The sequence below is a fragment of the Kutzneria sp. CA-103260 genome (genome assembly GCF_018263855.1).
GTDB lineage: Bacteria > Actinomycetota > Actinomycetes > Mycobacteriales > Pseudonocardiaceae > Kutzneria.
This window is the reverse complement of the sequence record NZ_CP073318.1, coordinates 11,210,545-11,268,215: the sequence shown is the minus strand read 5'-3', so window position 1 is coordinate 11,268,215 and position 57,671 is coordinate 11,210,545. Positions and strand designations below refer to the sequence as shown.

The following is a 57,671-nucleotide window of genomic DNA, read 5'->3' as shown; positions in this document are numbered from 1 at the left end:
CGTCGGCGTCCATGGCCTGGCGCAGCGCCGACAGGGCCAGTTCCGGGGCCATGCTTCGGATTCCGGCCCGGCCCAGCGCCCGCTCGGCCTCGTTGTCCGCGCCCATGCCGATCTCGGCCCACGCGCCCCAGGCCACCGACGTCGCGGTCTCGCCGCGAGCGCGCCGGATCTCGGCCAGGCCGTCCAGGTAGGCGTTGGCCGCGGAGTAGGCGGCCTGACCGCCACTGCCCCAGACCGCGGCGATGGACGAGAACAGGACGAAGGCGTCCAAGTCCTTGCCGCGCAACAGCTCGTCCAGGTTCCGCGCGCCGATGGCCTTGGCGGCCAGGCTGATGCCGAACTCGGACGCCGTGGTGTCGCCGATCAGGTCGGGCCGGGAGACACCGGCGGCGTGGAACACCGACCGCACCGGGGATCCCTCGGCCTCGAGCCGGTCGAGCAGCTCGGCCAGCGAGTCCCGGTCCGCCGCGTCACACGCCGCGATCGTCACTCGGGCGCCGAGGCCGAGGAGCTCGGCCTCCAGTTCCCGCGCGCCGTCGGCCTCGATGCCGCGACGGCTGGTCAGCACCACGTGCTCGGCCCCGGCGCCGGCCACCCAGTGGGCGACCAGGCTGCCCAGGCCGCCGGTGCCGCCTGTGATCAGCACGGTGCCACTCGGCGTCCAGTCACGGGAACCCTTGGCCGCCGGCGCGTGCTCGACCCGGCGGACGAACACGCCCGAGGACCGGACCGCGATCTGGTCCTCGCCGTCGACACCGGCCAGCACCGCGTCCAACCGCTGCGCGGACCGCTCGTCCAGGACCGCCGGGACGTCGACCAGACCGCCCCACAGGTTCGGGAACTCCAGACCCACGACCCGGCCGAAGCCCCACACCTGCGACTGGGACGCGCTGGTCACCTGGTCCGAGCGACCGGTCGACACCGCGCCGGAGGTCAGGATCCACAGCGGGGCGTCGATGCCGGCGTCCCGCAGCGCCTGGGTGGCGACCAATGTCGCCGTCACACCGTGGTTCTCGTCCAGGGCCAGCAGCGACAGCACGCCATCGACCCGTTCGCCGGCCAGCCGCTCGGCCAGGCCCTGGCGGTCGAGCGCAGTGAGGTCGACGTCGACGCGGACGATCTCCGCGCCGGTCAGGGCGTCGAGGTGGTCCTGCCCCTGGCCGGTCGGGGCCAGCGCCAGCCACCGGCCGGACAGGGCCGCGCCCCGCACCGACATCGGCTTCCACCGCACCCGGTAGCGCCAGCCGTCCACAGTGGACTGCTCACGCTGCTTGCGCCGCCACGAGGACAGCAGCGGCAGCACATCGCCCAGCTCCGAGCCGTCGACCTCCAGGGTGTCGGCCAGCGCCTCCAGGTTGTTGTTCTCGACCGCGGCCCAGAACGCGCTGTCCACGCTGTCGACAACGGCCTTCGCAGCGGCAGTGCCCGGCTTCGGCCAGTAGCGCTCGTGCTGGAAGGCGTAGGTCGGCAGGTCGATCAGCCGGCCGGAGATCAGTTTGAGCCAGTCGACCCGGACACCGCTGACGTGCAGCTGGGCCAGGGCCGTGGTGATCGCCTCGACCTCGTCCCGGTTGCGGCGCAGCACCGCGATGCCGTCGGCCATCCCGGACAGCACGCCGTCCGGCCCGACCTCCAGCAGCGTCGTCACGCCCTCACGGCGCAGGGTCGAAACCCCGTCGTTGAACCGGACGGCCTCCCGGACGTGCCGGACCCAGTACTCGGCGTCGAACTCGGTGACCAGCTCACCGGTCAGGTTCGACACCACCGAAATCGTCGGCCGGCCGTAGCTGATGGTCTCCGCCACCTGGCGGAACTCGGCCAGCATCGGATCCATCAACGGCGAGTGGAACGCGTGCGACACCGTGAGCCGCTTGGTCTTCTCGAACCGCGCCGCCACCGCCAGCACAGCGTCCTCAACACCCGACACCACAACCGAAGTCGGCCCGTTGATCGCCGCGATGGACACACCGTCGGTCAGGTGCGGCAACACCTGGTCCTCGGTGGCCTGAATCGCGACCATCGCGCCGCCCTCGGGCAGCGCCTGCATCAAACGCCCGCGAGCGGAGACCAGCTTGCACGCGTCCGCGAGGGACAGCACACCAGCCACATGCGCCGCCGCCAGCTCACCGATCGAGTGCCCGACCAGGAAGTCCGGCTTGACACCCCACGACTCCAGCAGACGGAACAGTGCCACCTCGATGGCGAACAGCGCCGGCTGGGTGTATCCCGTCTGGTCCAGGTCGGCGGAGCCCTCGAACATCACCCCGCGCAGATCGGCATCCAGGTGCTCGAACACCGCGTCCAGCGCCTCGGCGAACACCGGGAAGGCCGCGTAGAGCTCCTTACCCATGCCCACCCGCTGCGAACCCTGACCGGAGAACATGAACGCGGTCAGACCGTCAACCGCGGTGCCAGTCACCACACCCGGCGCGGCCTGCCCGGCAGCAAGTCCGCGCAGTGCGTCAGCACCGAACACCACGGCACGGTGCTCGAACGACGTCCGCGAGGACACCAGCGAGTAGGCCACATCCGCCGCGTCAACACCGTCCACACGGGACACCAGACGCGCGGCCTGATCCCGCAGAGCTTCTGGCGAATTGCCGGAAAGCACCCACGGCGCCACAACCGAACGCTCGATCTCAGGCACCTCGACCGCCGACGCCTGCTCCAGGATCACGTGCGCGTTCGTGCCACTAACACCGAACGACGACACACCAGCCCGACGCGGACCGGAACCGACCGGCCACTCCCGCGATTCGGTCAGCAGCTCGACCTTGCCGGCGCTCCAGTCCACATGGGACGTCGGCTCCGACACGTTGAGCGTCTGCGGAAGCACGCCGTTCCGCATCGCCAGCACCATCTTGATGACGCCGGCGACACCGGCCGCGGCTTGGGTGTGACCGATGTTGGACTTGATCGAACCCAGCCACAACGGCTCGTCACGGTCCTGGCCATAGGTCGCCAGCAACGCCTGGGCCTCGATCGGGTCACCCAGCGTCGTGCCCGTGCCATGCGCCTCCACAGCATCCACATCGGACACCGACAAGCCGGCCTGAGCCAGGGCCTGACGGATCACCCGCTGCTGCGACGGACCATTCGGCGCGGTCAGGCCATTCGAAGCACCATCCTGGTTGATCGCACTTCCACGCAGCACCGCCAAGATCGGGTGACCGTTGCGCTCAGCGTCGGACTGACGCTCCAGCACGATCATGCCGACGCCTTCACCCCACGCGGTGCCCTCGGCGTCGTCAGAGAAGGCCCGGATCCGGCCGTCCGCCGACAGGCCGCGCTGCCGGCTGAACTCCACGAGGACGCCCGGCGTGGACATCACCGACACACCGCCGGCCAGCGCCAACGAGCACTCACCTGACCGCAGCGCCTGCGCGGCCCAGTGCATCGCGACCAGCGACGCCGAGCACGCGGTGTCCAGTGTCACCGAAGGACCTTCGAGGCCCAGCGTGTAGGAGACCCGGCCCGAGACGACACTGCTGGCGTTGCCGGTGAGGGCGTGTCCGGCGACGTCGTCGTCGGACTGCGTCAGCACCATCGGGTAGTCCTGCCCGTTGGTGCCGATGAACACACCGGCCGGCGAACCCTTGAGCGAGTGCGGGTCGATGCCGGCCCGTTCCAGGGCCTCCCACGACGCCTCCAGCAGCAACCGCTGCTGCGGGTCCATCGCCAGCGCCTCACGCGGGCTGATCCCGAAGAACCCGGCGTCGAACTGCGACGCGTCGGCGAGGAAGGCGCCGCCACGGGCGTAGGTCGTGCCGAGGTGGTCGGGGTCCGGGTGGTGCAGGTTGTCGAGGTCCCAGTTGCGGTCGGTCGGGAAGTCGCCGACCGCGTCCCGGCCCTCCACCAACAGCTGCCACAGGTCCTCGGGCGAGGCGATGCCGCCGGGGAACCGGCAGCTCATGGCCACCACGACCACCGGGTCGGTCTCCGGGTCGACCGTGCGCACGGGTGTCAAGGCGACGGCCCCGGCGCTGGCGCCGAGCAGCTCGGCACCGAGCAGGCCGGCCAGCTCGCGGACGGTCGGGTGGTCGAATACCAACGTGGTCGGCAGCTTCAACCCGGTCGCCGCGCCGAGCCGGTTGCGCAGTTCGACCGCGGTCAGCGAGTCGAACCCGAGTTCGCGGAACTGCCGTCCCAGCGGCACGTCCTCGACACCGTCGTGCCCGAGGACCTCGGCGACCTGCTTGCGCACCAACGTGATCAGCGCGCGGTCGGCTTCATCGCGGGAGAGCGCCGACAGGCGGTCCCGCAGCGAGTCACCCGTGCTGGCGCCGGTCTCGGTTTCCACCAGCTCACGGCTCCACGGCCGGCCGGCGGCGCGCTGCCAGTCCATGTCGACGACCACGAGCGTGGTGTCGCCGTCGTCGAGCGCGCCCTGCAGCGCGCTGATCGCCAGACCCGGCCGCATCGGTAAGACCCCGGTCTGCCGCAGCCGCTCCTCGACCACGCCCGCGTCAGCCGCGAGGCCGCTGTCGGCCCAGGCACCCCAGGCCACCGACGTCGCCACCAGCCCATCGGCGCGGCGCTGCTCGGCCAGGGCGTCCAGGTAGGCGTTGGCAGCGGCGTAGTTGGCCTGGCCAGCGCTACCCAGCACACCGGCGGCCGACGAGAACAGCACAAACGCCGTCAGCGGCAGGTCGCGGGTCAGCTCGTCCAAGTTCTGCGCCGCAGTCACCTTGGGCGCGAACACGCGGTCCAGCCGTGCCGCGTCCTGGCTCTCCAGCACGCCGTCGTCCAACACACCGGCGGTGTGAATCACGGCGTTCGGCGGGTACTGGGCGATCAACTCCGCCATGGCGGTCCGGTCGGCGGCGTCGCAGGCCGCGATCGTCACCTCGGCACCGAGCTCGGTCAGTTCGGCTTCCAGTTCCGCGACGCCATCGGCGTCCCGGCCCCGACGGCTGGTCAGCACCAGGTGGCTCGCGCCGGCCTCGGCCAGCCAGCGGGCGACGTGCGCGCCGAGCGCGCCAGTGCCGCCGGTGACCAGGACGGTGCCGTCCGGCTGCCACGGGTCGGTGGCCTTGACGTGCGGGGCGGCCAGCGTGAGTCGCCGCGCGAAGACCCCTGCCGCACGGACCGCCAGCTCGTCCTCATCGTCGTGACCAGCGAGGACGCCGGTCAGCCGGCGCAGCACGATGTCGTCGACGTCGGCGGGCACGTCGACCAGACCGCCCCAGCGCTCGGGGTGTTCGAGCGCGATCACGCGGCCCATGCCCCAGACCTGCGCCTGCTCGGGGTCGCCGATCCGGTCGTTGTCGCCGATCGAGACCGCGCCCTGCGTCACCAGCCACAGCGGGGCGTCGGCGTCGATGTCGCCCAGCGCCTGGGTGAGGTGCAGGGTCGCGGTGACGGGTCGGTCGAGTGCCAGCAGCGACACGACACCGGCCACCGGCTCGGCCAGCCCGGCCCGCAGCTGCTCGGCCAGCGTGGCCCGGTCCCCGCCGTCGGTGACGACGTGGATCGTGTTGTCGCCGATCGTCCAGTTGTGCTCGGCGGACGGCGTGACCACCAGCCAGGTCCCGGTGGCGGGCTTGGCATCGGCCACGGGACGCCAGGTGACGCGGTGGCGCCAGTCGTCGACCGTCGAACGCACCGGACCGTCCACAACGGACTTGAGCCAGTAGTACCTGCGGTCGAAGGCATAGGTGGGCAGGTCGACGGACCGGCCGGTCAGCTTCCAGTCGACGTCCAGACCGCGGACGTGGGCCTCGGCCAGCGACAGCAGCCACCGCTGAAGGCCACCGTCGTTGCGCCGCAACGTGCCCACCGCGACCGCGTCGACACCGGCCTCGTCCAGCACATCCTGGACGCTCATGGTCAGCACTGCGTGGGCGCTGGTCTCGATGAAGAACCCGTAACCCTGCTCGGCCAACACCCGCACCGACTCCGCGAACCGAACCTGGTGCCGCAGGTTGCGGTACCAGTAGGCGGCGTCGAGCTCGGTCGTGTCGGTGATCCAGTCATTGGTCACGGTCGAGAAGAACGCCGTCGACGACGCCTGCGGCGTGATGCCGTCCAGCGCGGTGAGCAACTCCGACTCGATCGCCTCGACGTGGTCGGTGTGCGAGGCGTAGTCCACCGGGACCATCCGCGCCCGACCACCGCCGGCCTCAACCGTCGCCTGAATGGCCAGCAGCCCCTCCGGGGAGCCAGCGACCACGACCGAACGCGGGCCGTTGGTGGCGGCGATGGAGACGCCGTCGACCAGCAGCGGTTCGACCTCGGCCACCGGCAGGGCAACCGACATCATGCCACCGAGACCGGCCAGCGAAGCGGCGATCACCTGGCTGCGCAAGGCAACGATCTTCGCGGCGTCATCCAGCGACAGCGCACCGGCCACACAGGCGGCCGCGATCTCGCCCTGCGAGTGGCCGATCACCGCGTCCGGCTGAACGCCGTGCGAACGCCACAGCGCGGCCAGCGACACCATCGTCGCGAACATCACCGGTTGCACGACATCGACCCGTTCCAGGGCCTCGGCGTCGGACAGCACCTCGGTCAGCGACCAGTCCACATAGGACGACAGCGCCGCCTCGCACTCGGCCATCCGAGCCGCGAACACCGGCGAGGTCGCCAGCAGCTCGGTGGTCATGCCGACCCACTGCGAACCCTGGCCGGGGAAGACGAAGACCTTCTTGCCGACGACGTCGGCAACACCGTGCACGGCGGTCGCGGCGAGGTCGCCCTCGGCGAACCGGTCGAGAACCGACGCCAGCGAGTCGTGCTGCTGCCCCACCGCGACGACGCGGTGGTCGAACTCCGATCGGGTGCTCAGCAGGGAGAACGCCACGTCGGCGACGTTCTGCTCGGGGAACGCGGCCAGCTTGCGGGCCTGCTCACGCAGTGCCGCGTCCGACTTCGCCGACAGGATGAGCGGAACCGGCTGGGCCACCGGCTCACTGGCCGGCACCTCCTTGGCCGCCGGGGCCTGCTCGATGATCACGTGCGCGTTGGTGCCGCTCACACCGAACGACGACACACCAGCCCGACGGGGGCGGCCGGTCTCCGGCCACGCCCGCTGCTCGGTCAGCAGCTCGACCGCACCCTCGGTCCAATCCACATGCGAGCTCGGGACGTCGACGTGCAGGGTCTGCGGCAGCACACCGTGCCGCATCGCCATCACCATCTTGATCACACCGGCGACACCAGCGGCGGCCTGCGTGTGACCGATGTTGGACTTGATCGACCCCAGCCACAACGGCTCGTCCCGATCCTGACCATAGGTCGCCAGAATCGCCTGCGCCTCGATCGGGTCGCCGAGAGTCGTGCCGGTGCCGTGCGCTTCCACGGTGTCCACATCGGACGGTGTGAGGCCGGCGACGGCCAGCGCCCGGCGGATCACCCGCTGCTGCGACGGACCGTTCGGCGCGGTAAGACCGTTGGAGGCACCGTCCTGGTTGACCGCGGAACCCTTGACCACGGCCAGGATCTGGTGCCCGTTGCGGCGGGCGTCGGACTGCCGCTCCAGCAGCACCATGCCCACGCCCTCGGAGAAACCGGTGCCGTCGGCGGCGTCCGCGAACGACCGGCATCGGCTGTCGGCCGACAGACCGCGCAGGGTGGAGAACTCGACGAACAGCTCCGGCGTGGACATCACAGCCACACCGCCGGCCAGGGCCAGCGAGGACTCACCCGACCGCAGCGCCTGCATCGCGAGGTGCATGGCCACCAACGACGACGAGCACGCCGTGTCGACCGTGACCGCCGGCCCCTCCAGACCGAACGTGTAGGAAACGCGGCCGGACGCGATCGAACCGGTGTTGTGGTTGCCCTCGTACTCGTGGTACATCAGGCCCGCGAACACACCAGTGTCACTGCCCCGCAACGACTTCGGATCGATGCCGGCCCGCTCGAACGTCTCCCACGCGGTCTCCAGCAGCAACCGCTGCTGCGGGTCGACGGTGAGCGCCTCGCGGGGCGAGATGCCGAAGAACCCGGCGTCGAACTCCCCGGCGTCGTAGAGGAAACCGCCGCCGCGGACGTGCGTTGTGCCGGGGTGGTCGGGGTCCGGGTGGTAGATGGCGTCGAGGTCCCAGCCGCGGTCGGTGGGCATCCCGGAGATGGCGTCGACGCCGCCGATCACCAGGCCCCACAGGTCCTCCGGCGAGCCGACCCCGCCGGGGAAGCGGCAGGCCATGCCGACGATCACGATCGGGTCGTCGTCGGCCGCGGCCACCGGCACGGCCTCGACAACGGTCCGCTCCCCCTCCAGCAGCGTCAGCAGGTGGCGGGCGAGCACGGCCGGCGACGGGTGGTCGAAGACCAGCGTGGCCGGCAGCTTCAGACCGGTGGCGGCGGTGAGCTGGTTGCGCAGGGTCACCGCGGTCAGCGAGTCGAAGCCGAGCTCACGGAAGGCGTTGTCGGGTCGCACGGCCTCCAGGCCGGCGTGGCCGAGCACCGACGCCGCGTGCTCGCGCACCAGGTCGAGCAGCGCCTTGCCGCGCTCCTCGGGCGCGAGGGCGGCGATGCCACGGGCGAACGCCGAGCCCTCGACGGTCGCGGCCTTGGCCATGCGACGGGTCGTGGTGCGGATCAGGCCGCGCAGCAGGTGCGGCACGTCCTTGATCCTGAAGTCCAGCGCGACCGGGACGAGTAAGGCCCGGTCGGTGCCCAGCGCGGCGTCGAACAGCCGCATACCGTCCTTATTGGACAGTGTGTTGACGCGCATCCGGGACTTCTCGGCGGTGTCCAGGTGCCCGGTCATGCCGCTGGCCTGCTCCCACAGGCCCCAGGCCAGCGAGACACCAGGCCGACCGCTGGCCCGCCGGTGCTGGGCCAACGCGTCCAGGTAGGAGTTGGCGGCGGCGTAGTTGCCCTGGCCGGGCCCGCCGAACACGCCGGCGCCCGAGGAGAACAGGATGAAGGCGTCCAGATCGCCGGTCAGCTCGTGCAGGTTGCGGGCGGCGTCGACCTTGGGCCGCAGCACGGTGTCCAGCCGCTCCGGCGTCAGCGACGTGACGATGCCGTCGTCCAGCACACCGGCGCTGTGCACGACGGCGGTCACCGGGTGCTCGGCGAGCAGTGCCGCCAGCGCGTCCCGGTCGGCGGCGTCGCAGGCCGCGATCGTCACGGTCGCGCCGAGCCCGGTGAGCTCCTGCTCCACAGTGGACGCACCAGGCGCGTCCGGGCCACGCCGGCTGGTCAGCAGCAGGTTGCGCACACCGTGTTCGGCGACGAGGTGCTTGGCCACCAGTGCGCCGATCAGGCCGGTGCCACCGGTGATCAGGACTGTGCCCTCGGTGTTCCAGGTGAAATCGTCGCCGGCGTCAGCGCGGGCCAGGCGCGGCATGCGGAGTTCGCCGTCGCGGACGGCGATCTGCGGCTCACCGGTCCTCGCGGCGGCGTCGACGGCCTCTCGGGAGGCGGGCTCGTCGTCGATGTCGATCAGGGTGAACCGGCCGGGGTTCTCGTTCTGGGCCGAACGGAACAGGCCCAGCACGGCCGCCGCCATCAGGTTCGGCACGTCCTCGTCCGCGCCGACCGCGACCGCGCCCGTGCTGACGAGCACGAGCCGGGACTGCTCGTTCGCGAGCCATTCCTGGGCCAGTGCAAGCGCTTCGTGCAGGTCATGCGGCGCATCCCGGACCACGTACTCGGAGTTGTCGTCGGCCGAGACGGCCGGGACCCACTCCACCTCGTACAGCGAGTCGACGCGCTGACGCAGCCCGCCCTTGGGCAGCGGCCGCGACACGATCCGCTCGACCGACACCACCGGCGCGCCGGTCTCGTCGGCGCCCAGCACCCGGCCGTCGGGCGTGACGTGCACGCGCAGGGTGTCGGCGCCGACCGCGTGCAGCGTCACGCCGGTCCAGGCGAAGGGCAGCGCGACCTCGTCGCCCTGGTCGATCAGGTACGAGTGCAGGGCGGCGTCGAGCAGCGCCGGGTGCACGCCGAAGCGGGCAGCCAGGTCGCGCTGGTCGTCGGGCAGCCTGATCTCGGCGTAGATGTCGTTGCCCGAGCGCCACGCGGCGCGCAGGCCCTGGAACACCGGGCCGTAGCCGAAACCGGTCTCGGCCAACCGGCCGTAGATGTCGCCGAACTCAACCGGGGTCGCGCCGGCCGGCGGCCACACCGACAGATCGAACGTGGTGGCCGGGACCGTCGCGGTGAGAGTGCCGGTGGCGTGCCGGGTCCACGGCACGTCCTCGCTCTCGCGGGAGTTGACCGTGACGGTCCGGTTGCCGGCCTCGTCGGCAGCTGTCACCGCGACCTGGAGCTGGACGCCGCCCTGCGCGGGCAGCGTCAGCGGGGTCTCCAGCGCCAGATCGGCCAGGTTGGCGCAGCCCACCTGCTCGCCGGCGTGCAGGACCAACTCGACGAAAGCCGTGCCGGGCAACAGAACCGTGCCGAGCACGGCGTGGTCGGCCAGCCAGGGATGGGTGCGGCTGGAGATGCGGCCGGTGAAGACCAGGCGGTCGTCGTCGGCGACGGCCATCGCCGCGCCCAGCAGCGGGTGGTCAGTCGCCCGCAGGCCGGCCGACGTGACGTCGGCACGAGCGGACTGCTTGGGCTCCAACCAGAAACGGTCGAGCTGGAACGCGTAGGTCGGCAACTCGGTGCGGCGGACGTCGACGCCCGCGAACACGGCGTCCCAGTCGAGCTTGAGGCCGACGGCGTGCGCCTCGCCCAGCGAGGTGAGCCAGCGCTGGGCGCCGCCGTCGTCACGACGCAGCGAGCCCAGGACGACGGCGTCGTCGTCCAGGGTCTCCCGCAGGCCGAACGCCAGCACCGGGTGCGGGCTGGACTCGATGAAGTACCGGTGGCCGCTCTCGGCCAGCGCCTGGGCCGTCTTCGCGAACCACACGGTCTGGCGCAGGTTGGTGTACCAGTATTCGGCGGTCAGGCCGGTGGTGTCGAACTCCTCGCCGGTCACCGCGGAGTAGAACGGCACCTCGGCCGCACGCGGCCGGATCGGGGCGAGGATCTCCAGCAGCTCCTCGCGCAGCGACTCGACCTGCGCCGAGTGCGAGGAGTAGTCCACCGGGATCGCCTTGGCCCGGTCGATCGTGGCCAGCACGGTGGCCAGGCCGTCGGGGTCACCCGAGACCACCACCGAGGACGGACCGTTCACCGCCGCGATGGAAACACCCTCGGGCAGCTCGATCTGGTCCACCGGCAGCGGCACGGAGACCATGCCACCACGGCCAGACAGGGCCAGGATCGCCTTGGACCGCAAGGCAACGACCCGCGCCGCGTCCTGAAGGGACAGTGCGCCGGCGACACAGGCGGCGGCGATCTCACCCTGCGAGTGGCCGACCACAGCCGACGGTTCGACCCCGAACGACCGCCACAGCGCGGCCAGCGACACCATCACCGCGAACAGCACCGGCTGCACGACGTCGACCCGCTCCAGCGCCTCGGCGTCACCGAGGACATCCAGCAGCGACCAGTCGACGAACTCGGACAGCGCCTCGGCGCACTCGTTCATCCTGTCGGCGAACACCGGGTAGGCCTCGATCAGGTCGACGGCCATGCCGACCCACTGCGAACCCTGGCCGGGGAACACGAACGCGACCTTGCCGCGGCCCAGCGCGCGACCGCGCAGCACCCTCGGCGACGGCGCAGCGCCGATGACCGCGTCCAGCGCCTCACGGAAGTCGTCCCGGTCCCGGCCGATCAGGACCGCGCGCTCGTCGAACGCGCTCCTGGTGGTGGCCAGCGAGAAACCGATGTCCGCCACGGAGAAACCGTCGTCCAGCGCGTCCCGCAGCCGCCGGGCCTGATCACTGAGCGCCTGCTCGGTCCGCCCCGACAGCGGCCAGGGCACAACCGTGCTTTTGCCGCGCGTTCCGCGCGGGGTAGGCGGCTCTGGAGCCTGCTCGATGATCACGTGGGCGTTGGTGCCGCTGACGCCGAAGGAGGACACGCCGGCGCGGCGCGGCCGGTCGGCCCGCGCCGGCCACGGCACCTGCTCGGTCGCCAGCCGGACCGTGCCGGCTGACCAGTCCACATGGGACGTCGGCTCGGACACATGCAAAGTCTTGGGCAGCACGCCGTTCTGCAGCGCCAGCACCATCTTCATCACGCCGGCCACACCGGCGGCGGCCTGGGTGTGGCCGATGTTGGACTTGATCGACCCCAGCCACAGCGGCCGTTCCTGGTCCCGGTCGCGGCCGTAGGTCGCGATCAGCGCCTGCGCCTCGATCGGGTCGCCGAGGGTGGTGCCGGTGCCGTGCGCCTCGACGGCGTCCACTTCGGACGCCGACAGGTTGGCGTTGTTCAGCGCCTGCCGGATGACCCGCTGCTGCGACGGGCCGTTCGGGGCGGTCAGGCCGTTGGACGCGCCGTCCTGGTTGACCGCGGAACCCTTGAGCACGGCCAGGATCGGGTGTCCGTTGCGCTTGGCGTCGGACAGCCGCTCCAGCACGACCATGCCGACGCCCTCGCCCCAGCCGGTGCCGTCGGTGTCGTCGGAGAACGCCCGGACCCGCCCGTCCTTGGACAGGCCGCGCTGCCGGGAGAAGATCGAGAAGATGGTCGGCGTGGACATCACCGTGACCCCGCCGGCCAGCGCCAGCGAGCACTCGCCGGACCGCAGTGCCTGCGCGGCCAGGTGCATCGCCACCAGCGACGCCGAGCAGGCCGTGTCCATGGTGACCGCGGGACCCTCGAACCCGAAGGTGTAGGAGAGCCGGCCGGCCATCACCGAGGCGTTGTTGCCGGTGGCCTGGTAGGCCTCGGTCTCCTCGACGGCCTCGGCCGCGAGCAGGCCGTAGTCCTGGCCGTTGGTGCCGGTGAACACACCGACCGGCCCGCCCTTGAGCGAGTGCGGGTCGATGCCGGCGCGTTCCATCGCCTCCCACGAGGTCGCCAGCAACAGCCGCTGCTGCGGGTCCATCGCCACCGCCTCGCGCGGGGAGATGCCGAAGAACGCCGGGTCGAACTCGGCCGCGTCGTCCAGGAAACCGCCCTGGTCGACGTAGCTGGCGCCGACCCGGTCCGGGTCGGAGTCGATGAGCGTCTCCAGGTCCCAGCCGCGGTCGGTGGGGAAGCCGGACATGGCGTCGGTGCCGTCGGCGAGCAGCCGCCACAGGTCCTCGGGAGTCCGCACACCGCCGGGGAACCGACACGCCATGGACACGATCGCGATCGGTTCCCTCGCCGCGTCCACCAGTTCGCGGTTCTGCGCGCGCAGCGTCTCGATCTGCTTGACCGCGGTCCGGAGCGCTTCGACGACCTTCGCCGTCGGCTCAGTCATGGCTGTTCCCTTCGGAGAGCTGGTGAGCGGCGAAGTCACCCTGCACCAGGCGCATCAAGCTGTCGGCGTCCATCTCGTCGATCGAGTCGGCGATCTCGGTCTGGTCGGCGGGGGCCGGCTGGGCGTCCGAGTCGGCCAGTTTGAGCAGCGTGTCCAGCAGGCCGGCGTCGCGCAGGCGTTGCAGCGGGATCTCGGCCAGGGCCCGGCGGGTCCGGGTCTCGACGTCGTCGACCTGGTCGCCGGCTTCGTCGGGGAACAGCTCGACCAGCAGGCGTTCGGCCAGGGCGGCGGGGGTGACGTGGTCGAAGACGACGGTGGCGGGCAGGGACAGATCCGTTGCGGCGCCGAGGCCGTTGCGTAGTTCGACGGCCATCAGGGAGTCGAAGCCGAGCTCGCGGAAGGCCCGCGTCGGCTCGACGGCGGTGGCGCTGGCGTGGCCCAGCACTGCGGCGGCGGTGCCGCAGACCAGGTCCTCCAGCACGCGGATCCGCTCCGGCCGGGCCAGTCCGGTCAGGCGTTCCCGTAGGGCGTCGGAGCTGACCGCCGGCCCGCTCGGCTCGTGCACGACGTCGAACAGGTGGCTGGTGCGCGGGCCGGTGAAGGCCGGGACGAAGCGCTCCCAGTCGACGTCGACGATGATCGGCCGGACCTGGCCGTGGTCGACGGCCAGCCGCATCGCGGCGGCGGCGCGTTGCGGCGACATCGGCACCACGCCGCTACGGCGGTGCCGGGCCATGATCGCCTCGTCGGCCATGCCGCCGCCGGCCCACGGGCCCCAGGCGATGGAGACGGCCGGGAGACCGGCGGCGCGGCGGCGTCCGGCCAGCGCGTCGAGGGCGCTGTTGGCGGCGGCGTAGTTACCCTGGCCGGGCGTGCCCACCACCCCGGACAGCGAGCTGAACAGCACAAACGCGTCCAGGTCGAGGTCCCGGGTCGCCTCGTCCAGCACCTCGGCCGAGGTGACCTTCGAGCGCAGCACGTCGACAAAACGCTCCGGTGTCAAAGCATCCACCACGCTGTCGGCCAGGACGCCGGCGGTGTGCACGACCGCGGTGAGCGGCTGCTCCGACGGGATCGCGGCCAGCAGGTCGCGGACGGCGGCCGGGTCGGCGACGTCGCACGCGGCCACGGTCACCCGCACGCCGAGCTCGGTCAGCTCCGCTTCCAACTCCGCCGCGCCTTCGGCGGCCGGACCGCGCCGGCTGACCAGCAGCAGGTGTTCCGCGCCGCTGCCGGCCAGCTGCCGGGCGACGTGGCCGCCCAGCGCGCCGGTGCCGCCGGTGACCAGCACGGTTCCGCGCGGCTGCCACGGCTTCGCGACCGGACCATCCACAGTGGACCGAGTGATGCGCGGGGCGAACACCCCGGCGGCGCGGATGGCCAGCTGGTCCTCGCCGCCGGGGCCGGCCAGCGCGTCGATGAGCCGTTCGGCGGCCCGGTCGTCGAGCACCTCGGGCAGGTCGATCAGGCCGCCCCACTGCTGCGGGTACTCCAGCGCGATCACCCGGCCCAGGCCCCACATGCCGGCCTGCGGCAGGCTGCTCAGCGGGTCGCAGTCGTCGACGGCGACCGCGCCCTGGGTCAGGCACCACAGCGGGGTGGTGCGGCCGGCGTCGCCGGCGGCCTGCACCAGGGTGAGGGTCCGGCCGACGCCGGCCGACACCTCGGGGTGGTCCGGGTCGGCCTGGTCGTCCAGGGCCAGCAAGGAGATCACGCCGTTGACCTCGGCCGGCAGCTCGGCCAGTCGGCCGGCCAGGATCTCGCGGTCGACGTCGCCGACGACGAGCGGGACGACCTCGCCGAGCCGCTCGCGCAACTGCTTGGCGACCGAGCCGACCACGCCGCTGTCCAGCTCGTTCTCCGGCACCGCCAGCACCCAGGCGCCCAGTGCGGCGGCGTTCGGGGTGTCGTTGACCGGCGTCCAGGTCAGGCCGTAGTGCCATTCGTCCACAGTGGATCGGCTGACGGGTTTGGCGTTGATCCAGAAGCGCTCGCGCTGGAAAGCGTAGGTCGGCAGGTCGATCAGCCGGCCGGAGATCAGCCGGAGCCAGTCGACCTTGACGCCGCGCACGTGCAGCCCGGCCAGCGCGGCCGTGGCCGCCTCGACCTCGCCACGGTCCCGGCGCAGCAGGGCGACGGAGCCCTCGGCCATGGCCGCCAGCACGCCGTCCGGCCCGACCTCCAGGAAGGTGGTCACGCCCTGAGTCCGCAGTGTGGTCACGCCGTCGTGGAAGCGCACGGCCTCGCGGACGTGCCGCACCCAGTACTCGGCGTCGAACTCGGTGACCAGCTCGCCGGTCAGGTTCGACACCACGGAAATCCGGGGCTGGGCGTAGGTGATGGTTTCCGCGATCGCGCTGAACTCGTTGAGCATCGGGTCCATCAGCGGCGAGTGGAACGCGTGGGAAACCTTGAGCCGCTTGGTCTTCTCGAACCTCGCCGCCACCGCCAACACGGCGTCCTCGTCGCCGGAGACGACGACCGAGTCCGGCCCGTTGATCGCGGCGATCGACACCTTCTCCGACAGGTACGGCAGAACCTCGGCCTCGGTGCCCTGGACCGCCACCATCGCGCCGCCCTCGGGCAGCGCCTGCATCAGCCGCCCACGGGCGGTCACCAGCCGACAAGCGTCCTCAAGGCTCAGCACACCGGCGACATGCGCGGCCGCCAGCTCACCGATCGAGTGCCCGACCAGGAAGTCCGGCTTGACGCCCCACGACTCCAGCAGACGGAACAACGCGATCTCGATGGCGAACAGCGCCGGCTGCGTGTAGCCGGTCTGACTCAGGTCGGCGGTTCCGTCGAACATCGCGCCGCGCAGATCCGCGTCCAGGTGGGCCAACACCGCGTCCAGCGCCTCGGCGAACACCGGGAAGGCCGCGTAGAGCTCCTTACCCATACCAACGCGCTGCGAACCCTGACCGGAAAACATGAACGCCGTCAGACCATCCACGGCGGTACCGGTCACCACGCCCGGAGCCGGCCGCCCCTCGGCGAAGGCGCGCAGCGCGTCGGCGCTGAACACCACGGCGCGGTGCTCGAACGAGGTCCGGGTCTTCACCAGCGAGACGGCGACATCGGCCAGCTCTTCTCGGTCCACAATGGACGCCAGGCGAGCGGCCTGGCCGCGCAGGGCATCCTTGGTCGCGCCGGACAGCACCAGCGGCGCGAAGGCCGACCGCTCGACGGTCGTCTCCTTGACCGCCGGGGCCTGCTCGATGATCACGTGCGCGTTGGTGCCGCTCACGCCGAACGACGACACACCGGCCCGGCGGGGACGGCCGGTCTCCGGCCACGCCCGCTGCTCGGTCAGCAGCTCGACCGCACCCTCGGCCCAGTCGACATGCGAGCTGGGAGTGTCAACGTGCAGGGTTTGCGGCAACACACCGTGCCGCATGGCCATGACCATCTTGATGACACCGGCGACACCGGCGGCCGCCTGGGTGTGGCCGATGTTGGACTTGATCGAACCCAACCACAACGGTTCGTCCCGGTCCTGGCCGTAGGTGGCCAGAATCGCCTGAGCCTCGATCGGGTCGCCCAGCCGCGTGCCGGTGCCGTGCGCCTCGACAGCGTCCACATCGGACACTTCCAGGCCAGCGGAAGCCAGCGCCCTGCGGATGACCCGCTGCTGCGACGGACCATTCGGGGCCGTCAGACCGTTGGAGGCACCGTCCTGGTTCACGGCGGAACCCTTGACCACGGCCAGGATCTGGTGGCCGTTGCGCTTCGCGTCCGACAGCCGCTCCAGCAGCAGCAGACCGACGCCCTCGGACCAACCCGTGCCGTTGGCGGCGTCGGCGAAGGACTTGCACCGGCTGTCGTTCGCAAGTCCGTTCTGCCGGCTGAACTCGATGAACATGTCCGGCGTCGGCATCACGGTCACACCACCGGCCAACGCCAGCGAGGACTCACCCGACCGCAACGACTGCGCCGCCAGGTGCATCGCCACCAACGACGACGAACACGCCGTGTCAACCGTGACCGCCGGACCTTCCAGACCGAACGTGTACGACACCCGACCGGAGGCGATCGAACCCGTGTTCTGGTTGCCCTCGTACTCGTGGTACATCAGGCCCGCGAACACACCAGTGTCACTGCCCCGCAACGACTTCGGATCGATACCCGCCCGCTCGAACGTCTCCCACGCGGTCTCCAGCAGCAACCGCTGCTGCGGGTCCATCGTGATCGCCTCGCGGGGGCTGATCGAGAACAGGCCGGGGTCGAACATCGCGGCATCGTGCAGGAAGCCGCCCTCACGGGTGTACGTGGTGCCGGGCCGCTCGCCGGTCGGGTCGTAGCTGCCCTCGACGTCCCAGCCGCGGTCGCCGGGGAACAGCGACACCGCGTCCACGCCGTCGGCGACCAGCCGCCACAGGTCCTCGGGCGAGCTGACGCCGCCCGGGTAGCGGCAGGCCATGCCGACGATCGCGATCGGCTCGTCGGAGACCTCCTTGGCGCGCTCGGTCTTCGGCTGCTCCGAGGCAGCACCGACCACCTCGCCGAGCAGGTGCTCGGCCAGCACCGCCGGGGTCGGGTAGTCGAACACCAGCGTCGCCGGCAGCCGCGCGCCGACCCGTTCGCTCAACGCGTTGCGGAACTCGACCGCCAGCAGGGAATCGAAGCCCAGCTCGGTGAACGCCCGCTCCGGGGCGATCGCCTCCGGTCCGGCGTGGCCGAGGACCGTCGCCGCCTCCTGCCGCACGACACCCAGCACGACGGCCAGACGCTCGTCGGCCGGGACCCCCGCCAGCCGCGCGGCCAGCGCACCGGCCGCAGCCGCCCGACCGGCGACCCGCCGCCGGGCGCGGACCAGACCGCGCAGCATCGCCGGCACCCGGTCGGCCCCGAGCTCGTTCAGCGCCCGGATGTCCAGCCGGATCGGCACCAGCGCGGCGTGCTCGCTGCCGCACGCGGCGTCGAACAGCGCCAGGCCCTGGTCGATCGACAGGCCCAGCACACCGCCGCGGTTGATCCGGGAGACGTCGACGTTGTCGGCCATGCCGCCGTCCCACATGCCCCAGGCCAGCGAGATCGCCGGCAGGCCAAGGGAATGCCGGTACTCGGCCAGCCCGTCGAGGTAGGCGTTCGCGGCGCCGTAGTTGGCCTGGCCCGCGTTGCCGACGACCCCGGTCGCGGAGGAGAACAGCACAAACGCCCTGAGGTTCAGGTCCTTGGTCAGCTCGTGCAGGTTCCAGGCCGCGTCCACCTTCGGCCGGAACACGGCGTCCAGCCGGTCCGGCGTCAGCGCGGACAGCACACCGTCGTCGATGACGCCGGCGACGTGCACAACCGCCGCCAGGTCGGGTCGGATCACGGCCGCCAGCTGGTCCTTGTCGGCGGCGTCGCACGCGGCGATCGTCACCGTCGCACCGAGCTCGGTCAGCTCACGCTCCAAAGTGGACGCACCGGGGGCGTCCGGGCCGCGGCGGCTGGTCAGCACCAGGTCGCGAACTCCGTGCGCCACCACCAGATGCCGGGCCAGCTGCGCGCCCAGGCCACCGGTGCCGCCGGTGACCAGCACCGGGCCGTCGAACACCGCCGCCGGCTCCGGGACCGCCACCCGCGCCAGCCGGGCCGCGAACAGCTCACCGTCACGCACCCGCAGTTCCGACCGGCCGGAGCCGATGATCCGCGGCAGCAGCGGCTCGACGTCCATCCCCGGCTCGGCGTCGACCAACACGAACCGGTCCGGGTTCTCCAGCTGCGCCGACCGGATCAGGCCGGCCACCGCGGCACCGGGCAGGTCGCCCCTGGTCACCACGACCACCGGCTCGCCCGCCTGCAACCGCTCCAACGTCGCGTACGTGGCCGTGCGGACCGAAGTCGCGTCCGGCTCGAACACCGTGTGGTCCGGGGCGACGGCCTCGGCCGACTCCGTGACCGGCGTCCACTCGACGACGAACAGCGAGTCACCCGACCGCCGCACGCCGACCTCGTCCGTGTCGACCTGCCGCAACGCCAACGACTCCACCGACACCACCGGCGCGCCGGTCGGGTCGGCCGCCCACAGCGTGGCCGTGCCGTCACCGGTCGGCTTGAGCCGCACCCGCAGCGCGGACGCGCCGGTGGCGTGCAACGACACCGACTCCCACGCGAACGGGATCGCCGCCCGCTCACTGTCGGGCCTGGTCAGCCGGAAGGCGTGCAGCGCGGCGTCCAGCAGCGCCGGGTGCACCCCGAGGCCGTCGACCTCAGTGCCCTCCGGCAGCGCGACCTCGGCGAACACCTCGTCGCCGGCCGTCCACGCCGCCCGCATCCCCTGGAACACCGGGCCGAACACCGCGCCGACCTCGGCCGCCCGGTCGTACCAGCCGGTCAGGTCCACCGGCCGCGCCCCGGCCGGCGGCCACTCGGTCAGCTCGAACGACGCCGCCGGCCCGGTGCCGAGAACCGCCGTGGCGTGCCGGATCCAGGGCTCGTCAGCACCTTCGGCCCGTGAGTAGACGGCGACCTGGTTCGACTCGTCGACCACGACCTGGACCGCCACGCCGCCCCGCTCGGGCAGCACCAGCGGCGCCTGCAGCGTCAGCTCCTCGACCACGTCGCAACCGACCTGGTCGCCGGCCCACAGCACCAGTTCCACGAACCCGGTGCCGGGGAACAACTTCGAGGCGCCGATCACGTGATCCGCCAGCCACGGCGTGGAATCCACCGACAGCCGGCCGGTCAGCACGACCCCGCCGGACTCCGGCCGGTCCAGCGCCGCGCCCAGCAGCCGGTGCCCGGTGGACTCCAGCCCCGCCGACCGCACGTCCCCGGCGCCCTGGTTCCCAGTGGCCAGCCAGAAACGCTGATGTTGGAAGGCATACGTCGGCAGGTCGACCGGCCGGGCGTCGATGCCGGCGAAGAACGCCGCCCAGTCGACGTCCACGCCGTGGGCGAACGCCCGCGCCAGACCGGCGACCAGCTCACGCACCTGCGGACGCTCACGCCGTTGCGTGGCAACAACTGCGGCCTCACGCACGCAGGTCGCGGCCATCCCGGACAACACGGCGTCCGGCCCGATCTCGACGAACCGCGTGACCTCCGCGTCCTCCAGCTCCCGCACGCCGTCGGCGAAGCGAACCGCCTCACGCACGTGCCGAACCCAGTACTCCGGCTCCGTCCAGCGCCCGCCGCCGGCGGAGGTCGGCACCACCGAGATCCGCGGCTCGCGGTAGGAAAGTCCTTCGGCGACACGGCGGAACTCCGCCAGCATCGGCTCCATCAGCGGCGAGTGGAACGCGTGCGAAACCTGGAGCCGCTTGGTCTTGTCGAACCGGGCGGCCACCGCGAGCACGGCCTCGGCGTCGCCGGACAGCACAACGGCGTCCGGGCCGTTGACCGCGGCGATCGACACCCGGTCGGTCAGGTACGGCAGCACATCGGCCTCGGCCGCCTGGACCGCGACCATCGCACCGCCCTCGGGCAGCGCCTGCATCAACCGGCCCCGGGCCGACACCAGCGCGCATGCGTCCTCGATGGACAGAACGCCGGCGACGTGCGCGGCCGCGAGTTCGCCGATCGAGTGCCCGAAGACGAAGTCGGGCTTGACGCCCCACGACTCCAGCAACCGGAACAGCGCCACTTCGAAGGCGAACAGCGCCGGCTGCGCGAAAGCCGTCTGGTTCAACGCTTCCTGGTCCGTGCCCCACACGACATCGGTCAGCGCCGGGTCCAGGTGGGCGACCACCGCGTCCCACGCGGCGGCGAACGCCGGGAACGCGGCGTGCAACTCGCGCCCCATGCCGACCCGCTGCGCCCCCTGGCCGGTGAACGCGAAGGCGGTCTGCCCCGTCGACCGGACCAGGGGACGGCTCTCGCCGCTGGCGATCGCCGCCAGACCGTCGGACACGCCGTCGCTGAGCACGACCGAGCTGAAGTCGAAGGCCGACCGGCGCGTCGCGAGCGTGAACGCGACATCGGTCGGGTCGGCGTCCACGGCCGCCAACCGCGCGGCCTGCGCCGCCACCGCTTCCGGCGACTTACCGGACAGCACCAAGGGAACCACGCGCGTCGTCGGCGTGCGCGCCGGCTCCTCCTCGGCCACGGCCGGAGCCTGTTCGAGGATCACGTGCGCGTTCGTGCCGCTGCCGCCGAAGGACGAAACGGCCGAGCGGCGCGGTTCCTCGCCGTCGGCCGGCCACGCCATCGACTCGTTCACCAGCCGCACGTTGCCCGCCGACCAGTCGACGTGCGGGGTCGGCTCCTCGGAGTGCAGCGACTTGGGCAGCACACCGCGCTGCATCGCCAGCACCATCTTGATGATCCCGGCCGCGCCGGAGGCGGCCTGCGTGTGACCGATGTTCGACTTGATGGTGCCCAGCCACAGCGGCTTTTCCTCGGTGTGGTCCTGGCCGTAGGTCGCCAGCAGCGCCTGCGCCTCGATCGGATCACCCAGCGTCGTGCCCGTGCCGTGCGCCTCGACGACGTCGATCTGCGCGCCGGTCAGCTTCGCGTCGGCCAGAGCCTGCCGGATCAGCCGCCGCTGCGACGGACCGTTGGGCGCGGTCAGGCCGTTGGACGCGCCGTCGGAGTTGACCGCGCTGCCCCGCATCACGGCCAGCACCTTGTGCCCGTTGCGCTGCGCGTCCGACAGCCGCTCCAGCAGCAGGACGCCGACGCCCTCGCCCCAGCCGGTGCCGTCGGCGTCGGTCGAGAACGGCTTGCAGCGGCCGTCCACCGCCAGGCCCCGCTGGCGGCTGAACTCGATGAAGTTGCGCGGCGAGCCCATGACGGTCACGCCGGCCACCACCGCGAGCGTGCATTCGTTGCGGCGCAACGCCTGCGCCGCCATGTGCGCGGCGACCAGCGCCGAGGAGCACATCGTGTCGACGGTCACCGTCGGACCTTCCAGCCCGAAGCTGTAGGCGACCCGGCCGGCCACGGCCGCGATGCTGGTGCCCAGCAGCAGGTGCCCTTCCACGCTGTCCCGGTCGGCCACCTCCCCGCTGCCGTACGCCTGGTCGCTGACGCCCACGAACACGCCCGTCCGGCTGCCGCGCAGGCTCGCCGGCACCAGTCCGGCCCGCTCGAACGCCTCCCAGGTGGCTTCGAGCAGCACCCGCTGCTGCGGGTCCATCGCGGTGGCCTCTCGCGGCGACGAGCCGAAGAAGTCCGCGTCGAAGCCGGCCGCGTCGTCGAGGAAGGAACCGGCGAGGGTGTAGGTGGTGCCGATGTGGTCGGGGTCGGGATCGTAGAGCCCGTCGAGGTCCCAGCCGCGGTCGGTCGGGCACTCCCCCACGGTGTCGCGCTCGTCGACGAGCAGCTGCCACGCCTGTTCCGGTGTCGTCACGCCGCCGGGTAGCCGGCAGCTCATCGACACGATGGCGATCGGCTCGTTCTGCCTGTTCTCGCTTTCCCGCAGCTGCCGCCGAACCTGACCCAGTTCGGCCGTGACCCGCTTCAGGTAGTCACGGAGTTTCTGCTCGTTCTCCATCTGAAGTCAGCTCCTTGGGGCAGCCGGCGACGACGTGGGCTTCTCGCCGCCGACACAGACGCGGGAACAGGGAGGGCAGGGCAGCTTCGCGGGCATGGCCGCAGTATCACGCCGGCCCCACTGGTGCGGGGCCGGCGTGAAGGTGGGCTCTAGCAGGATCACTACAGACGATGCCCCGTCATGCGTGATCCGGCTCGTCCCAGGTGACCATCAACTTGTGCACGCCGTAGTGCACGAGGTCCCCGCCGGTGGGCACCTCGCTCGCCGGCGTGGCCAGACGCAGCGTCGGGAAGCGGTCGAACAGCATGCGGTAGCCGACGCGCAGCGTCATCCGCGCCAGGTTCTGGCCCAGGCACTGGTGGACGCCGTGCCCGAAGGCGAGATGCCCCTGGGTGGACCGGCAGATGTCGAGCCGGTCGGGATCGGGGAACTTGTTCGGGTCGCGGTTGGCGGCCGGCAGGCCGACCGCCACGGTCTGGCCCTTCTCGATCAGCTGCCCGCCGATCTCCACGTCCTCCAGCGCCGCCCGGCTCGCGCCGAACTGGGAGATCGTCAGGTAGCGCAGCAGCTCCTCGATCGCGTTGTCCAGCAGCTCCGGCTCGGCCCGCAGCCTGGCCAGCTGGTCGGGGTGCTCCAGCAACGCGAACGTGCCCAGCGCCAGCATGTTGCCGCTGGTGTCGAAGCCGCCGCCCAGCACCGTCCACAGTAGACTGACCAGTTCCTCGTCGGTCACGTCCGGCAGCCGGACCAGCGCGCTGAGCATGTCGTCGCCGGCCGGCGCGGCCTTGGCGTCCTCGATCAGCCTGGTCAGGATGACCGGCAGCTCGGTGATCGCCGCCATGATCTCTTCCATGGTGTAGGACGTGCGCGCCACCATGGCCAGATGGTCGACGGCGGGCTGGCGCGCCCACTCCGGCACCCCCACCAGCTCACACATCATGTCGATGGGAAACGGGTGGGCGAAAGCGGAAACCAGGTCCACCGGGCCGCCGGCGGCGGCCATCTCGTCCAGGTAGCGGCCAGCCACCCGCTCCATGAGCGGTTCGAGTTCCCGCACCCGGCGCACGGTGAAGTGGCCGGTGAGCATGCGCCGGTAGCGGCCGTGCTCAGGCGGGTCCATGGCGATGAAGGCGCCCGGCGCGGCCGGGGTCGGCTCGTACTTGTGGTCCCCCAACGGGATCGGTGACGGGATGGCCAGCGAGACCAGTTCCTTGCGGTGGCTGAACCGGTTGTCGGCCAGCACCGCCCGCGCCTCGTCCAGCCCGGTGACCAGCCAGCCGTCCTGGCCGTCCAGGCTGACCGGCATCCGCATCCTGCTGACCGGGCAGCGGTCCCGAAGCTCCCGGTAGACCTCCGGCGGGTCGAACGGATTGGCGCGCTCGGTGGGCAGCCCGTACATCGGTTCGTCCATCATCGCCCTCCCGTGGCGCGTGCTTCGAGGGTGTCGGCGGCCAGCCGGACACCGCCGCTGTCGCGAACGACGTCACGCATCTTCGCCACCCGGCGCAGCATCTCGGTGTCGTCGATCAGTTCCAGCGCGAGCTCACGCAGCGCCCGCGGGCTGACCTGCTCCTGGGACAGCACCCGGGCCAGGCCCAGCTCGTCGAGCCGGTCGGCGTTGAGCTTCTGCTCGCCGTGATGGGGCACCACGATCATCGGCACGCCGTGCCACAGCGACTGCAGCACGGTGCCCATGCCGCCCTGGCACACCAGCAGGCTGGCGTGCCGCAGCACATCGTCGAGCGGAATCCACTTGTGCACCTCGACGTTGTCGGGCAACTCGCCCAGCTCGTCGGGATTCACCTTGTTGCCCATGGTCATCACCACGTGCCACGGCAGGTCGGCCATGGCCCGCATGGTGTCCCGGAAGAACTCCGGGCCGCGGTTGACCGTGGTGCCCAGGGACACCAGCACCACCGGCCGGCCATTGGCCGGCGGCCGCCAGCCCTGGTCCGCCGACGACTCGCTCAGCAGGGAGCCGACAAAAACGTGGCTGTCGCCGAAGGTGTCGCCGGCCGGCTGGAGCTCTCGTGGCACAAAAACGAGGCTGAACTCGTCGAAACCCTCCAACAGCCCGTCGATCGCGTCGGCGGGCACGCCGTAGTCGCCGGAGAACTTGTCCAGCAGGCGGCCCAGTTCGACCAGGCCGGGGTGGTTGGGGTCGATCTCGCCCGGGTCGGTGCCGCCCTCGCCGGCCACCTTGCCCCCGTCGGCGGCCATCGAGAAGTGCTCGTTGGACGCGAAGGTGGCGATCATCTGGACCACGGTGTCGCGGGCCCGCCAGGTGGTGAACCGGCCCGGCGCCCACAGGGTCGTGTCGTAGGCGATGACATCGGGCCAGTCCTCGGCGAACTCGGCGTCGATGCCCGGCGCGACCGCCATGGTGTTGTTCACCAGGTCGGTCATCATCCAGCACACCTCGTCGACGGTGAACCAGTCCTTGGCCGGCCGGGTCTCCAGCTCGGCCCCGTAGAGCACGGGCCGGGCGCCGGTGGCCTCGACCCGCTCCAGGAAGGCCGGCGAGGTGAAGCACGTGACCCGGTGCCCGCGGCGGACCATCTCCGCGACCAGCGGCAGCATCGGCGGGGTGTGCCCGTGCGCCGGATAGGGCAGGAACGCGACGTGCAGTCGCCGGCGCTCGGTCATGCCAGCACAGCCTCGACCGCGTCGGCCGCCGCGAGCGCGCCACCGGCCGCGCGGATGTCCGCGCTCAGCTGCCGCGCCCGCTGCTGGGCCAGCTCGTCCGCGGCCAACTCGTCGACCGCCGCGCGCAGCCGGGCCGGGCTGACCTCGGTCGGCGCGATCTTGCGGCCGACGCCGAGCGCGACCACCTGGTCGGCGATCAGCCCCTGCTCGGCGAGCTTGGGCAGCACAACGGGAGTGACCCCGTTGCTGAGCGCCTCCATCACGCTGCCCATCCCGCCGTGGGCGAGAAACGCCTTGGCGTGAGCCAGAATCGCCGGCTGCGGCACCCACGAGTGAACCTCGAAATGCGGCGGCAGCGGCCCCAGCTCGGCAATGTCGATCCGCTTGCCGACGGCCATCACCACGTGCCACGGGGAATCAGCGAACGCGGTGACGCAGTCGCGGTAGAACTGGAGCCGGTTCTCGTAGTCATGGCTGCCCATGGTGATCAGCAGCAGCGGACGGCCGTCGGTCGGCGGCGTCCAGTCGGTGTCGTCGTGCCGGCCGCCCTCGGCCAGCGACGGGCCGACAAACGCGTAGCTGTCGTCGAAGTGCTCCTGGCCCAGCTGGAAGGACCGGGGAAGGTAGACCAGCGCGGCCTTCTCGTTGCGGGCGGCGAACTCCTCAATCGGCAGGTCGTGCTCGGCCAGCACCGCCGGCGTCACCTTCGCCATCTCCGCCAGGTCCGGGTGGTTCGGGTCGATGTCCACCGGGAAGTCCGCCGACATGTTCGCGTACGGCGAGTACAGCTCATTGGCCGCGAACGTCGTGCACGCCATCACCGCCGGCACGTTCCACTTGCGGGCCAACAGCTTTCCGGCGTGGAAGGCGACCTGGTCGTAGATGATCAGATCGGGCCGGTCGTCGGCCAGCCGCTGCTCGGCCACCGACAACGGCGCGAAGCCCTCGTCCACCTGGAACCGCAGCGCCTTGTAGACGACCTCCGGGGTCATGACGGCCGGGATCCGCTCGGCCGACCAGTCGGTGGGCGCGGACGAGACGTAGGCGACCGGGGTCGCGCCGGTCGCGGCGACAGCGTCGTGGTAGTTCTCCGGGATGAAGTAGCTGACCCGATGCCCCCGGCGCACCAACTCGGCGACCACCGGCAGCGACGGGTTGACGTGCCCGTGCGCGGGGAAGTTGAAAACGGCGATGTGCCTGCCCGACATGGGGTTTGTCCTCCTCTCAGGCGCCGGCGCCGGCGACGGTCATCAGGTACTTGCCGTACCCGGACTTGGCCAGCTTCTCGCCGAGCCGGTAGCACTCGTCGGCGCTGATGAAGCCCATCCGCATCGCGATCTCCTCCAGGCACGCGATGCCGACGCCCTGCCGGTTCTGCAGGGTCTGCACGTACTGCGAGGCCTCCAGCAGCGCGTCGTGCATTCCCGTGTCCAGCCACGCGAAGCCGCGGCCGAGGTCGACCACGTGCACCTTGTCGCGGGCCTGGTAGGCGCGGATCACGTCGGTGATCTCCAGCTCGCCGCGGGCCGAGGGCTTGAGGCCGCGGGCGATCTCCACGACGTCGTTGTCGAAGAAGTAGAGCCCGGTGATCGCGCGGTTGCTCTTGGGCTGCGCGGGCTTCTCCTCGATGGAGATCAGCTTGCCGTTGGCGTCCACCTCGCCCACGCCGTAGCGCTCCGGGTCGGCCACCGAGTAGCCGAACAGCACCGCGCCGTCCAGGCTGCGCGCGGTGTTGGCCAGCAGCTCGGAGAAACCGGGGCCGTGGAAGACGTTGTCGCCCAGGATCAGCGCCACCGAGTCGTCGCCGATGTGGTCGGCGCCGATGGTGAACGCCTGCGGCAGGCCGTCCGGGCTGGGCTGCACCGCGTAGCTGATCCGCAGGCCCAGCTCGGATCCGTCACCGAGCAGGCGCTCGAACAGCGGCAGGTCGGTCGGCGTCGAGATGAGCAGGATGTCCTGGATGTCGGCGAGCATGAGCACCGACAGCGGGTAGTACACCATCGGCTTGTCGTAGATGGGCATCAGCTGCTTGGACACCCCGAGAGTCGCCGGGTGCAGACGCGTTCCGCTGCCGCCGGCGAGAATGATTCCCTTCACTGCCCGTACCTACCGTCTTGTCGGCGATCTGTGCTTGGTCCAGCGGGTGCGATCATCGGCGCCAAGAGCGGTCATCCGGCCGGCGAGCGGTCCGAGTCTGGTCGAACCCCCAAAATCCGGACCGGTTCACGGTCGGCCGGTCAGGCGCGGCAGTCCGCGAGCTTGGGCAGCAGGCCCTGGGCCAGCGCCTGCGCCAGGGTCGGCGCGACGGTGTCCCGGTCCGACCGCACCGGGTCGATGCCCGCGGGCACGGGCAGGCCGATCTCCGGGTCCAGCGGGTTGACCGAGAGCTCGTCGTCCGCCCGGTACGGGGCCGAGCACAGGAACGCCATGCTGGTGTCGTCCTCAAGTGAGACGAAGGCGTGGCCGAGGCCGCTGGCCAGGTAGATGGCCCGGTAGGACACCTCGTCGAGGTCGACGGCGTCCCACCGGCCGAAGGTCGGCGAGCCGTCCCGCAGGTCGACCACGAAGTTCAGCGCCCGGCCCCGGGCGCAGTGGATGTACTTGGCGCAGCCGGGCGGTGCGGTGGTGAAGTGGATGCCGCGCACGACCCCGCGGTGCGAGGTGTTGTGAAAGGTCCGGGCCAGCCGGAAGGGCGCTCCGGTCGCGTCCGAGAAGGCCGGTTCCTGGAGCGGGGAAACGAAGAGCCCGCGTTTGTCGGAAAACACCGTCGGGCTGAATTCGAGCGCGCCCTCGATCGCGAGTTCACGTACCTTCATGAGCACGAAAGGTAGCCGGACTCACAACCCCGGCGGCCGCCAGCACAGCCGGTGTGAGTGTTTTGCCAGTTCCCGGCTGGTAGCCGGCGGTGACCGGATCTCCGCGTCTCACACTACCGCCGACGTCACGGCACTCCTCACCCGCGACCGACTGTCCGATGTGGACGTCAGCGGCATCACATCTCTGTTGCACACCAACGAAGAGAGCTGAACCATGCAGATCCTGGTCACAGGCGGGGCCGGCTTCATCGGGTCCAACTACGTGCGCAAGGTGCTCGGCGGTCACTACCCGGCCTACGCCGACGCCGAGGTCGTCGTGCTGGACAAGCTGACCTACGCCGGCAACAGGGCGAACCTCGCCCCCGTCGCCGACAATCCCCGACTGCGCTTCGTGCATGGCGACATCTGCGACGCCGAACTCGTCGGCAAGCTCATGGCCGGCGTGGACGTCGTCGTCCACTTCGCCGCCGAGTCCCACGTCGACCGCTCCATCCAGGGGTCCGTGGAGTTCATCCGCACCAATGTGCTGGGGACACAGACGCTGCTGCAGGGCGCGCTGGAGGCCGGCGTCGGCAAGTTCGTGCACATCTCCACCGACGAGGTCTACGGCACCATCGACGAGGGCTCCTGGCCCGAGACCTTCCCGCTGGAGCCGAACTCGCCGTACTCGGCGGCCAAGGCCGGCTCGGACCTGATCGCCCGTTCCTACTTCCGCACGCACGGCCTGCCGGTGTGCATCACGCGCTGCTCCAACAACTACGGGACCTACCACTTCCCCGAGAAGGTCATCCCGCTGTTCGTCACCAACCTGATCGACGCCAAGTTGGTGCCCCTGTACGGGGACGGCCTCAACGTGCGTGACTGGCTGCACGTCGACGACCACTGCCGCGGCATCCAGCTCGTCGCCGAGAAGGGTCGGGCGGGCGAGATCTACAACATCGGCGGCGGCACCGAGCTCACCAACAAGGAGCTCACCGAGAAGCTGCTCGAGGCCACCGGCCGCGACTGGAGCTACGTGGAGAAGGTCGCTGACCGCAAGGGCCACGACCGCCGCTACTCGGTGGACATCACCAAGATCTCCACCGAGCTGGGCTACGCCCCGCAGGTGCCGTTCGAGCAGGGCCTGGCCGACACCGTGGCCTGGTACAAGGAGAACCGCGACTGGTGGGAGCCGCTCAAGAAGCGAGCAGCCCTCATTTGATGTACTCGGCCGGCACGTGCGGCGGCCAGACGCCCACCGACAGGATGCCGATCGAGTAGGACTTCGACACCAGCGCCGCCCGGTTGGGCACCTTGAACCGGCGCAGCATGGTGCTCACGTGGTACTCGACGCCCTGCCGGGACAGGAACAGGTCGCTGGCCAGCCGCACGGTGCCGGTCCCCATCGCCACGCCCTCGAGGATCCGGGCGTCCAGCTTGCTCAGCAGCTTCTTGTTCTGGGCGATGGCCCGCTGGGAGTCGGTCGCCACCCGCTCCGGCCGGATGAAGGTGATGATGTTGCTGATCTGGCCGATGTCGGTCTGCACCGCGATGCTGGTCAGCTCGCCGGAGAAGGCGGGCTTGCCCAGCGGGATCGCCACCACGCGGTCGGTGAACCGGGTCCGGTAGCCCTCGACGAGCCGGCGGAACTGTCCGCGCAGGTGCGTGCGGACCGACGGATGGAAGTAGTCGTGCAGCTGCTGGCCGTTGAGTTCCGAGGGATCCGTGCCGAGCTGCTCCAGCAGGTCGGAGTTCGCGATCTGCACACGCAGCCGTCGGTCGAGCACCGCCATGCACATCCCATAGCGCTCGAAGAATGACTTGAAGATGTGCTCGTAGCCGTCGTCGATGTCGACGGTGGACGGCATCGCCTCTAAGACCTGTCCGTTACTCATTCGCAGCCCCCAAGCCACTAAGCTTAAAAATATTCAAGCCAGCACATGTGGTGAACGTAAGACGAAAGGCCGGCTCACACATTTCAACTCTCTGATCCGAAGGTACCTTCGGGCCTCTTAAGAAGTCAATGTGACCTGTAGCCGGTTGGCTACAGGTTCGGTCCGAAAGTGAAATGGTTCGGACCGTTGCGAGTGTTGCCGACCGGCCAGGTACGGAACCCCTCAGGAACCCCTACTCCCGGTCCCACCCACCCACTAGGCCCGCTACAAAGCGCCTCTGACCTGCAAAAACGTGACGTGACCGCGTTACGGGGGCGGCCAAACGGAGCAGTGGTCACCGCCCGGGTGCCGCAGCGCCGGAGAAAGGGGGAAAACCGCGCGGCGTCCGTTTCGCTTCGGTGGCGGGCCGTTCGGCGGCCGGCCGTCCGTTCAAAGAGTGGGTGAACAAATGGGCACGACACACTGAGAGTAGTTCTGGCGGCCCCGCCCACGGTTCGGATCGCCGGCAGCCTGGCCGGACGGCCCGCCGACCGCCCTCGCGGAGCCGGCCGGTGGGCCCGGCCGAGGTCCAGCCGGGTCCGGTCGCCGCCCCTGCTGGGCACGTTCCCGTGGTCGAACTGGATGAGGTCCCGGGGGGGAAGTCGGCCGCGTCGGGCAGCCAGTCGACCAGGTCGGCGACGGCCGCGTCCTCGCCGCGGCCAGCACCGCCCGGGAGGTGGCCGGCTTGGCCTGGGCGTACGGGGTCGCCGACCGCGTCGGCGAAATCCTGGAATCGCTCCAGGCCCCGGCCGCGGCCGCGACAGGCAGCCATATAACTCGGCGTGTGGACCGCCCGGCCGCCGACCAACCCCTATTACGCGAACCCCTATTGGCCCGCTTTCGCTTCCGCGAACGCGATCAGGAGACCGGAGCGGCCGTCAACGTCAAGTTTCCGATAAATCTTGGTTAAGTGCTTTTCGACGGCCCGGCGCGTCACGCCGAGTTCGGCCGCTATTTCCCCGTTGGCCCGGCCGCCCAGCACCAGGTCCACCACCTGCTGCTCGGTCGCGGTCAGTCCGGCCCGCTTGGCCGCCTCGGTGGGTCGGCCGGTGCGCGGGTCCTCCTCGCCGGCCGGCCGCCAGCCCTGGCTGCTGGCCGCCGTCGCGAACACGGCCTCGCGCAGCCGCTGCTCGGACTCGACCTGGTCCACCGTGCGCAGCCGGTCGCCCAGCGAGGTCAGGGTCTTGGCCAGCTCGTAGCGGTTGGGCCCGCCCGACAGCACGGCCATCGACTCACGCAGCAACTCGATGCCGCGCGGCCCCTCGGTCAGCCGGGCGCCGGCCCGCAACGCCCGGCCGAGCGGCACCGCGGAACCCCAGGCCCGCGCGTGCGAAACCTCTTGTTCCACCAGGGTTGACGCGCTGTCGACGTCACCGAACCGGAACAGCGCTCGGGCCAGCCAGATCCGCCACGGCAGCAGCGCCGGATTGGTCCAGCCCAGCTGGGTGAGCTGGCGGCCGGAGTCCTGGAGTCGCTCCACCGCGGCCCGCGTGGTGTGCGGGGTGGCCAGCATCGAGGCCAGCAGCTGCCGCGCGCACCGGTGGCGCACGGTCAGCGACTCCTCCGGGCGGGTGTCGTAGGCGGCGGCCACCCGTTCGATCAGGGCGGTGTGGTCGCCGACCCCGACCAGGTGCAGCACCGCCAGGCTCAGCGACTCCAGGAAGCCGGTGGCGCCGGCCAGGTCCGGCGAGCCGGCCAGCTCCACCGCCTCGGTGGCGTGGCGGACCAGGTCGGTGAGCTGTCCACTGTGGGCGGTGTTGAGCGCGAGCTGGCTCAGCAGGAGCAGACGATCCTCGATGTCGTCGAGCATGCGGGAGCGCTCGATGGCCAGCGTCAGCCACGACCGCACGATGTCGTGCCGCTCGGCGGCCATCGCCGAGGACACCACCAGCGGCACCGCGGTGCCCGGGTAGCCGCGGCGAACGTGCTCCCGGGCCAGCAGCGGCGTCACCGCCGCGCCGACCTGGGCCGCGGTCAGCCGCTGGGTGATCGTGCCGGCGTGCAGCAGCACGGCCGCGAGCTCGCGGTCGGCGACGGTCTCGGCCGGGTACTGGCCGTCGCACCGGGCCAGCTCGTCGAGCACCGTCGGCTGGGCGACCGCGTCGCCGAGCATCGAGTACAGCGCGCGGGCCCGCAGGCTGATGGCCAGCTGCTCGTCGACACCGCCCGGCTCGCCGCACTCCGGCAGCTGCCCGGTGAATCCGTGCACCAGCGCCACCGTCGGCGGCGCGGCCCAGTCCACCACCACCGGCACGATGTCCACCACCGCCTGGGCCCGGTCCTGCACCGAGGTCAGCATGGGCAGCGCCTGTCGCAGGTGTCGGACGGCCGCGGCCTGGTCCACGGCGCGGTTGGCCGCCGCCAGCTCGATCAGGATCTCCGCCCGGGTGGTGCTCTCCGGCGGGCTGACCAGCAGGGCCCGGCGCAGGTGGCCGCGGCCGACGTCGCCGTTGCGGCGGCCGATCGCCGCCCGCGCGGCCATCCGCAGCACGTCCACGGCCCACTGCTCGTGCGGCACCGTCACCAACGACAGGTGTTCGACGATCTGCTCCGCGGTGCCGGTGCGTTCGCCGAGCGCGGCGGCAGCCCGCAGGTGCAGCCGCTCATAGTCCTCTGTGGACATCGCCTCCTCGACGACCTCGGCCACCGCGCGGTTGAGCAGCCGGGCCGGGCGCTTCGAGGACAGCAGACCCAGGCGGGACAGGGAACGCAGCACCGACGCGCACTCGACGGCGTCCAACTCGGTCAGCCGGGCGATCAGGTCGAGGTCGGCGTCCCCGCCCAGAATCGCCAGGGCGTTGGCCACCAGGCGCACCGACTCCGGCTGGGCCCGCAGCGCCGCCAGCACCCAGCCGCCCAGCGCGACCGGCCGGACCGCGTCCACCCGGTCGGCGTCCAGGTCCAGGTGCTCGGTGCGGATCCCGTTGAGCAGCAGCGTGAGCATCATCGGGTTGCCGCCGCTGGTCGAGTGGCAGGCCAGGGCGAAGGCGTTGTCCCGCATCGGGCCGAAGTACTCGTGCACCACGGTCTCGACGCCGTCCGGGGACAGCGGCCGCAGCTGGGTGACGACGGTCGCGGTGCGGGCCAACTCGCGCACGGCCACCTGCTCGGCGTCCGGGTCACCGTCCCTTGTGGACATCACCAGCACCACCGGCGCGCGGTCGATGCGGCGGGCCAGGTAGCACAGCCAGGACAGCGACGGCGCGTCCGCCCACTGGACGTCGTCCACCAGCAGCAGGGTGGTGCGCCGCTCAGCGTCGGCCACCAGCGCCGTGAACAGCTCGTGCAGGATGGCCGGGTCGGCCTCCTCGTGCTCGCCGAGCAGGTCGTCGCGCTCGAACAGCTGGTGCACCAGGCCGAAGGCGAAGTCACGCTCGGCCCGCGCCGCGCTGGCCCGCAGCACGGTGACGTCGTGGTCGAGGCCGTGCTGCGCGATCTCCTCCAGCAGCGCCGACTTGCCGCCCCCCATCCAGGAGCTGACCAGCACCGAGCTGCCGTGCCCGTGGGTCGCGCCGACCAGCGCCTCGTCCACCAGCGCCAGCTCGTCGGTTCTCTCCAACAGCATCAACGCACCTACTCAGCTTTCCGCAGCACCGACCCGAGCTGCCCCCGGCCCTGGATGTCAAGCTTGTGGTACACGCCGGTGAGATGGGCCTCCACCGCCCGTGTGCTCATGGACAGGCGGCGCGCGATGACCGCGTTGGGCAGGCGGTCGGCCGCCATCCCGGCCACCTTCGCCTCCACTTCGGACAGTGAGTGGCGGGCGCCGAGCAGGGCGGCCGCGCGGCGCGAGCTCAGCTCGGCGATCCGCAGGTCCACGGTGTCCCAGCCGAGGTCCGCGGCCAGGTCGCCGGCCTCCTCCAGCAGGTGGCCGACCTCGGCCCAGTCGCCTTCGTCGGCGTGCAGCGTGGCCAGTTCCAGCAACGCGCGCACGTAGTGTGTGTCCGCCGGCGAGTCGCGCAGCAGCGCCGCCGCCGCGCGCAGGTGGCCCTGCGAGGCCGCGTCGCGGCGGGCGACCCCGGCGTTCATGTGCGCCTGCCCGAGGCAGCTGTTGGTGCCCCACGCGTGCGCCGCGGCCAGCTCGCCCTCGATCAGCCCCTCGATGGAATCGCTGTGCTGGCTGACCAGTGCCGCCGTGGAGCGCCACGGCAGCAGCGCCGGGTTGTCCCACTGCCGGGACATCAGCCGGCGGCCGACCTCCAGCAGATAGTCACGACCCTTGGCGACGTCCACCCCGGCCGAGATCCGCCGCAGTCCCATCGCGAACAGCAACAGCGTCCAGCCGTAGCCGCGCTCGGCCGCCGGGGCCGGCGGGGTCGCCTCCGCCCGCTCGGCCTCCTCGTGCCGGCCGAGCACGGTGTAAATGATCATCTCGGTGGCCACCACCGACGGCAGCAGCATCGGCGGCCACCGGTCGTCGCGCACTTCCCGCTTGGCCGCGGCCAGATCCCGCAGCGCCGCCGAGAACCGGCCGGTGGCCAGCTGCAGGCGTGAGCGGCTGAGCAGCGCGCTGGCCGCGGCGACGGGGATGGCGCGGCGGCGGGCCTCGCGCAGCACCTCGGACAGCGCCCGCCCGGCCAGGTCGGCGTCGTCGGTGAGCACCAGCGCGTTGGCCGCGCAGATCCGGGGCGCCAGCAGGGCTTCGGTGACGGCCTGGCCGTCCAGCGCCGCGCCGGCCAGGGTGCGGACCGCCCGGAGATTGCGTCCGTTGGCGGCCCGGCGCCAGGCCGCCACGCCGGCCTGCGCCGGGTCGGAAGGCAGGTCGGGCAGCTCGGGCACCGGGTTGGTGCCGGGCCGGGGCGGGCTCGGCATGCCGCTCTCGCCGAGCCAGTGCAGCGCCACCAGCCCGTCCCGTTCGGCCCGGCTGAGGTCGTCGCGCCCGCACGCCTTGGCGATCGCGTCCCGGCCGGCGTCGGCGCAGTGGTGCAGGCTCAGCACGTCCGCCGCCCGCAGCATGGTGCGGGCCAGCCGGTCGCCGCCCGCGCCGAGCAGGGCCCGGGCGATCCGGCGCTCCCCGAGCTCGTAGGCGGTGTGCAACTGGACCTCGCCCAGCTCGGCCAGCAGCCGCACCTCGGTGGTCTCGTCGACCGGCTCGGCCAGCGCGCGTTCGAGCAGCCGCGCGGCGAACTCGTGCTCGCCTCGGGACCGCGCATCGGCCGCCGCCTGCCGCAGCGCGCGCACCACCCACGGTGCCCGCATCGGCGGCACGTTGATCACGAAGGCGGCGGTGTCGGCCTCGGAAAGCCCGGCGCGGTAAGAGAGTTCGGCCGCCCTGGTGCACAGGTCGGCCCGGTCCGCGCCGGTCATGGACTCCAGCAGCGCCTCGGCGACGGCCGGGTTCGCCGCCGTCGGACCGCGCCGGCCGTCCGTGACATAGCCGGTGCGCAGCGCGGCATCCAGCTGCGCGGCGCGCGGCATCGAGCCCGACCCGGCCAGTTCCCGCACGAGGTCGAGTTCCAGCCGGCCGTGTGCGACCGCGATCGCTTGCAGGAGACGGAGAACGTCGCCAGGAATCCCGTCCAGCACCGGCTCGACGGCGCCGGCGCCGGGGCCCAGCCAGACCGACCGGGCCGCCGGGTCGTCGTCGAACACCGACACCCGCGCCCCGGTGCTGCCGAGCACGATCAGCAGCGGCTGGGTCCGCGCGCGGCGGGCGAGCGCGCGCAGCCACCAGCCCGACTCGGGATCCAGCCACTGCGCGTCGTCCACCGCGATCACCAGCGGCCCCTTGCGCACCGCCGGCAGCACATGGGCGTGCACCGCACGCACGGCGGCGCGGTCGTCCTTGACCGGCGTCGCCCCGAGCGCCAGCACGATCTGTGACGCGACCCCGAAACGCAGGCCGGTCTCGGCCGGCGAGCCGGCCGCCCGCACGGCCTGGAAACCGCTCTCCACCGACGCGGCCACCAGCCCAGCCACGGCGGGCGTGGCCGGATTGCCTTGCGGGCCACCGATGTGCACGACCCGGCTGCCGCCGGCGCGCACCTCCGTCACGATGCCCTCGATCGTCGCGGTGTCGCTCACGCCAGGCGTCTCCGGAGCTCACGACGCCCGCTCACGCAGAGCTTGCGGTACACGTTGGTCAGGTGCGCCTCCACGGTGCGCACGTGGACGCACAGCCGGACGGCGATCTCCCGGTTGGTGTGACCGTCGGCCGCCAGGGCGGCGATGCGGCGCTCGGACTCGCTGAGCATCCGGTCGGCCGTCGGCCCCGACGCCGGCCGGTGCCCGCCGGCGGCCTGCCGCTCGGTCGTGGGACGCTCCGGCGTCGGGCGGTCGGACGACACGATGCTGTGCTCGGCGCCGGGCCCGGCGACCCGGTGCAGGTGGCGTCGCGGCGCGCCGCCGTCGCGCTGCCGGGCCAGGCGGTTGCCGAGAATCCTCTTGGCCCGCCAGTAGGTCTGGCGCGCCGGCGACCGGGCCAGCAGCGTGACCGCCTCGGCGATGGACCGGAGCCCGTCGCTGCCGCCGGTCAACAGGCCACGGCCGAGGGCGGCCGCGCCGAGGGCGTGTGCGGTGCCCCAGCGCTGGGCTCCTTCCTCGGCCCAGTCGACCAGCTCGCCGGCCTCCCGCCCGCGGCCGAGGGTGGACAGCCCGCACACCAGGTCGAGCCAGGCCGGCGCCATCACCGGGTTGTCGATGCGCACGGACTCCCGCAGCCGCTCGCACTCCCACATCACGTCGACCGCCCCGGCGTGGTCGCCGGACATCCACCGGTGCCGCGCGACGGCCACCAGGTAGCGCATCTCCAGTATCGGGCGGTCGCTGAGCGAGTCACGGTCGATCTGGGCCAGCGTCATCCGGCCGCGGTCGACATCGCCGCGGGCCAACAGGTTCAGGGCCAGCGCGATCCGGGCGATCGCGCCACGGGACTGCAGGCCCTCGCCCTCGGCGATGGCCATGGCCCGGCGGGCGTCGTCCAGCGAGTCGCCCAGCTGCGCGGCGTCCAGGGTGATCAGCGAGCGGAAGGCCAGGCTCTGGCAGCGCATCCACGCCGGATCCGACACACTGTCGTCGTCGACCCGGGCGGTGATCACCCGCAGCGCGGCGTCGGTCTCGTCAGCGGCATGCAGCACGTTCGTGCTGGTCCACCACCACCATTCACCGAGACCGCGAATGCCGGCGCCGAGCGCGTGCCGCGTGTCCTGGGCCGCGCGCTTCGCGTCGTGACCACCGAAGGTCGCCGCCCAGGCCCGCGCCGCCGACGCGCGCCGGGTCGAGGCCGGGGCAGCCCAGTCTCCCATGACAAAGCGGGACATGTAGGTGTCGGCCTGGGACCGCAGCATCAGCAGCACCGGCTCCAGCGCGGCGACCGCCGAGGAATCCTCACCGGACAGCCGGGTCACCGTGTGGGTGGCCAGCTCGACGGCGATCGGGCTCCACATCGGAGTGATCGACCCGCCGACCAACCCGAGCAGCACTCGTGACAGCGCCAGCGGGTCGGTCTCGGCGGCCAGGGCCGCGGACAGCTCCCGGTCGGGGAGAATGTCACCGGGAGTTGCCGCGGCGGCAGGGTTTTCCCCGCCCGACACGACCGGGGCCGCGGGCGCCAGGCCCGCGTCGGCCCGCAGCGTCGCGGCGCCGTCGAGCAGTCGGGTCCGATCCGGACCGGACAACTCGGTCAGAGCGGCGGCCAGCACGGCGTCGCGGACCGGGCCGGGCGCGAGCCGGCGGTCCAGCTCGTCAACCACCTGTGCCGCGTCCCGGGCCGAGACCCCGGACAGCGCCGCCACCAGCTCGATGTCGGCGACGCCCAGCGCCGCGACCGCCCGCAACACGGCCACGGTGCTCGGCGTCGAGCCGAACAGGCAGTGCGGCAGCACCGGGGCCAGCGCCGCGCTGCCGACCCGCATCGCCTGATCGAGATGCTTGTCGACCGGGTAGATCCCGGACGCGCGCAGCACGGCCGCCAGGCGCAGCAGCATCGCCGGCACGCCGGCCGTCAACGTCCGGCACAGCTCGGTGAACGCCGGCGCCGCGGGCTCGCCGAACGCCCGCTGCAGCAGCTCGGCGACGGCGCCGTCGTCGAGCGGCGGCAATGTGAGGATCGTACTGTCCGAGGCGGATGCCGCCTCCGACAACAGTTCCGCGGCGTCAACCGGGCCGTGCGCGGTCTGCGCGACCACCACCAGCACCGGGGCGCCCGCGGCCCGGCGAGCCAGGAAGTTCAGCCAGGCCAAGGAATCCTGGTCGCACCACTGCGCGTCGTCGATCAGCGCCAGCACCGGCCGACGCTCGGCCAGCCGGATCACCGGCCCGGTGAGCACCCGCAGCCGCGCGTACGGGGCGATGCCCGACGACGCCTGCGGTGCTTGCTCACTCAAGTGGTCACACGCCTCCGCCGCGACCTGTTCAGCCAGCGACAGTCCCGACTGGCCCTGGTGGCATCCTGCCAGCAGCACGGTGCAGTCATCGGCCACGAGCTGGCACAACAGGTGAAGAAAGGCAGTCTTTCCGGTCCCGGTTCCCCCCTGGACGACCACGAGTCCGCCCTGGCCTTCACGGGTGCGCGCCAGGCGGTCCGCCACCGCCGCGAGCTGCTCCTCCCGGGCGACGAGCTCGGGACCGCCGGGCAACACCATGGTGCCGGCCATCGAGTCCCCCTCGAAGTCACGCGAATCCATCGTCATCGCCGCGCTGATCTCCCCAGTTTTGGCAGTATAACTAGATAAAACGTGACTCGACGTGACCTGACGGTGAACGGAGGAGTGCTCATGGTTGCCTGGCGGGACAACCATCGCGACCGTTCCCCCCTCGACGGTGTCGAAAAAGGGAGGCCGGCTCACTGCCGGCCTCGCCCCGGGGCGGGTCTCACGGGACGGATCGCCGGATGCGGCGCTCGATCACGATCACCGAGGTCCAGCTGATGAGCAGGCACACCACGGCGGCCGCGTCCATCGGGATCTGGTACTTGGTGCCGACGTAGACCAGCTGGGCGTAGGTGACCAGGCCGTAGCCGGCGATGCCGAAGATGTGCGCGAGGGCCAGCGTCTTGTTGTGCTGCGAGCGCCGGGTGAGCTTGCCGGACGAAGACACCAGGCCCAGCAGGGCGAGCAGCATGCGCAGCAGCGCGATGCCGAGGCCGACCGAGATGGCCATCGTCAGGGCTTGGACCCAGAGGCCGTTGTCCACAGTATTCTCCTGAAAAACGTGAAGGTCAGTGGTAGCCGCGGGACGTGTTGCGAGCGACCTTGTGCCACTCGGTGAGCATCGCGAACCAGCGCACGTTGTCGGTGCGCTCCCAGAACCAGCGGTAGTTGAGCAGGAGGTAGATCTCCCCGCCGTCGGTCTGGTGCAGGATGATCGGCGCGCCGAACTTCCGCACCCCGCCGCCGATGAGGCGGTCGTAGTGCTGGGTGAACTCGTTGCTGATGCTGGCGATCTGACTGGGGTAGATGCTCACGTCGCTGCCCTCGCCGCCCCAGTCGGTGAGCACCAGCCGATCACCGTGCAGGATCGCGGTCCCGCGATGCGGGAACAGCACCTTCTGGTTGATCATCGCTTTGGCGTAGTCCACCTTGGTGGTGGACCTCAGGAAACTCGTCGTCGTGCCGATGTACTCGGCCCGGTCGACGGGTCCTCCCGGTTGCGACGTGAATCCGGTCATGGACTTGAGTCTGCGGCGCGGACCATGGTCGCCACAGCGGGCTTCGGTACAGCCGACCGCACCTTCCGTAGGTGCCGGATACCGACTTTGGTCTAGCCGCCGGTCGGCGGTCGGCTGTCCCCCGGTCGCCCGGTCACCGCACGTCGTGGCCGGTCACTGCGCGTCGTGCGCGAGCAGGGCGATCTGGACCCGGTTGTTGAAGTCGAGCTTGGTCAGGATGCGGGTGATGTGCGCCTTGACCGTGGGCACGCTCATGAACAGCTGCTGGGCGATCTGGGCGTTGGTCTTGCCCTCGCCGATGGCCTTGGCCACCTCCTGCTCCCGGGTCGAGAGCTGGGCGAACTGGTCCTTGGCGATCTGCTGGCGGTTGGGCTGCCAGTCGTCGGAGATGTGGTTCATGAGCTTGCGGGTGACGGTCGGCGAGAGGATGGGCTCGCCGGCGGCGACGCGCTTGATGGCGGCGACGATCTCGGCCGGCGGCGTGTACTTGAGCAGGAAGCCGCTGGCGCCGGCTCGCAGGGCCCGCAGCACGTGGTCGTCGGTGTCCAAAGTGGTCAGGATGATGATCTCGGGCGGGTTCTCCCGGGCCCGCAGCTTCTGGGTGGCGGTCAGGCCGTCCATCTGCGGCATCCGGATGTCCATCAGGACCACGTCGGGCTTGAGCGCCTCGACGGCCTTGAGCGCCTCGACGCCGTTGGTCGCCTCGCCGAGGATCTCCAGCTCGGCGGCGCCCCCGAGCATGGCCTGCAGGCCACCCCGGACCAGCGGGTCGTCGTCGACCACAAGCAGGCGGATCGGCGTGTTCGGCAGCTCGCTCATGACGGCCAGGGTAGCCAGGCCCACAGGCGGAACTCGCCGCCGGTGGTCCGGCCGTGCTCGAGCCGGCCGCCGGCGAGCGAGGCCCGCTCACCCAGGCCGTGCAGGCCCGAGCCGGAGCCGGGCACCGACCCCGCCGGGTCCAGGCGGTCCGGGCGCGGCCGATCACCGGCGACGGGGTTGACCATCTCCAGGGTGACGCCGTCGTCGGGACCGCCGAGCACCTGGATGCGCACGGCGGATCCGGGCGCGTGTTTGCGAGTGTTGGTCAGGCCTTCCTGGAGGATCCGGTACACGGTGCTGGCCAGCTGGGCGGGCGCCTCGCCGACGTCGGCCAACCGCTCGTCGTAGCGCACCTCGGTGCCGGTCTGCCGGGTCTCCTCGACCAGCTCGGGCAGGTCGGCCAGGGTGTGCTCGCGCAGCACGAGGTCCTCCTCGCCCTCGCCGGGCTCACGCAGCACGTAGATGACCTCGCGCAGGTCGAGCAGCGACTGGTGGGCGGTGGCCCGGATGACGCCGGCCGCCCGGCTGAGCTCCTCGTCCGGCATGTCCGGGCGGAACTCCAGCGCGCCGGCGTGCATGCTGAGCAGGGACAGCCGGTGCGCGAGCATGTCGTGCATCTCCCGGGCGATGCGCTCGCGCTCCCGCATCCGGGCCTGGCCGATCCGCAGCTCCTGCTCGGTCTCGGCCCGGTAGGCCCGCTCGGCCAGCGACACGACCAGCTGCCGGCGGGCCCGGACCGCCATGCCCCAGCCGACGGCCAGCACCAACAGCAGCGAGTTGATCAGGACCGCCAGCCAGTAGGCCAGGGGCGTGTCCGGGTCGAGCGGCTGCACCCGGTACTGGACCAGGCTGGCCACCAGCGACAACCCGGTCAGCCACACGACCGGCTTGGTTTTGCGGTGCACGGCCACCGTGAACAGGGCGATCACGCTCGCGCCGCCGACGGTCAGGAACCAGGCCGACAGCCCGATCAGGATCAGCGCCTGCGAGACGGCGAACCGGCGGCGCCACCACAGCGCGACCGAGGCGGCCACCCCGAGCGCGATGCTGACCTCCCAGCTCGGCGTCAACGGGTCGTCGGGGGACGAGATCAGCAGCGACAACGCGCCGATGACCAGCGACACCAGCACGCAGAGCAGGTCGACGGCGATGTCCCGGACCGACCGCGTCGCGCGATCGGGCTCGTCCAGCCGGCCGGTGCGATGGCCGGCCAGCCCGGCCGGCAGCATGCCCGGGTGGTCCGGACCCGAAGCCGGGTGGCGGACAGCTGCCTTCGTTCGCGTCACGACGCACCATCGTAGTGACCGGTCGCACTATGTAGAAGCCCGATCACGGTGCGCGATGTTCGTCACGTCGCCGACCGACAACGACCCAAGCCGGGTCCATTTGTTGGGGGTTCCCGGAAAGTTGTTGGGGGTTCCTGGAAAGCACGCGGTGTTCCGGCCGAATTCCCGTACTCGTCCCGGGCCGCGCCCACCACCTGAGTATCCACCACGTTAGGGGTTGACCTGGATCATGTCCGGTGTGATTGCGCCCGGCACCGGCATGTTGTATCGCTGACTGGACAGCGAATCCGTGGCAAGGAGCGAGAAATGACCGCGAGCGTCACCAACGACCTGTGGGCCCGGCGCTACCAACCGGCGCCGGACGCCGCCGTGCGGCTGATCTGCTTCCCCCACGCCGGCGGAGCCGCCACCGCCTACCTCCCCTTCGCCCAGGCCCTCTCGCCCCAACTCGACGTGGTCGCCATGCAGTACCCCGGCCGCCAGGACCGCCGCTCCGAACCGTTCCTCACCACCATCGCCGCCATGGCCGACGCCGCGCTCGAGCCCGTGCTCGCCCTCGCCGACCGCCCCCTCGCCCTTTTCGGCCACAGCATGGGAGCTTCGGTCGCCTTCGAGGTCGCCCGCCGCATGGAGGCCCAGGGCAGCGTGCCCCGCGCCCTCATCGTCAGCGGCCGCCGAGCCCCCTCCCGCCACCGCGACGAATCCGTGCACACCAAGGGCGACAACGCCCTCATCGCCGAGATGAAGGCACTCTCCGGCACCGACACCAAAGTCCTGGCCGACGACGAGATCCTGCGCATGATCCTGCCCGTGGTGCGCAACGACTACCGGGCCGCCGAGACGTATCGCTGGCAGCCCGGCGACCCGCTGTCCACGCCCATCCACGTCCACTTCGGACAGGACGACCCCAAGGTCAGCGCCGAGGAAGCCCAGGCCTGGCGGGAACACACCACCACCGAGTTCACCATCACCTCCCACCCCGGCGGCCACTTCTACCTCAACAACGAACTGCCCCGCCTCGCCCAGGCCATCACCGCCGCGCTGGGCGCCTGAGCCGCCGGCCAAGGGGTCGAGAGCGCCGCTATAAACGCGATGTATACGCCTCATGTATAGTGAGTCCACGATGGACGGACAGCGAGCGGCGGAGCGGAGTTCATGACTGCCGGGTGGCCGCACGACTTCGCCCTCGGGGTCCGGCTGGCGGTCGGGGGTGGTCGGACGTCGTGGACCCGGCTGGCCCTCGGCACGGTCGGCATCGGCCTGGCCACCGCTCTGCTCCTGCTGTTCGCCTCGTTCGGCAACGTCATGGCGCGCATGGACGCGCGGGTCAACGCCGGCCTGACCGACACGACAGTGATCAGCGGCGTCAGCCCCACCCAGTACCTCTCGGCCGACATCACGTACCGAGGCGTCCCGCTGACCGGGGCCTATCTGCACGGCACGGGCCCGAATTCGCCGGTTCCGCCCGGTATCGGCGCGCTGCCCGGACCGAACGAGGCGGTGCTGTCGCCGGCGCTGGCCGACCTGCTGCGATCGGACGCGGGCCTGCGGTCGCGGTTCCCGCAGCAGGTCGTCGGCACGATCGGCGTGGCCGGCCTGCGCGGCCCGGCGGACCTGGCCTTCTACGTCGGCGTCGGCCCGCTGCCGACCAGCGGCGCGGAGGCGACGAACGCGTCCGACGTCTACGCCTTCGGCGCGCCGCCGGGGCAGCACTCCACCGACCCGACGCTGCTGGTGGTGGCGGCCGTCGGTGGCGTCGCGCTGCTCATCCCGATCCTCATCTTCGTGGCGGTGAGCAGCCGGATAGCCGGCGCGCAACGGGATCGGCGGCTGGCCGCGCTGCGCCTGGCCGGCGCGGGCGATCGGCAGGTGCGGCGGATCGCGGCGGCCGAGTCGCTGGTCAGCGCGGCCACCGGCCTGGTGCTGGGCGCCCTCGTGTTTCTCGGTCTACGTCAACTCGCGCCCCGGTTCGACATGCTCGGCTGGAGCTTCTTCACCGAAGACATCGTGCCCGACCCGCTGCTGACGGCGTTGATCGTGCTACTCGTGCCGACGCTCGCGGTCGGCACGGCGTTGTTCGCCCTACGAGGCGTGATCATCGAACCGCTCGGTGTCGTGCGCGAGGCCCGGCCGGTCCGACGCCGCCTGTGGTGGCGGGTCGCGCCCATCGCGCTCGGCCTGGTCCTGCTGCTGGTGGTCCAACCCGGCCACGGTGTCGCCACTGGCTGGTGGATCGCGATTGTTGTCATCGGAGCCACCAGCCTGATGGTCGGCGTGCCGGCGATCCTGCCGTGGCTGCTGGAACGGCTCGTCGACCGGATCCGTGGCGGCGCGCCGTCCTGGCAGCTGGCCATCCGCCGGCTGCAACTGGACAGCGGAACCCCGGCCCGCGTGGTCGCCGGCGTCGCCGTCGTGCTGGCCAGCGCGGTCACGATGCAGCTCATGCTGGCCTCGGCCACCAATCGCTACGACCTGTCGACGGTCGCCTCGGGCGAGGAGTGGGTGAGCGTCTTCAGCACGGCGGCGGCCGCCGGCCAGGTCACGGCCGACCTGGCCAAGGTGCCGGCGGCCAAGCGCGTCGACCAGGTGCAGCAGGTCGACGCGGACCACCAGCACACCGTCAGCACCGCCTCCTGCGCGACGATCACCCGCACCCTGCCGGTGTCGCACTGCGTGGACGGCGACAGCTTCCTGGTCAACGTCGCCGGCACCACCGACCCGGCCAACCCCGGCGACATCTGGCAGCTGACCGGCCGGCACCGGGGCAGCGAGAAAATCGCTTACACAGTCCCGAATCTGACCCCCGTGACCACACCGATGCGGGTGCCGCCGGGCCCGTACATCGGCGCCGGCGTGGTGCTCACGCCGGCTGCCGCCGCCCAGACCACGCTGCCCGTGGACCGCCAGGCCCTGACCTACGTGCTGACCGACGCCGCCCAGGCCGACGCGGGCGACCAGATCGCCGCTGCCCTCGCCGGCCTGACCTGGCAGGTCTACGTCTCGATCACCGGCAGCGCCGCGCTCAGCGCCGGCCAGGACACCTTTGTCGTCGTCCGCGGCGCGCTGCTCGTCGCCTCGCTGTTCACGTTGCTGCTGGCCGGAATCAGCATGCTGGTGCTGGCTCTGGAGCAGATCCGCGAACGCCGCCGCCCGCTGGCCATGCTGGCCGCCGCCGGGGTGCCACGATCCGCACTGGCCCGATCCCTGTTGTGGCAGACCGCCGTCCCGGTGGTGCTGGCCGTGGTCGTAGCGGTCGGCATCGGTGTCGGACTGGCCGGTCTGGTGCTGCGCACGGCCGGGCTGACGCTGCGGATCGACTGGTCCATGATCGGCGCTTTCGCCGGCGCCACAGTGGTTCTGGTGCTGCTGGTGACGGCGATGACCCTGCCGACTCTGCGCGGCGTCACGCGCATGTCCTCGCTGCGTACGGAATAACCCGCCCGATCTCCGCGGCGTGGCGCCGGGAGCACCCCGATCAGGTGAACCGCAGGGGCGGCATGCTGGGCATTCGCACTCGGGGCCCACGCGAATGTTCCGCTGGATGAAACACCGGCTTAATACCGTCCGGACGCGTCGTTAGTGTCCAGAAGCGATAGAGAGCACCGGCTTTCACTCCCCAGGGCGGGTCCGCTGGTCCCCGCCGCCCTTCCTTCACCTCGAGGAGCACACGCATGTCCGTACGTCGTGTCCTGGCCCTGCTGGCCACGGTCGCCGCCGCGAGCGCCGTCGCCCTGTCCGTGCCGACCGCGGCGGCCACCGCGGCGCCGCAGTCGCCGCAGGCCTCCGTCGTGAGTGAAGCTCAGTTCAACCAGATATTCCCCAACCGGAACAAGTTCTACACCTATGAGGGCTTCACCAAGGCGCTCGGCTCGTGGAAGGCGTTCGCCAACACCGGCGACGACAAGACCAAGAAGCGCGAGGCCGCGGCGCTGCTGGCCAACGTGGGCCACGAGACCGGCGACCTGAAGTACATCGACGAGCTCAACCAGAGCGCCTGGGGCAGCTACTGCGACCGCGGCCAGTCCTACGGCTGCCCGGCCGGCCAGAACGCCTACCACGGCCGCGGCCCGCTCCAGCTGAGCTGGAACTACAACTACAAGGCGGCCGGCGACGCGCTGCACATCGACCTGCTCAACCACCCCGACTGGGTCGGCACGAAGGCGGACGTGGCCTGGGAGGCCGGCGGCCTGTGGTTCTGGATGACCCAGAGCGGGGCCGGCTCGATGACCGCGCACGACGCGATGGCCAAGAACAAGGGCTTCGGCGAGACGATCCGCACCATCAACGGCAAGCTCGAGTGCAACGGCGCGAACCGCGACCAGATGCAGGACCGGGTCAACCGCTACAAGAAGTACGTGGGCATCCTCGGCGCCGACGCCGGCGGCAATCTCACCTGCTGACAACGGAATCCGGCAACGGGTGGTGCGGGCCGCGAAGCCCGCGCCACCCGGCCGGCAGCATCAGCACGCGGGCAATCCGAACTAGGCAGAAAGGTCGACAACGCGCATGTCCAGGTTCGCCAAGGCGCTCGGCGTCATCGCCATCGCCGTCACCATCCCGCTGCTGGCCGGCCAGACCGCGTACGCCGCGGTCCCGTTCAACAAGCCGGTCAAGGGCAACGCGACCTACTACGACGACAAGGGCCTCGGCGCCTGCGGCGATCCGATCGACGCGTCGTCGCAGCGGCTGGTCGCGGTTCCGAAGAGCTTCTGGACATCCTCGAACCCCAACGACGACCCGCTGTGCGACGGCGTCTCGGTCAAGGTGAAGTACAAGAACAAGACCGTCACCATCCCGGTCAAGGACCAGTGCCCGGGTTGCGACGCCAAGCACATCGACGTCAGCGAGCCGGTCTTCCGGCAGCTGACCGGCGGCACCGACCTCGGCGACGTCCCGGTGACCTGGGAGTTCGTCCGAAGCTGAGCCGCCCGGTCCGAAGCCGGTCCCGTTACCCCGGGGCCGGCTTCGTCCTATGTGGACCTTGATCGGGCCGAGACCCAGGCGGTGATCTGGGCGCGGCGGGACAGCCGGAGCTTGGTCAGGACGTGGTTGACATGGGTTTCGACTGTGCGCTGGGTGACCAGCAGCCGGTTGGCGATCTCCTTGTTGGGCAGGCCGGTCGCCACGAGCTCGACGACCTGGATCTCCCGGGGCGTGAGGACGCCGTTGCGTACCTTGCCGGGCCGATCTGCGGATTCGCCGAAGACGAAGTCGAGAATGCCGCTGGCGTCCGGGCACTGCGCGACACCGTGGGCGTAGGCGGCGTTGAAGGCGTCACGGCCCAGGGCGGCGCGGGTCTGGCGTTCACACTTCAGGTGCGGGCCCAGCCAGGACGGCGATTCGAGCAGGACCCGCCCCCCGACCAGTGGCCACGCCCGCGATGACGCGCCGAAAAGCCGTGCCGCCAAGGGCAAGTCGCCGGCCGCGACGGCGATCCAGATGCGGAGCTCGACGTGCATCGCCAGGGCCAGCATGTCGCCGAACCGCCGCACATACCGTGCGCCCCGGCGTAGATCAGCGACGGCCCGATCCAGGTCGCCCCTTGCCCAGTTGGCCATCGCCGACGCGAAGTGGGCCAGAGACCGGCCCCACTGCTCGCCTTGCCGATCACACATGTCCAGCGACCGCCGTGCGATCTCGGCCGCCGCCTCGGCGTCGCCGGTGAAAACCGTACTGATGGCAGCGGCGTTCAGGGCCGTGACGGCCGACGCGGAGTATCCGATGGCCGCCAGCCGCTCAGCCACCGGCGGAAACAGCTCCCTCGCCACCGCGTGATCACCGGTGGCAAAGCTCTTGCCGGCCTTGACGAAGTCCGTGAGCGCCGCCAACCGGTCGTCGTCGAACGCCCGGGCCAACTCCTCCGCGGCCTCCACCGCGACGGCCCCCTGCATCGTCGTCAGCATCGCGTACGTCCACAACGCCGTGCCCCGATCGACTGTCGCTTTCGGACACAACGCCAGCATCCGGGCCGACCATCGCCGGCCTTCTTCCACCGCGCCGCAACAGATCCAGTAGTACGACAGCGCCGCCACCATCTCCAGGCCGGCCTCCGCCTCCCCCGGCTCGTTCGCGCAGAACTCCAACGCCGCCCGCACATTGTCCAGATCCGCCCGCACCGCATCGACCGCCTCGCCCTGCCACCCGGCGAACCAGTCTTCCCTCGCCTTGAGCACCACCCTCCTGAAGTGGTCCCGATGCCCGATCCGCAACCGCTCCGGGCAACGCTCCGCCCCGTACCGGCGGACCGGCGACCACATCCGATACCGCCCGCCCCGCTCCAGCACGAGCACCGACTTGTCCACCAGGCTCGTCACCAGGTCAAGCACGTCCCCGCACACGTCCTCGGCCGCCTCAAGGCTGAACGAGCCCGAGAACACGGCGAGCCGGGCCCACATGTCCCGTTCCTCCGGCGTGCACAGCCCATGGCTGCGCCCGATCGTCGCCGCCATGGGGTCTTCGGCGCTTTCGCCCGCCACCCGCGTCCGGGCCGCCTGCTCCACCGCCAGCGTTATCCCGTCCACGCCACGGCAGATCCCCGCCACCGTCGCCCTGTTCTGCGCCGTCAACGCCATTCCCGCCCGGTCCGCGAACAGCGCCACCGCTTCGTCCTCAATGGACAGCGGCCGCAGCTGGTAGATCTGTTCCCCCGCTATTCCCAACACGTGCCGGCTGGTCGCCACCACCCGGACGCCCGGGCAGGCCCCCACCACCTCCGACACCAGCTCCGCGGTCTCCTGCACCAGGTGCTCGCAGTTGTCCAGCACCAACAGAAGTTCCTTGTCCCGCAAACCTTCCTTCAACCGTGGCACCGCCGCCAACGGCCCGAGGTCCACGTACCGAATCCCGTCCCGCCACAGCCTCCGCACCTGTCCGGCCAACCGCACGGCCAGCCTCGACTTCCCGACCCCGCCGACCCCCGTGACGGTCAGCACCCGGCTGGCCGCCAACAGCCGCCGCAGCTCGGCGACTTCCGCCGTCCGCCCCACGAACCGACTCGTTTCCCCGGGCAGCGGCGAGTCACCAGCTGATTCGCTCACGCAGAGCCGGCCCGTTGAGCCGGGACCACGCTGGCCGAGGCCTTCCGGGCGGCGCGGATCGCCTGGACCGTGGCTGTGGCCAGGTCGAGCCGGCCGCGGATGCCGGCCACGCGGACGGCGGCGATGGCGCTGTCGCCGACAAACACCGGGGCCGCGACCTCGACCTGGCCACGAATCCACTGGTCGCAGGCGATGGCAGCTCCGCGTTCCCGGATGCCGCGGAGCTCGTCGGTGGCGGTGGCGGCCGCGAAGGCCAGCAGGACCTTGCCGACGGCACTGTGTTCGGGCGCGGCCCGGTCGGGCTCGCCGGCCGGATAGTTCCAGTCCCGCACGGCCACCGAGTAACGCACCACGCCGTCATGCAGCACGCCGACGTTCACCGCGCCGCCGGTCCGGTCGAACAGCTCGATCAGCGTCGGCATCAGCCCGTTGTGGACACGTTCGGCGGGGTTGACCTGCCGGGTCCACCGCGCCGGCTGCGGCCCGAGGACGTAGTCGTCGCCGTCCCGCGCGGCCAGCCCGCCCGCGCACAGCGTCCGCAGCAGCCGGTAGGCCGTGGCCTTGGAGAACGCGGTGTGCCGGGCGACGTCGGCCAGGCGCACCGGTCCCGCACAGGCGGCCAGGTACTCCACGATGTCCAGCGCCCGCTCGACCACCCTGCTGGTCTCGACTGAGGTCACGGCGAGCTCCCTCTCCACATCGGTCGGTCGCAACGTCGGAATTCTGTCGATTTTCGACGGGGCCGCGCATCGTGGCGACTACCTGTCCACTACGCACCGCTCGGCCAGCCAGGCCGCGACCTGGGCCCGGCTGCTGAAGCCCAGCTTGACCAGGACGTTGTTGACGTGCCCCTCCGCGGTCCGGCGGGAGATGGTCAGCCGGGCGGCGATCTCCTGGTTGGCCAGCCCGCCGCCGAGCAGCTCGGCCACCTGGATCTCCCGCCGGGTCAGCAGTCCCCACGCCGGTGAACGCCGCGTCCCACCGCCGCCGAGCACGTGGGCCACCGCGTGGTCGATGTCCAGGGCCCGCTCGACCCCGGTGCCGAACGACACCTCGAACGCCTCGTCGCCCAGGGCGGCCCGCGCCTCGGCTTCGGCCCGGCCATGGGGAATCCGCAAGTTCTGCCAGGCCGTCATGGTCCGCCCGCCGACCAACTGCCAGATCCGCGACACCGCGCCGAAACGCTCGGCCGCCACCTCGTGGTCGCCGTCGGACACCGCGATCCAGGCCAGCAGCTCCATCAGCATCGACAACGAGATCAGGTCACTGAAGCGGTGGGCGACCCGCACGCCACGGCCGGCCACGGCGACCGCCTCCCCGCTGTCGCCCTGAGCCCACGCGACCAGGGCCAGCGCGTAGAGCACGTAGGACCGCGCCCACTGCTCACCCGTCTGCTCGCATTTCAGCAACGCCTCCTCGGCCACGGCCTTGGCGTCGGCGATGTCGCCGTCGAACATCATCGCGCACGCCAGGCAGGCGCGGGCGACACATGCGGTGCCGGCCAGCGCACCGGCGGCGTCGATCCGCTCCACGGCCTCGGCGAAACCGGCCCGTGCGGCCGTATTGTCCCCCGCAGCCAGGGAATCCAGCGCGTGGGCGAACACCGTCATCGCGGTGAACTTGTCGTCGCCGAGGTGGTCGGCCAGCGCACGGCACTGCGCCAGCAGGTCGGTCGCAGTGGACCGGTTTCCCTGCACGGTGACCGCGATCGCGTTGCCCCACAGCACCATCGCCCGCTGCGGCGAAGGATCCGGATCGAGGGCCAGCACGCGGGCGAACCAGTGACGCCCCTCTTCCACCATGCCGAAGCACAGCCAGCCGATCCCCAGGGACGCCACGATGTCCAGCGCCAGCCGCGGCTCGTGCTCGACGGACCATTGGGCCGCCGCCCGGAAGTTGGCGCACTCGGCGACAAGTCGTTGGTGGACAACGGACTGGCTGGTGGTCATCTCGCCGACGCAACGCCGGGCCAGCCGACGGAAGTGGTCGCGGTGACGCCGTTGCGCCAACTCCCGCTCGCCGGCGTCGCCGAGCTGGGCGAATCCGAACTGGCGCACCGTGTCCTGCATCCGATACCGGGCCTGTTCGCCAGCCGCCGGCAGCAGGACCGACTTGTCGACCAGCCCGTCCACCAGACCCAGCACCCGCGCGCCGGGCAGGTCGTCATCGGCGCACACCTCGTGCACGGCATCAAGCGTGATGCCGCCGTGGAACACCGACAGCCGCCGCCACAGCAGCTGTTCGTCGGGCGAACAGAGGTCGTAGCTCCACGTGATGGTCGCGGCCAGGGTCCGCTGATGGGCCGGGCCCGAACGATCTCCGCCGACGAGCAGGCGGAGGCAGTCGTCCAGGCGGGTCCGGACGGCGCTCAGCGGCAGTGTCCGCACCCGGACGGCCGCGAGCTCGATGGCCAGCGGCATGCCGTCCAGGGCGGCGCAGATGGCCCGGACCTGCTCGTGATCGCCGCCGGCCAGCTCGAAATCCGGCACCACAGCGGCAGCGCGGTCCAGGAACAGCCGCACACCGGCGTCCGCGACGGGCAGTGGCGGCACCGGACAGACCTGCTCGCCGGCGACGTCCAGCAGGTGCCGGCTGGTGGCCAGCACCCGCGTCGACCCGGGCACGGTCAGCAGCCGACCGACCAGCGACGCGCACGCCCGGGTCAGGTGTTCGCAATTGTCCAGCACCACAAGGAGATCCCGGCCCTCGACGTGCTCGGCCAGCTGCGCCACCGGATCCTCGGCATGCCCGCCCAGGCCCAGCGCCGTGGCCACGGTCTGGCCCAGCAGCGCCTCGTCACGCACGCCCGTCAGATCGACGAACCGCACGCCGTCCCGCACCGAGCGGCGCATCCGGGCCGCCACCCGCACCGCGAGCCGGGTCTTGCCGACCCCGCCGGGACCGGTCAGCGTCAACAGCCGGCTCGTCGCCAACAGCCGCTGCACGTCGACGACCTCGTCCCGGCGTCCGACGAAGCTGGTCAGCTCGGCCGGCAGCGTCCCGTCCACCGGGCGCACCTCCGCGTCCTGACCGGAGTGATGCTCACATCGACATCATGGCCGACCTCAGCCCGGTTCCGCGCGCCGGACCAGATGGGCCGAGGCCAGGCGGGCCACCCGTGCCACCTCGGCCGCCGCGACGGCCGGATCGACCACGCCGCGCGGACCGGTCACCCAGATACCGGCCACCAGCTGGTTCCCCGGGCCGTACACCGGGGCGGCCACGTCCGTGTCGCCGTCACGACGCCCCTGGACCGCCTCGCCCCCGAAAAGCCGCCCGATCGCGTCCGCGACGCGCGCCGAGCTGGTCCCGTCGTGCAACGGATAGGAGTGCACCATGCGGCCGTTGCGGCACACCGCCACGCCGACCGCGCCGCCGGTTCGTTCCCTCAGTTCGACCAGGAACGGCATCAGCGTCTGCCGCAGGTCGTCGAGGTCGGTCTGGTCCTCGGTCAGCTCGAACAGGCGGTCCCCCAGCGAGTAGTCGGCGCCCACCCGGGCCACGAAACGCCGCGCGACCAGGGTGCGGAGCAGGCGGTGGGCGGTCGACTTGGAGACCTCCGCCTCCCGCGCGATGTCGGACAGACGAGCGGGCGTCGCTCGGGCCGCGACCGCGTGCACGATGCCGAGCGCCCGCTCCACCGCCCTGGTGGCCGGGGGCTCGACGAGGGTGTCTATGGTCAGCGTGAACACCTTCCCCACTGTCGAGTGATGCTCAGCAGAATGGCATCGGCCGGTGGGGCGGCACATCGGCGGAACTACCTGGGCCCTGCGTACGTCCCCGCCGCCGTCACTCGATCGCGTGCAACCGTCCGGCCGGGTTTGACGTCGGCGGCGGCGCTGCTCAATGGTGAACCGTCGGCCGGGAGGTGAAGGACGATTTTCCGTGTACCTGAACAGTTTTGTCGGTAGGCGGACCGAACTGGCGGCCGCCCGGCGACTGCTCGGCCCCGGCCGTGTGCTCACCGTCGCCGGCCCACCCGGCGTCGGCAAGTCCCGCTTCGCCCGCCGCCTGGCCGACCGCGTCTCCCGTGCCTTCCCCGACGGCGTGACCTGGCTGAGTTTCGACCACCCCGCCTCCCTCCCTGACGGCGTGACCAGGCCTCCCTCGGACCGGCCCCCAGCCGTCGCCACCGGTGCGCGCCTGTTCGTCCTGGACGGCTGCGAGCACATGCTCGCCCACTGCGCCGATCTCGTCCGGACGATCATCGAGACCACGCCCGGGTCCGGCGTGCTCATCACCAGCCGGTATCCCCTGGCCGTGCCCGGGGAACAGGTCCTGCGCCTGCCGCCGCTGCCCTGTCATGGACCTTTCCCCCATCCCGGCGGTGCGGAGCACCTGTTCGAGGACCGAGCCCGGGCAGTCGTCCCCAGCTTCGCGATCGACGACGCCAACCGGGCCACCGTCTCCGGCATCTGCCGCCTGCTCGACGGACTGCCGCTGGCCATCGAGCTCACCGCCCGTTGGCTGCGCACCCTCCCGCTCGCGGAAATCCTGCGCCGGCTGGAAACCGACCCGACCGCCCTCGACCGCAGCGGCGCCATGGCCGCCTCGATCGCCCGCAGCCACCACCTGTGCACCCCGGCCGAACGCGACCTGTGGATGCGCCTGTCGGTCTTCGCCGACGGCTTCGATCAGGCACTGGCTGAGATCGTGGCGTCCGACACCAGCCCACTCGACGCCTTGGTGGACAGGTCGATCGTGCTCCGCACCGACGGGGGCCTGCGGTTGCCCGCCGTGCTGCGTGGCTTCGGACTGGCGTTGCTGGACGTGGACCCCTGCGCCACATCGGTGCGGGAGCGGCACCGCGACCACTTCCTCGACCTGGCCAAGCGGGAAGCGTTGCGGGACAAGCATCTCGATCTGCGGACGGCGCTGGAGTTCAGCCTGGGGGACGGCAAGGCCCGGGCGATGGCGGAGGCACTGTTCGGCTACTGGCAGCGCGAGCACGTCGAGGAAGGACTCGGTTGGCTGGCCCGGTCCAGGCCAACGAAGGACACGGCGAACCTGTGGATGGACGCCCGGCTGGCGGCGGCGCTCGGCGACGGTTCGGGGGCGCTGGCCCTGGCCCGACGCAGTCTTGCCCAGGCACGACATCCCGAGGAGCGAGGCCTGGCCACCTATGCCTTCGCCGGTGCTTCGCTGGTCGCGGGGGATCTGGCCACGGCGGCGGCCGCATACGGGGAATGTGTTGCCCTGCTTGCGGATTCCGACCTGGTCACGGCGCTGGCCGAGTGGGCGGTGACGCTGGTCCACCTCGGCGATCACGCCACGGCTGAGCGACTGGCCCAGCGGTCGCTCGCCGCCGAAACCCGGGGCGACACCTGGGCCCGCGGCCGTGCGTTGTATGCCAGCGCCGCCGCCGTGCACGCGGCCGGCGATCTCGGTCCGGCCGAAGTCCATGCGCGCGAAGCGGTTCGACTCCTGCGGTCGAGCCGCGACCCGCTCGGCGAGTCCGCGGCGATCGAACTGCTGGCGTGGATCGCCGTCGACCATGCCGATCATCACCGGGCCGCCCGGCTCTTCGGGTCCGTCCAACACCAGTCGATCGGCAGCGCCCATCGCCGGCAGCAGAGCCGCCGCTCCCTCGAAACCGCACGCCGGGCCCTCGGTGACGCTGCTTTCGACGCCGCCTTCGCCGAAGGGGCCAGACGTCGGTCCGACACCATCGATCCCCGGCCGGTGGTCCCCAGCCCGCGCGCGTCCGACCTCACCTCGCGTGAGACCGAGGTCGCCGAACTGCTGGCCATCGGCCTCAGCAACAAGGAGATCGCCGCGAAGCTGGTGATCTCCGTGCGGACCGCCGAGACCCACGTGAACCGGGTGCTGGTCAAACTCGGCTGCACCTCACGGTTCCAGGTCGCCGCCTGGCAGGCCGGCCGCTGACCCGTTCTCCGCACGCCCCGACCCTAACGATCAATCGGCCGCGTCCCGAGCTCCCGTTTCACGCAGTGGCACAACCCGCCGCCAACCACCCGCCCGAGTGACGCCGGCAACAAGTGGATAGGTCATCCGGATAAGTGCTACGGTTTCCACCAGTAAGCGGATGACCTATCCATATACTGGAGGAGCGATGGGACAGACAGCCCTGGTCACGGCCGGCACCGGCGGCATCGGCCTGGAAACCGCCTTGGGCCTGGCCAAGGCCGGGTTCTCGGTGATCGTGGTCGGCCGGGATCCAGAACGGGGAGAGCGGGCGGTGGAGCGGATCAACGCGGCGGTCCGGCCCTCGACCGCCGGCGCCGGCAATCTCGCCGGTCTCGGCATCCCCGCTGCCGCCCGGTTCTTCGCCGCGGATCTCGGTTCCCTCGACGAGGTCCGCGGCCTGGCCGATCGGATCGCAGCCCTGGACGAGCCGCTGACCGTGCTGGTCAACAACGTGGGGGCGATGTTCCCGGACAAACAGCACCGGAACGGCGTGGAGGCGTCGTTCGTGGTGAACCACCTCTCCCCCTACCTGCTCACGGAGCTGCTGCTGCCGACGCTGGCCGCCCACGGACCGAGCCGGGTGGTGAACGTGACGTCGGGGGCGGTGAGAGTGGCGAAGCGGGTGTTCGACGAGGTGGAGCCGCCCGGCGGCTACTACGGCTTCCACTGGTATGGCCGGGCCAAGCTGGCCAACCTGACGTACACGCTGGACCTGGCGGAACGGCTGCGGGGCACGGCCGTGTCGGTGTTCGCGGCGGACCCGGGCGGGGCGGCGACGGACATGACCGACGGCCGGATGGGGGAACCGAGGATCGTCTCGCCGGGGCTGCGCCTCCTGTGGCCGCTGGTGCGACGCACGTTCGAGCGGGCGACGTCGGGGCCGGCGTCGGTGGCGGCCAGGCCGTCGATCGTGGCGGCCACCGACGAGTCGCTGACCGGCCGCACGGGCCTGGTCATCGGACCGAAGGCGACGCCGGTGCCGCCGTTCCCCAGGGCGACGGATCCCCGCGTGGTCGAGGCGGTGCGCCGGCTGAGCGAGCGGCACGCGCCCGTCGCCCAGCGCGATCCGGATGCGCTATCCAGTTAGACTGCCGGCCATGCCGCTACGCAAGGACGCCGCCCTCAACCAGGACCGGATCGTGGCCACCGCCCGCGAGCTCGTCAACGAGGGCACACCCTTGCAGCTCAACGACATCGCCCGCCGAACCGGCCTCGGCGTCGGCACCGTCTACCGGCACTTCCCCACCGCCGAGGCACTGCTGGAGACCGTCGCCACCCCGTGCCTCGAACTTCTGGTCGCCCACGGCCGCGAGGCACTGGCCGACCGTGACCCGGGGTACGCCCTGAAGCACTTCCTGCTGCACGTCGTCGAGGCGCAGGTCAGCGACCCGTCCCTGCCCGTGGTCATGGCCGCCGCCACGGACGCCCTGGAGCACACGGCCGAACTCAAGCGCACGCTGTGGTCGGTCGGCGTCGAACTGCTCGACCGGGCCGCCGAGTCCGGGGCCATCCGCCGCGACATCGGGCCTGGCGACCTCAGTCCGCTCATGTGCGGCATCGCCTACGCCGCGCAGGTCCACAGCGGACCCGACACCGACCGCGTGGCGACCGCCCGGCGCTACCTGACGATGCTGATCGAGGGGCTGTTCCCCGTCACCAGCACGTAAGGTCCGATCGGGATCACCACCCCACCGGCCCCGCGTTGCAGAAGGGGAAGGCCGGTCATTGGGGGTCGGCCGAACGCGGAAGGTGGTCCGATGGGCGCGCTCCTGGCTCGGCGCAAGGTTGTTGTCCCGGTGGCGGTGGTGGTCGTGGTGCTGGCCGCGCTGGCGCTGTGGGCGTTCCAGCCGTGGAAGCTGTTCACCAGCAGCACCATCAACGAGCAGCTGGTGTCCACCCAGAGCACGAACACGGTGGTGGGCAAGGGAAGCTTCCGCTCGCTGGAGCACCCCACCAGCGGCCAGGCCGAGCTGGTGAAGACCGCGGACGGCAAGGCCGTGGTGCAGCTGCGGGACTTCAGCACCAGCGACGGCCCGGCGGTGCACGTGTGGCTGACCGACAAGGCGCAGGACGCGGGCGACTCGGCGTTCGGCCAGGGCGGCTATCTGGACCTCGGGTCGTTGAAGGCGACCAAGGGCAACGAGGTCTACGACGTGCCGGCCGGCACGGACGTGTCGAAGTACAGGAGCGTGCTGATCTGGTGTGATCGGTTCTCGGTGGGCTTCGGCGTGGCGCCCGTCACGGCCTGAGGAGTCATACCTTTGGCCGAGCCCGCACCGGCCCGCGGCAGGATCCGCGGCCGGTGCGGGCCCGGCAGCATCGACAGGCATGAGGGAAGACCAAGAGGCGCCGCCGCTGCCCACATACGGGCAACAGCCGGTGGAGCAGGCCCCGGCGCTGCAGATGTCCGGCCTGCGTAAGACGTTCGGGGCCACGGTCGCGGTCGACGACGTGCGGCTGACGGTTCCACGGGGATCGTTTTTCGGCCTGGTCGGTCCGAACGGGGCCGGGAAGACCACCTCCCTGTCGATGGCGGTGGGTCTGCTGCGTCCGGACGGCGGGTCGGTGCGGATCTTCGGGGTGGACGTGTGGGAGTCCCCGGAGCGGGCCAAGGCCCTGGTCGGGGTGCTGCCCGACGGCATGGCCCTGCCGGAGCGGCTGACCGGCCGGGAGTTGTTGACCTACACCGGTCTGCTGCGCGGTTTGGACACCGCGACGGTGGCGGCGCGGGCGGACGAGTTGTTGGGTGTGTTGGAGTTGACCAGCGCGGAGCGCACCCTGGTGATCGACTACTCGGCGGGTATGCGGAAGAAGATCGGGTTGGCGACGGCGTTGTTGCACGCGCCGAAGTTGTTGGTGCTCGATGAGCCGTTCGAAGCCGTCGACCCGGTGTCGGCGTCGACGATTCGCACGATTTTGCAGCGGTTCGTGGCGTCGGGTGGGGCGGTGGTGTTGTCGAGTCATGTGATGGATCTGGTGGAGAAGTTG

General features: G+C 71.4%; 28 protein-coding genes and 1 pseudogene (2 of these 29 only partly in view). 10 read left to right on the top strand and 19 right to left on the bottom strand.

Features of this window, described 5'->3' with window-relative positions; all coding sequences use genetic code 11:
• The 7 genes and pseudogenes from JJ691_RS52825 to JJ691_RS50560 form a co-directional block, all read right to left on the bottom strand.
• Positions 1–13,189, bottom strand: a pseudogene (locus JJ691_RS52825) (type I polyketide synthase); its annotated part reaches 9,341 nt to the left of the window's first position; the annotation flags it as partial.
• A 13-nt stretch (positions 13,190–13,202) separates the two neighbouring features.
• Entirely contained in the window at positions 13,203–22,631 is a 9,429-nt protein-coding gene (locus JJ691_RS50585; protein WP_211766482.1) for a type I polyketide synthase, read from the bottom strand.
• A gap of 178 nt (positions 22,632–22,809) precedes the next feature.
• The gene (locus JJ691_RS50580) at positions 22,810–24,042 is read right to left on the bottom strand and encodes a cytochrome P450 (RefSeq protein WP_211766481.1); all 1,233 of its coding nucleotides are present in this window, start codon (positions 24,040–24,042) and stop codon (positions 22,810–22,812) included.
• Positions 24,042–25,277: a macrolide family glycosyltransferase gene (locus tag JJ691_RS50575; protein ID WP_211766480.1), complete on the bottom strand. Its 1,236-nt coding sequence runs from the start codon at positions 25,275–25,277 to the stop codon at positions 24,042–24,044. The genes JJ691_RS50580 and JJ691_RS50575 overlap by 1 nt, the downstream gene beginning before the upstream one ends.
• Positions 25,274–26,485, bottom strand: coding sequence for a macrolide family glycosyltransferase (locus JJ691_RS50570; protein ID WP_211766479.1), 1,212 nt, complete (start codon positions 26,483–26,485; stop codon positions 25,274–25,276). The genes JJ691_RS50575 and JJ691_RS50570 overlap by 4 nt, the downstream gene beginning before the upstream one ends.
• 16 nt (positions 26,486–26,501) lie before the next feature.
• On the bottom strand, positions 26,502–27,374 hold the full coding sequence (rfbA, locus tag JJ691_RS50565) for a glucose-1-phosphate thymidylyltransferase RfbA (protein ID WP_211766478.1): 873 nt from the start codon (positions 27,372–27,374) through the stop codon (positions 26,502–26,504).
• A gap of 140 nt (positions 27,375–27,514) precedes the next feature.
• The gene (locus JJ691_RS50560; RefSeq protein WP_211766477.1) at positions 27,515–28,093 is read right to left on the bottom strand and encodes a dTDP-4-dehydrorhamnose 3,5-epimerase family protein; all 579 of its coding nucleotides are present in this window, start codon (positions 28,091–28,093) and stop codon (positions 27,515–27,517) included.
• A gap of 214 nt (positions 28,094–28,307) precedes the next feature.
• Here JJ691_RS50560 and rfbB point away from each other — a divergent pair, with 214 nt between their 5' ends.
• The gene (rfbB, locus tag JJ691_RS50555; protein WP_211766476.1) at positions 28,308–29,294 is read left to right on the top strand and encodes a dTDP-glucose 4,6-dehydratase; all 987 of its coding nucleotides are present in this window, start codon (positions 28,308–28,310) and stop codon (positions 29,292–29,294) included.
• Here the strand turns inward: rfbB and JJ691_RS50550 are convergent.
• The 8 genes from JJ691_RS50550 to JJ691_RS50515 form a co-directional block, all read right to left on the bottom strand.
• On the bottom strand, positions 29,287–29,967 hold the full coding sequence (locus JJ691_RS50550) for a helix-turn-helix transcriptional regulator (protein WP_249227563.1): 681 nt from the start codon (positions 29,965–29,967) through the stop codon (positions 29,287–29,289). The genes rfbB and JJ691_RS50550 overlap by 8 nt on opposite strands.
• An 865-nt stretch (positions 29,968–30,832) precedes the next feature.
• The gene (locus JJ691_RS50545) at positions 30,833–33,571 is read right to left on the bottom strand and encodes an AAA family ATPase (RefSeq protein WP_211766475.1); all 2,739 of its coding nucleotides are present in this window, start codon (positions 33,569–33,571) and stop codon (positions 30,833–30,835) included.
• A gap of 8 nt (positions 33,572–33,579) precedes the next feature.
• Positions 33,580–36,030 (bottom strand): LuxR C-terminal-related transcriptional regulator, encoded by a 2,451-nt coding sequence (locus tag JJ691_RS50540; protein ID WP_211766474.1) that lies wholly within the window; start codon positions 36,028–36,030, stop codon positions 33,580–33,582.
• On the bottom strand, positions 36,027–38,636 hold the full coding sequence (locus JJ691_RS50535; protein WP_211766473.1) for a LuxR family transcriptional regulator: 2,610 nt from the start codon (positions 38,634–38,636) through the stop codon (positions 36,027–36,029). Before JJ691_RS50535 ends, JJ691_RS50540 begins: the two co-directional genes overlap by 4 nt.
• 181 nt (positions 38,637–38,817) lie before the next feature.
• Complete coding sequence (locus JJ691_RS50530) at positions 38,818–39,138, bottom strand: hypothetical protein (RefSeq protein ID WP_211766472.1); 321 nt, start codon at positions 39,136–39,138, stop codon at positions 38,818–38,820.
• Between the two features lie 25 nt (positions 39,139–39,163).
• Positions 39,164–39,613, bottom strand: coding sequence for a hypothetical protein (locus tag JJ691_RS50525; RefSeq protein WP_211766471.1), 450 nt, complete (start codon positions 39,611–39,613; stop codon positions 39,164–39,166).
• A gap of 153 nt (positions 39,614–39,766) precedes the next feature.
• Positions 39,767–40,432 carry a response regulator gene (locus JJ691_RS50520; RefSeq protein WP_211766470.1) on the bottom strand — a complete coding sequence of 222 codons (666 nt, stop codon included), beginning with the start codon at positions 40,430–40,432 and terminating at the stop codon, positions 39,767–39,769.
• Positions 40,429–41,718 carry a sensor histidine kinase gene (locus tag JJ691_RS50515; RefSeq protein ID WP_211766469.1) on the bottom strand — a complete coding sequence of 430 codons (1,290 nt, stop codon included), beginning with the start codon at positions 41,716–41,718 and terminating at the stop codon, positions 40,429–40,431. The genes JJ691_RS50520 and JJ691_RS50515 overlap by 4 nt, the downstream gene beginning before the upstream one ends.
• Positions 41,719–42,024: 306 nt before the next feature.
• On the opposite strand from JJ691_RS50515, the gene JJ691_RS50510 reads away from it, so the two are divergent.
• The 4 genes from JJ691_RS50510 to JJ691_RS50495 all read left to right on the top strand — a co-directional run bounded on the left by JJ691_RS50510 (position 42,025) and on the right by JJ691_RS50495 (position 46,641).
• Positions 42,025–42,771 (top strand): thioesterase II family protein, encoded by a 747-nt coding sequence (locus tag JJ691_RS50510; protein WP_211766468.1) that lies wholly within the window; start codon positions 42,025–42,027, stop codon positions 42,769–42,771.
• Between the two features lie 102 nt (positions 42,772–42,873).
• Positions 42,874–45,153: an ABC transporter permease gene (locus JJ691_RS50505; protein ID WP_211766467.1), complete on the top strand. Its 2,280-nt coding sequence runs from the start codon at positions 42,874–42,876 to the stop codon at positions 45,151–45,153.
• 236 nt (positions 45,154–45,389) lie between these two features.
• The gene (locus tag JJ691_RS50500) at positions 45,390–46,118 is read left to right on the top strand and encodes a chitinase (protein WP_211766466.1); all 729 of its coding nucleotides are present in this window, start codon (positions 45,390–45,392) and stop codon (positions 46,116–46,118) included.
• 106 nt (positions 46,119–46,224) lie between these two features.
• Positions 46,225–46,641 (top strand): cysteine/serine endopeptidase inhibitor, encoded by a 417-nt coding sequence (locus JJ691_RS50495; protein WP_211766465.1) that lies wholly within the window; start codon positions 46,225–46,227, stop codon positions 46,639–46,641.
• A gap of 47 nt (positions 46,642–46,688) precedes the next feature.
• On the opposite strand, the gene JJ691_RS50490 is transcribed toward JJ691_RS50495, so the two are convergent.
• The 4 genes from JJ691_RS50490 to JJ691_RS50475 all read right to left on the bottom strand — a co-directional run bounded on the left by JJ691_RS50490 (position 46,689) and on the right by JJ691_RS50475 (position 52,447).
• Entirely contained in the window at positions 46,689–48,704 is a 2,016-nt protein-coding gene (locus JJ691_RS50490; protein WP_211766464.1) for an ATP-binding protein, read from the bottom strand.
• A gap of 47 nt (positions 48,705–48,751) precedes the next feature.
• Positions 48,752–49,435, bottom strand: a complete 684-nt coding sequence (locus tag JJ691_RS50485; protein WP_211766463.1) for a helix-turn-helix domain-containing protein — start codon at positions 49,433–49,435, stop codon at positions 48,752–48,754.
• A 78-nt stretch (positions 49,436–49,513) separates the two neighbouring features.
• On the bottom strand, positions 49,514–51,763 hold the full coding sequence (locus JJ691_RS50480) for an ATP-binding protein (protein ID WP_211766462.1): 2,250 nt from the start codon (positions 51,761–51,763) through the stop codon (positions 49,514–49,516).
• A gap of 57 nt (positions 51,764–51,820) precedes the next feature.
• Positions 51,821–52,447 carry a helix-turn-helix domain-containing protein gene (locus JJ691_RS50475; protein ID WP_211766461.1) on the bottom strand — a complete coding sequence of 209 codons (627 nt, stop codon included), beginning with the start codon at positions 52,445–52,447 and terminating at the stop codon, positions 51,821–51,823.
• Positions 52,448–52,640: 193 nt separating this feature from the next.
• On the opposite strand from JJ691_RS50475, the gene JJ691_RS50470 reads away from it, so the two are divergent.
• The 5 genes from JJ691_RS50470 to JJ691_RS50450 all read left to right on the top strand — a co-directional run.
• Complete coding sequence (locus JJ691_RS50470) at positions 52,641–54,641, top strand: helix-turn-helix transcriptional regulator (RefSeq protein WP_211766460.1); 2,001 nt, start codon at positions 52,641–52,643, stop codon at positions 54,639–54,641.
• 187 nt (positions 54,642–54,828) lie between these two features.
• The gene (locus JJ691_RS50465) at positions 54,829–55,770 is read left to right on the top strand and encodes an SDR family NAD(P)-dependent oxidoreductase (protein WP_211766459.1); all 942 of its coding nucleotides are present in this window, start codon (positions 54,829–54,831) and stop codon (positions 55,768–55,770) included.
• Between the two features lie 10 nt (positions 55,771–55,780).
• The gene (locus tag JJ691_RS50460) at positions 55,781–56,350 is read left to right on the top strand and encodes a TetR/AcrR family transcriptional regulator (RefSeq protein WP_249227562.1); all 570 of its coding nucleotides are present in this window, start codon (positions 55,781–55,783) and stop codon (positions 56,348–56,350) included.
• A gap of 90 nt (positions 56,351–56,440) precedes the next feature.
• The gene (locus tag JJ691_RS50455; RefSeq protein ID WP_211766458.1) at positions 56,441–56,932 is read left to right on the top strand and encodes a DM13 domain-containing protein; all 492 of its coding nucleotides are present in this window, start codon (positions 56,441–56,443) and stop codon (positions 56,930–56,932) included.
• A 79-nt stretch (positions 56,933–57,011) separates the two neighbouring features.
• Positions 57,012–57,671 carry the 5' portion of an ABC transporter ATP-binding protein gene (locus JJ691_RS50450; protein ID WP_249227561.1) on the top strand. 153 nt of this gene lie beyond the right edge of the window, so the window shows 660 of its 813 coding nt (coding positions 1–660); its start codon is at positions 57,012–57,014; its stop codon lies beyond the right edge, outside the window.

What these genes read in the sequence shown, in the direction of transcription:
- JJ691_RS50585 (WP_211766482.1), bottom strand. Translation starts at nt 22,631, where the DNA reads ATGGAGAACGAGCAGAAACTCCGTGACTACCTGAAGCGGGTCACGGCC.
- JJ691_RS50580 (WP_211766481.1), bottom strand. Translation starts at nt 24,042, where the DNA reads ATGGACGAACCGATGTACGGGCTGCCCACCGAGCGCGCCAATCCGTTC.
- JJ691_RS50575 (WP_211766480.1), bottom strand. Translation starts at nt 25,277, where the DNA reads ATGACCGAGCGCCGGCGACTGCACGTCGCGTTCCTGCCCTATCCGGCG.
- JJ691_RS50570 (WP_211766479.1), bottom strand. Translation starts at nt 26,485, where the DNA reads ATGTCGGGCAGGCACATCGCCGTTTTCAACTTCCCCGCGCACGGGCAC.
- JJ691_RS50560 (WP_211766477.1), bottom strand. Translation starts at nt 28,093, where the DNA reads ATGAAGGTACGTGAACTCGCGATCGAGGGCGCGCTCGAATTCAGCCCG.
- rfbB (WP_211766476.1), top strand. Translation starts at nt 28,308, where the DNA reads ATGCAGATCCTGGTCACAGGCGGGGCCGGCTTCATCGGGTCCAACTAC.
- JJ691_RS50550 (WP_249227563.1), bottom strand. Translation starts at nt 29,967, where the DNA reads ATGAGTAACGGACAGGTCTTAGAGGCGATGCCGTCCACCGTCGACATC.
- JJ691_RS50545 (WP_211766475.1), bottom strand. Translation starts at nt 33,571, where the DNA reads ATGCTGTTGGAGAGAACCGACGAGCTGGCGCTGGTGGACGAGGCGCTG.
- JJ691_RS50535 (WP_211766473.1), bottom strand. Translation starts at nt 38,636, where the DNA reads ATGACGATGGATTCGCGTGACTTCGAGGGGGACTCGATGGCCGGCACC.
- JJ691_RS50525 (WP_211766471.1), bottom strand. Translation starts at nt 39,613, where the DNA reads ATGACCGGATTCACGTCGCAACCGGGAGGACCCGTCGACCGGGCCGAG.
- JJ691_RS50520 (WP_211766470.1), bottom strand. Translation starts at nt 40,432, where the DNA reads ATGAGCGAGCTGCCGAACACGCCGATCCGCCTGCTTGTGGTCGACGAC.
- JJ691_RS50510 (WP_211766468.1), top strand. Translation starts at nt 42,025, where the DNA reads ATGACCGCGAGCGTCACCAACGACCTGTGGGCCCGGCGCTACCAACCG.
- JJ691_RS50505 (WP_211766467.1), top strand. Translation starts at nt 42,874, where the DNA reads ATGACTGCCGGGTGGCCGCACGACTTCGCCCTCGGGGTCCGGCTGGCG.
- JJ691_RS50500 (WP_211766466.1), top strand. Translation starts at nt 45,390, where the DNA reads ATGTCCGTACGTCGTGTCCTGGCCCTGCTGGCCACGGTCGCCGCCGCG.
- JJ691_RS50495 (WP_211766465.1), top strand. Translation starts at nt 46,225, where the DNA reads ATGTCCAGGTTCGCCAAGGCGCTCGGCGTCATCGCCATCGCCGTCACC.
- JJ691_RS50465 (WP_211766459.1), top strand. Translation starts at nt 54,829, where the DNA reads ATGGGACAGACAGCCCTGGTCACGGCCGGCACCGGCGGCATCGGCCTG.
- JJ691_RS50460 (WP_249227562.1), top strand. Translation starts at nt 55,781, where the DNA reads ATGCCGCTACGCAAGGACGCCGCCCTCAACCAGGACCGGATCGTGGCC.
- JJ691_RS50455 (WP_211766458.1), top strand. Translation starts at nt 56,441, where the DNA reads ATGGGCGCGCTCCTGGCTCGGCGCAAGGTTGTTGTCCCGGTGGCGGTG.